The organism is Pseudomonas sp. SDO5591_S426, from assembly GCF_054070755.1.
The window spans coordinates 1-46,678 of record NZ_JBSVXD010000026.1; the positions used below are offsets into that span (position 1 = coordinate 1).

At 60.4% G+C, this 46,678-nt stretch carries 50 protein-coding genes; 47 read left to right on the top strand and 3 right to left on the bottom strand.

Translation table 11 applies throughout. The annotated features are described in order from the left end of the window. The first annotated feature begins 191 nt into the window (after positions 1–191). The 23 genes from fliS to flhB all read left to right on the top strand — a co-directional run bounded on the left by fliS (position 192) and on the right by flhB (position 20,930). Positions 192–587 (top strand): flagellar export chaperone FliS, encoded by a 396-nt coding sequence (gene fliS / locus ACW9JC_RS08190; protein WP_457454587.1) that lies wholly within the window; start codon positions 192–194, stop codon positions 585–587. Between the two features lie 17 nt (positions 588–604). Next, entirely contained in the window at positions 605–901 is a 297-nt protein-coding gene (gene fliT / locus ACW9JC_RS08195; RefSeq protein WP_457454588.1) for a flagellar protein FliT, read from the top strand. A gap of 172 nt (positions 902–1,073) precedes the next feature. Next, a complete protein-coding gene (locus ACW9JC_RS08200) occupies positions 1,074–2,549 on the top strand; it encodes a sigma-54 dependent transcriptional regulator (RefSeq protein ID WP_338582392.1) in 1,476 nt (491 codons plus the stop codon). 128 nt (positions 2,550–2,677) lie between these two features. Continuing rightward, positions 2,678–3,883 (top strand): sensor histidine kinase, encoded by a 1,206-nt coding sequence (locus ACW9JC_RS08205; RefSeq protein ID WP_457454624.1) that lies wholly within the window; start codon positions 2,678–2,680, stop codon positions 3,881–3,883. Positions 3,884–3,888: 5 nt separating this feature from the next. Next, positions 3,889–5,274 carry a sigma-54-dependent response regulator transcription factor FleR gene (fleR, locus tag ACW9JC_RS08210; RefSeq protein ID WP_457454590.1) on the top strand — a complete coding sequence of 462 codons (1,386 nt, stop codon included), beginning with the start codon at positions 3,889–3,891 and terminating at the stop codon, positions 5,272–5,274. A 204-nt stretch (positions 5,275–5,478) separates the two neighbouring features. Then, the gene (gene fliE / locus ACW9JC_RS08215) at positions 5,479–5,808 is read left to right on the top strand and encodes a flagellar hook-basal body complex protein FliE (protein ID WP_338582390.1); all 330 of its coding nucleotides are present in this window, start codon (positions 5,479–5,481) and stop codon (positions 5,806–5,808) included. A gap of 15 nt (positions 5,809–5,823) precedes the next feature. After that, positions 5,824–7,611 carry a flagellar basal-body MS-ring/collar protein FliF gene (gene fliF / locus ACW9JC_RS08220; protein ID WP_338582389.1) on the top strand — a complete coding sequence of 596 codons (1,788 nt, stop codon included), beginning with the start codon at positions 5,824–5,826 and terminating at the stop codon, positions 7,609–7,611. Beyond that, positions 7,604–8,623 (top strand): flagellar motor switch protein FliG, encoded by a 1,020-nt coding sequence (gene fliG, locus ACW9JC_RS08225; RefSeq protein ID WP_007983391.1) that lies wholly within the window; start codon positions 7,604–7,606, stop codon positions 8,621–8,623. Before fliF ends, fliG begins: the two co-directional genes overlap by 8 nt. A gap of 4 nt (positions 8,624–8,627) precedes the next feature. Continuing rightward, complete coding sequence (gene fliH, locus ACW9JC_RS08230; RefSeq protein ID WP_457454593.1) at positions 8,628–9,425, top strand: flagellar assembly protein FliH; 798 nt, start codon at positions 8,628–8,630, stop codon at positions 9,423–9,425. Beyond that, entirely contained in the window at positions 9,415–10,773 is a 1,359-nt protein-coding gene (gene fliI / locus ACW9JC_RS08235) for a flagellar protein export ATPase FliI (RefSeq protein ID WP_150704815.1), read from the top strand. The genes fliH and fliI overlap by 11 nt, the downstream gene beginning before the upstream one ends. Before the next feature lie 6 nt (positions 10,774–10,779). Continuing rightward, the gene (gene fliJ / locus ACW9JC_RS08240; RefSeq protein WP_338582387.1) at positions 10,780–11,229 is read left to right on the top strand and encodes a flagellar export protein FliJ; all 450 of its coding nucleotides are present in this window, start codon (positions 10,780–10,782) and stop codon (positions 11,227–11,229) included. A gap of 206 nt (positions 11,230–11,435) precedes the next feature. Then, complete coding sequence (locus tag ACW9JC_RS08245; RefSeq protein WP_457454595.1) at positions 11,436–11,735, top strand: STAS domain-containing protein; 300 nt, start codon at positions 11,436–11,438, stop codon at positions 11,733–11,735. A 5-nt stretch (positions 11,736–11,740) separates the two neighbouring features. After that, the gene (locus ACW9JC_RS08250; protein WP_457454597.1) at positions 11,741–13,447 is read left to right on the top strand and encodes an ATP-binding SpoIIE family protein phosphatase; all 1,707 of its coding nucleotides are present in this window, start codon (positions 11,741–11,743) and stop codon (positions 13,445–13,447) included. A 30-nt stretch (positions 13,448–13,477) separates the two neighbouring features. Continuing rightward, positions 13,478–13,828 (top strand): Hpt domain-containing protein, encoded by a 351-nt coding sequence (locus ACW9JC_RS08255; protein ID WP_338582384.1) that lies wholly within the window; start codon positions 13,478–13,480, stop codon positions 13,826–13,828. Between the two features lie 101 nt (positions 13,829–13,929). Next, positions 13,930–15,285, top strand: coding sequence for a flagellar hook-length control protein FliK (locus ACW9JC_RS08260; RefSeq protein WP_338582383.1), 1,356 nt, complete (start codon positions 13,930–13,932; stop codon positions 15,283–15,285). 242 nt (positions 15,286–15,527) lie between these two features. Beyond that, positions 15,528–16,028 (top strand): flagellar basal body-associated protein FliL, encoded by a 501-nt coding sequence (fliL, locus tag ACW9JC_RS08265; protein WP_457454599.1) that lies wholly within the window; start codon positions 15,528–15,530, stop codon positions 16,026–16,028. A gap of 9 nt (positions 16,029–16,037) precedes the next feature. Beyond that, entirely contained in the window at positions 16,038–17,006 is a 969-nt protein-coding gene (gene fliM / locus ACW9JC_RS08270) for a flagellar motor switch protein FliM (protein WP_056853014.1), read from the top strand. Positions 17,007–17,068: 62 nt separating this feature from the next. Next, on the top strand, positions 17,069–17,527 hold the full coding sequence (fliN, locus tag ACW9JC_RS08275) for a flagellar motor switch protein FliN (protein WP_338582381.1): 459 nt from the start codon (positions 17,069–17,071) through the stop codon (positions 17,525–17,527). Continuing rightward, positions 17,528–17,974: a flagellar biosynthetic protein FliO gene (fliO, locus tag ACW9JC_RS08280; protein ID WP_448108930.1), complete on the top strand. Its 447-nt coding sequence runs from the start codon at positions 17,528–17,530 to the stop codon at positions 17,972–17,974. Beyond that, the gene (fliP, locus tag ACW9JC_RS08285; RefSeq protein WP_338582379.1) at positions 17,974–18,732 is read left to right on the top strand and encodes a flagellar type III secretion system pore protein FliP; all 759 of its coding nucleotides are present in this window, start codon (positions 17,974–17,976) and stop codon (positions 18,730–18,732) included. Before fliO ends, fliP begins: the two co-directional genes overlap by 1 nt. Then, the gene (gene fliQ, locus ACW9JC_RS08290; RefSeq protein ID WP_008058625.1) at positions 18,729–18,998 is read left to right on the top strand and encodes a flagellar biosynthesis protein FliQ; all 270 of its coding nucleotides are present in this window, start codon (positions 18,729–18,731) and stop codon (positions 18,996–18,998) included. The genes fliP and fliQ overlap by 4 nt, the downstream gene beginning before the upstream one ends. Before the next feature lie 3 nt (positions 18,999–19,001). Next, positions 19,002–19,787 (top strand): flagellar biosynthetic protein FliR, encoded by a 786-nt coding sequence (gene fliR / locus ACW9JC_RS08295; protein ID WP_150704824.1) that lies wholly within the window; start codon positions 19,002–19,004, stop codon positions 19,785–19,787. Between the two features lie 3 nt (positions 19,788–19,790). Further along, positions 19,791–20,930 carry a flagellar biosynthesis protein FlhB gene (flhB, locus tag ACW9JC_RS08300; RefSeq protein WP_457454602.1) on the top strand — a complete coding sequence of 380 codons (1,140 nt, stop codon included), beginning with the start codon at positions 19,791–19,793 and terminating at the stop codon, positions 20,928–20,930. Positions 20,931–20,996: 66 nt separating this feature from the next. Here the strand turns inward: flhB and ACW9JC_RS08305 are convergent, their stop codons facing one another. Then, complete coding sequence (locus tag ACW9JC_RS08305) at positions 20,997–22,094, bottom strand: RHS repeat-associated core domain-containing protein (protein WP_457454604.1); 1,098 nt, start codon at positions 22,092–22,094, stop codon at positions 20,997–20,999. A 345-nt stretch (positions 22,095–22,439) separates the two neighbouring features. Between ACW9JC_RS08305 and flhA the strand changes: the two genes are divergently transcribed. The 14 genes from flhA to ACW9JC_RS08375 all read left to right on the top strand — a co-directional run bounded on the left by flhA (position 22,440) and on the right by ACW9JC_RS08375 (position 36,775). Further along, positions 22,440–24,569, top strand: coding sequence for a flagellar biosynthesis protein FlhA (gene flhA, locus ACW9JC_RS08310; protein ID WP_338582375.1), 2,130 nt, complete (start codon positions 22,440–22,442; stop codon positions 24,567–24,569). Positions 24,570–24,580: 11 nt separating this feature from the next. Beyond that, the gene (gene flhF, locus ACW9JC_RS08315) at positions 24,581–25,906 is read left to right on the top strand and encodes a flagellar biosynthesis protein FlhF (RefSeq protein ID WP_457454606.1); all 1,326 of its coding nucleotides are present in this window, start codon (positions 24,581–24,583) and stop codon (positions 25,904–25,906) included. A 116-nt stretch (positions 25,907–26,022) separates the two neighbouring features. Beyond that, complete coding sequence (gene fleN / locus ACW9JC_RS08320; RefSeq protein ID WP_008001746.1) at positions 26,023–26,853, top strand: flagellar synthesis regulator FleN; 831 nt, start codon at positions 26,023–26,025, stop codon at positions 26,851–26,853. Next, positions 26,850–27,590 (top strand): RNA polymerase sigma factor FliA, encoded by a 741-nt coding sequence (gene fliA, locus ACW9JC_RS08325; protein ID WP_007894214.1) that lies wholly within the window; start codon positions 26,850–26,852, stop codon positions 27,588–27,590. The genes fleN and fliA overlap by 4 nt, the downstream gene beginning before the upstream one ends. 166 nt (positions 27,591–27,756) lie before the next feature. Next, entirely contained in the window at positions 27,757–28,128 is a 372-nt protein-coding gene (locus ACW9JC_RS08330; protein WP_003183998.1) for a chemotaxis response regulator CheY, read from the top strand. Positions 28,129–28,147: 19 nt separating this feature from the next. Continuing rightward, positions 28,148–28,936, top strand: coding sequence for a protein phosphatase CheZ (locus tag ACW9JC_RS08335; protein ID WP_338582372.1), 789 nt, complete (start codon positions 28,148–28,150; stop codon positions 28,934–28,936). A gap of 35 nt (positions 28,937–28,971) precedes the next feature. Further along, on the top strand, positions 28,972–31,242 hold the full coding sequence (locus ACW9JC_RS08340; RefSeq protein WP_457454608.1) for a chemotaxis protein CheA: 2,271 nt from the start codon (positions 28,972–28,974) through the stop codon (positions 31,240–31,242). A gap of 49 nt (positions 31,243–31,291) precedes the next feature. After that, entirely contained in the window at positions 31,292–32,422 is a 1,131-nt protein-coding gene (locus ACW9JC_RS08345) for a protein-glutamate methylesterase/protein-glutamine glutaminase (RefSeq protein WP_457454610.1), read from the top strand. Continuing rightward, positions 32,422–33,162: a flagellar motor protein gene (locus tag ACW9JC_RS08350; protein ID WP_338582369.1), complete on the top strand. Its 741-nt coding sequence runs from the start codon at positions 32,422–32,424 to the stop codon at positions 33,160–33,162. The genes ACW9JC_RS08345 and ACW9JC_RS08350 overlap by 1 nt, the downstream gene beginning before the upstream one ends. 12 nt (positions 33,163–33,174) lie before the next feature. Further along, the gene (motD, locus tag ACW9JC_RS08355) at positions 33,175–34,065 is read left to right on the top strand and encodes a flagellar motor protein MotD (RefSeq protein ID WP_338582368.1); all 891 of its coding nucleotides are present in this window, start codon (positions 33,175–33,177) and stop codon (positions 34,063–34,065) included. Positions 34,066–34,108: 43 nt separating this feature from the next. Then, positions 34,109–34,897: a ParA family protein gene (locus ACW9JC_RS08360; RefSeq protein ID WP_338582367.1), complete on the top strand. Its 789-nt coding sequence runs from the start codon at positions 34,109–34,111 to the stop codon at positions 34,895–34,897. 1 nt (position 34,898) lies between these two features. Next, a complete protein-coding gene (locus tag ACW9JC_RS08365) occupies positions 34,899–35,855 on the top strand; it encodes a chemotaxis protein CheW (RefSeq protein ID WP_457454613.1) in 957 nt (318 codons plus the stop codon). A gap of 41 nt (positions 35,856–35,896) precedes the next feature. Further along, positions 35,897–36,382, top strand: coding sequence for a chemotaxis protein CheW (locus ACW9JC_RS08370; RefSeq protein ID WP_007980742.1), 486 nt, complete (start codon positions 35,897–35,899; stop codon positions 36,380–36,382). Next, a complete protein-coding gene (locus tag ACW9JC_RS08375; protein WP_416130557.1) occupies positions 36,383–36,775 on the top strand; it encodes a DUF2802 domain-containing protein in 393 nt (130 codons plus the stop codon). A gap of 138 nt (positions 36,776–36,913) precedes the next feature. Here the strand turns inward: ACW9JC_RS08375 and ACW9JC_RS08380 are convergent, their stop codons facing one another. After that, positions 36,914–37,243 carry an EscU/YscU/HrcU family type III secretion system export apparatus switch protein gene (locus ACW9JC_RS08380; RefSeq protein WP_457454615.1) on the bottom strand — a complete coding sequence of 110 codons (330 nt, stop codon included), beginning with the start codon at positions 37,241–37,243 and terminating at the stop codon, positions 36,914–36,916. Next, positions 37,240–38,814: a flagellar hook-length control protein FliK gene (fliK, locus tag ACW9JC_RS08385; RefSeq protein ID WP_457454617.1), complete on the bottom strand. Its 1,575-nt coding sequence runs from the start codon at positions 38,812–38,814 to the stop codon at positions 37,240–37,242. Before fliK ends, ACW9JC_RS08380 begins: the two co-directional genes overlap by 4 nt. Positions 38,815–39,012: 198 nt before the next feature. Between fliK and ccmA the strand changes: the two genes are divergently transcribed. The 10 genes from ccmA (at position 39,013) to ACW9JC_RS08435 (ending at position 46,401) form a co-directional block, all read left to right on the top strand. Beyond that, positions 39,013–39,648, top strand: a complete 636-nt coding sequence (gene ccmA / locus ACW9JC_RS08390; protein ID WP_338582363.1) for a cytochrome c biogenesis heme-transporting ATPase CcmA — start codon at positions 39,013–39,015, stop codon at positions 39,646–39,648. After that, positions 39,645–40,313, top strand: a complete 669-nt coding sequence (gene ccmB / locus ACW9JC_RS08395; protein WP_007980754.1) for a heme exporter protein CcmB — start codon at positions 39,645–39,647, stop codon at positions 40,311–40,313. Before ccmA ends, ccmB begins: the two co-directional genes overlap by 4 nt. A 78-nt stretch (positions 40,314–40,391) precedes the next feature. Beyond that, entirely contained in the window at positions 40,392–41,147 is a 756-nt protein-coding gene (locus ACW9JC_RS08400; RefSeq protein ID WP_416130554.1) for a heme ABC transporter permease, read from the top strand. Continuing rightward, positions 41,144–41,320 carry a heme exporter protein CcmD gene (ccmD, locus tag ACW9JC_RS08405; RefSeq protein WP_008055370.1) on the top strand — a complete coding sequence of 59 codons (177 nt, stop codon included), beginning with the start codon at positions 41,144–41,146 and terminating at the stop codon, positions 41,318–41,320. The genes ACW9JC_RS08400 and ccmD overlap by 4 nt, the downstream gene beginning before the upstream one ends. Continuing rightward, complete coding sequence (gene ccmE / locus ACW9JC_RS08410) at positions 41,317–41,772, top strand: cytochrome c maturation protein CcmE (protein ID WP_060541439.1); 456 nt, start codon at positions 41,317–41,319, stop codon at positions 41,770–41,772. Before ccmD ends, ccmE begins: the two co-directional genes overlap by 4 nt. Before the next feature lie 3 nt (positions 41,773–41,775). Beyond that, on the top strand, positions 41,776–43,764 hold the full coding sequence (locus tag ACW9JC_RS08415) for a heme lyase CcmF/NrfE family subunit (protein WP_457454620.1): 1,989 nt from the start codon (positions 41,776–41,778) through the stop codon (positions 43,762–43,764). Beyond that, positions 43,761–44,297, top strand: coding sequence for a DsbE family thiol:disulfide interchange protein (locus tag ACW9JC_RS08420; protein WP_338582361.1), 537 nt, complete (start codon positions 43,761–43,763; stop codon positions 44,295–44,297). Before ACW9JC_RS08415 ends, ACW9JC_RS08420 begins: the two co-directional genes overlap by 4 nt. Next, complete coding sequence (locus ACW9JC_RS08425) at positions 44,294–44,764, top strand: cytochrome c-type biogenesis protein (protein WP_075948510.1); 471 nt, start codon at positions 44,294–44,296, stop codon at positions 44,762–44,764. The genes ACW9JC_RS08420 and ACW9JC_RS08425 overlap by 4 nt, the downstream gene beginning before the upstream one ends. Further along, a complete protein-coding gene (gene ccmI / locus ACW9JC_RS08430; protein ID WP_457454623.1) occupies positions 44,761–45,963 on the top strand; it encodes a c-type cytochrome biogenesis protein CcmI in 1,203 nt (400 codons plus the stop codon). The genes ACW9JC_RS08425 and ccmI overlap by 4 nt, the downstream gene beginning before the upstream one ends. A 27-nt stretch (positions 45,964–45,990) precedes the next feature. Next, a complete protein-coding gene (locus ACW9JC_RS08435; protein ID WP_338582358.1) occupies positions 45,991–46,401 on the top strand; it encodes a hypothetical protein in 411 nt (136 codons plus the stop codon). Positions 46,402–46,678: the final 277 nt, after the last annotated feature.

A 46,678-nucleotide genomic window follows, 5' to 3' on the forward strand; every position in this document is an offset into this window, starting at 1 on the left:
AAAACACCCTGCGAAAGCGTAGCCCTCGCAGGGTGTGGGGGTGACCATCTCATTAACCCAGGCAGTCTGTCATGACAGCGTCTGGGTTTTTTCATTGGTGGCGGGTCTGCGTTAAAGTTATGTGTCGCTCAGTCGACATAAAGATCAGAGCCTTCCTAATTTCAAGCTGTTGTCTGTCACGAGGTAGAAACATGAACCCCATGAGAGCCCTTCGCCAATATCAGAAGGTCAATTCCCATGCCCAGATCTCTGAAGCCAATCCCCATCGCCTGGTACAGATGCTGATGGAAGGTGGCCTGGACCGCATGGCTCAAGCCAAGGGCGCCCTGGAGCGGGGTGACATCGCACTCAAGGGTTTGATGCTGGGTAAGGCCACTGACATCATCATCGGGCTGCGTGACGGCTTGACTCCGGAGAAGGCCGAGGACCCTGCTTCGATCCAGCAACTCGACAGCTTGTACGCGTACATGACCAACCGGTTGATGGAAGCCAATACCAGCAACGATGTAGCAATCATCGACGAAGTATCGGGTTTGCTCGAAACCTTGAAAAGCGGTTGGGATGCGATTGCCAGCCCACAGGCCTGACGGCCGAGGATGACGTCATGAGTCAAGCACTGCGGCGCATAGAAGAAACCCGCGAAGCCCTGATCGATGCCCTGGCGGCGCGTAATTGGGACGCGATTGGCGAACTCGATACGACCTGTCGCGAATGTGTCGACGAGGTGCTCAGTGAGGTACCGATCGATGAAGAGGCGGTACGCAGTAATCTTGAGGGGTTGCTGGCGGTGTACAAGGAGTTGCTGACCGCGACCATGGGTGAGCGTCAGGCGATAGTCGACGAGATGTCGCAGATCAACCAAGCACAAAAGGCATCAAAGGTTTACCATCTGTTTGGTTAATTGACGCCAGTTAATCCAAACATAGTGCGCCATAAATTTGACTGTGCACGGTTTTTTGACTTAACTAGTGGCTGGCTCCAGATATCAGTCGTCTTCAGGCATATCCTGCCTGCAAGCGTTTAGCTTGCCCCAGCATTTTGGGCATTGAGTTGACTAGGGAAGTTGCTATTGCATGTGGCGTGAAACCAAAATTCTGCTGATAGATGACGATAGCGTCCGCCGCCGCGACCTGGCGGTGATTTTAAATTTTCTCGGCGAAGAAAATTTACCCTGCGGTAGCCACGACTGGCAGCAGGCTGTCGGCTCTTTATCGTCTAGTCGTGAAGTGATCTGTGTCCTTATCGGGACGGTCAACGCTCCTGGCGCACTCATGGGCTTGCTAAAGACACTCGCGACATGGGATGAGTTCCTTCCGGTTTTGTTAATGGGCGATAATTCTTCCATTGACCTGCCGGACGATCAGCGTCGCCGGGTACTTTCGACGCTCGAAATGCCGCCCAGCTACAGCAAACTGCTCGACTCGCTGCACCGTGCCCAGGTCTACCGCGAAATGTACGACCAGGCCCGCGAGCGCGGTCGTCATCGCGAACCCAATCTTTTCCGCAGCCTCGTCGGCACCAGCCGGGCGATCCAGCACGTCCGTCAGATGATGCAGCAAGTGGCCGACACCGACGCCAGCGTGCTGATCCTCGGTGAGTCCGGGACCGGCAAGGAAGTGGTCGCGCGTAACCTGCATTACCATTCCAAGCGCCGTGAAGCGCCGTTCGTGCCTGTCAACTGTGGGGCGATCCCGGCTGAACTGCTCGAAAGCGAATTGTTCGGTCACGAGAAGGGCGCCTTCACCGGCGCGATCACCAGCCGAGCCGGGCGTTTCGAACTGGCCAACGGCGGCACCCTGTTCCTCGATGAAATCGGCGACATGCCGCTGCCGATGCAGGTCAAGTTGCTGCGCGTATTGCAGGAGCGCACCTTCGAACGCGTGGGCAGCAACAAGACCCAGAGCGTCGACGTGCGCATCATTGCGGCGACCCACAAGAATCTCGAAAGCATGATCGAGATCGGTACCTTCCGCGAAGACTTGTACTACCGCTTGAACGTGTTCCCGATCGAGATGGCGCCGCTGCGTGAGCGCGTCGAAGATATCCCGCTGCTGATGAACGAGCTGATCTCGCGCATGGAGCATGAGAAGCGCGGTTCGATCCGCTTCAACTCCGCCGCCATCATGTCGCTGTGTCGTCACGGTTGGCCGGGCAACGTCCGTGAGCTGGCGAACCTGGTGGAGCGCATGGCGATCATGCATCCGTACGGGGTGATCGGCGTGGTCGAGTTGCCGAAGAAATTCCGCTACGTCGACGACGAAGACGAGCAACTGGTCGACAGCTTGCGCAGCGATCTTGAAGAGCGGGTGGCCATCAACGGTCATACTCCGGACTTCACGGCCAACGCCATGCTGCCGCCGGAAGGCCTGGACCTGAAGGACTACCTCGGTGGTCTGGAGCAAGGCTTGATCCAGCAGGCGCTGGACGATGCCAATGGCATTGTGGCGCGTGCCGCCGAACGTCTGCGTATCCGCCGCACCACGCTGGTGGAAAAGATGCGCAAGTACGGCATGAGCCGTCGTGACGGAGATGAGCAGGCGGATGATTGACGCCTGTTTTTCAAGTGATTTATTTATAAGCAGTTTTTTTTAGGCACGGGTATTGCTACGTCCCTCGCAACGTTCCGTTTCACTGACGGTCAGCCAAGCGAGAGAGCACGATGCCCCAAGTCGCCCAGATGTCTCCTGTCCCTAATGCCCTGGGGCAATCGTCGTCCGTAGAACAGGCAAGCCGGCTTGGCCTCGAGCAGGCATTCGCCCTGTTCAACCAGATGTCCAGTCAGTTGACCAGTTCCTACAGCATGCTCGAAGCCCGGGTCACCGAGCTCAAGGGTGAACTGGCCGTGGTCAGCGCCCAGCGCATGCAGGAGCTGGCGGAAAAAGAACGCCTGGCCAACCGTCTACAGAACCTTCTCGACCTGTTGCCCGGTGGCGTCATCGTCATCGACGCCCAGGGCATCGTGCGCGAAGCCAACCCGGCAGCCTGCGAACTGCTCGGTCTGCCGCTGGAAGGCGAGTTGTGGCGGCATGTCATTGCCCGCTGCTTTGCGCCTCGCGAAGACGACGGTCATGAAGTCTCACTCAAGGACGGTCGGCGTTTGTCGATTGCCACGCGCTCGCTGGATGCCGAACCCGGTCAACTGGTGTTGCTCAACGACCTGACTGAAACCCGTCACCTGCAAGATCAGCTGGCGCGCCACGAGCGACTGTCCTCTCTCGGGCGCATGGTTGCGTCGCTCGCTCACCAGATTCGTACGCCCTTGTCCGCCGCGCTGCTCTACGCCAGTCATTTGACTGAGCAGGAATTGCCGGTCGAGACGCAGCAGCGTTTTGCCGGACGCCTCAAAGAGCGCCTGCACGAACTGGAACATCAGGTGCGCGACATGCTGGTATTTGCACGCGGTGAATTGCCGCTGACCGATCGCGTAAGCCCCAAACAATTGATGCAGTCGCTGCAGGCGGCAGCCCTGACCCATGTGCAGGACCTGCCTATCCGCTGGCAGTGCGACAGCCATGCCGGCGAGTTGCTGTGCAGTCGCGACACCCTGGTCGGGGCCATCCTCAATCTCATCGAAAATGCTATTCAGGCCAGTGCCGGTGACGTGCGCCTCAAGGTCCATCTGTATACCCGGGACAACCACTTGCGTGTGTGCGTCAGCGACAGCGGCAGCGGGATCGACGGCGTTGTGCTGGCGCGTCTGGGTGAACCGTTTTTCACCACCAAGGCCACCGGCACCGGCCTCGGCCTGACCGTGGTCAAGGCAGTTGCCCGTGCCCATCAGGGCGAGTTGCAATTGCGTTCGCGGGTGGGCCGAGGCACGTGTGCGCAGGTCATCCTGCCGCTGTTTGTCAGCGAAAAAAGCAGCGCTCAGGGAGCGGAGTGAAAGTCATGGGTATCAAGGTTCTACTGGTCGAGGATGACCGCGCTTTACGCGAAGCACTGGCCGATACGCTGTTGCTCGCCGGTCACGAATACACAGCCGTCGGTTCGGCGGAAGAAGCCTTGGCCGCAGTCGAGGCCGAGGCGTTCAACCTGGTGCTCAGCGACGTCAACATGCCGGGCATGGATGGTCATCAACTGCTGGGCTTGCTGCGGGCGCGCCAGCCGCAACTGCCGGTGTTGCTGATGACGGCGCACGGTGCCGTGGAGCGCGCAGTGGATGCGATGCGTCAGGGCGCGGCAGATTATCTGGTCAAGCCTTTCGAACCCAAGGCCTTGCTCGATCTGGTCGCCCGGCATGCGCTGGGCAGTCTCGGCAACGCCGACAGCGAAGGGCCGGTGGCTTTGGAGCCGGCCAGTGCGCAGCTGCTGGACCTGGCCGCGCGGGTAGCTCGCAGTGATTCCACGGTATTGATCTCCGGCGAGTCCGGGACGGGCAAGGAAGTGCTGGCGCGCTACATCCATCAGCATTCCCATCGCGCCAGTCAGCCGTTCATTGCGATCAACTGCGCGGCGATCCCCGACAACATGCTCGAGGCCACACTGTTCGGCCACGAAAAAGGCTCGTTCACCGGCGCCATTGCCGCGCAGGCCGGCAAGTTCGAACAGGCCGATGGCGGGACCATCCTGCTCGACGAAATCTCCGAAATGCCTCTTGGCCTGCAAGCCAAACTGCTGCGCGTGCTGCAAGAGCGCGAGGTCGAACGCGTCGGCGCGCGCAAGCCGATCACTCTGGACATCCGCGTGGTCGCGACCACCAACCGTGACCTGGCCGGGGAAGTGGCGGCGGGGCGTTTCCGTGAAGACCTTTACTATCGCCTGTCGGTGTTTCCACTGGCGTGGCGTCCGTTGCGCGAGCGCACCGCCGATATCCTGCCGCTGGCCGAGCGGCTGCTTGCCAAGCACGTCAATAAAATGAAGCATGCCGCGGCGCGACTGTCGCCCGAGGCGCAAGCGTGCCTGATCGGTTACCCGTGGCCGGGCAATGTGCGTGAGCTGGACAACGCGATTCAGCGCGCGCTGATCCTGCAACAGGGCGGCCTGATTCAGCCGCAGGATTTCTGTCTGGCCGGGCCGGTCGCCTGCGCGCCGTTGCCGTCATTGGCGCCGGTACCGGTGCGTCCACTGGAAGTCGATGCCGAGTCTGCCGGAGCGTTGGGGGATGACCTGCGTCGTCGCGAGTTCCAGATGATCATCGACACCCTGCGCACCGAGCGTGGCCGTCGCAAAGAGGCCGCCGAGCGCCTGGGCATCAGCCCGCGCACCTTGCGATACAAGCTGGCGCAGATGCGTGATGCGGGAATGGATGTGGAAGCCTATCTGTTCGCCACCTGACCCTATTCCTGTAGGAGCGAGCTTGCTCGCGATGGTCGTTAACGATTGCGCGGGGTTTCAGGATAAACGCGCTGCTCTTGCGTCCATCGCGAGCAGGCTCGCTCCTACAGGGGGATCGTCTCGAAAGCTGGCACCCTTGTTGCTAACACCTCAGTACCCGCCGAGTGAGCGTCAAAAAATTGCGGGCCGCCAAAGAGAGAAATCATGAGCCAAGGTATTGAATTCAATCGGTTGATGCTGGATATGCGCTCCATGCAAATGGACGCCATGTCTGCGCCGAAATCGACTGCCGCCGTCCCTGAACTGAATGGCAGCAGCTTTTCCGACATGCTCGGTCAGGCCGTCAATAAAGTGAACGACACCCAGCAGGCTTCCAGTCAGTTGGCCAGTGCCTTCGAGATCGGCAAGAGCGGCGTCGACCTGACGGACGTGATGATTTCCTCGCAGAAGGCCAGCGTGTCTTTCCAGGCGTTGACCCAGGTGCGTAACAAGCTGGTTCAGGCTTACCAAGACATCATGCAGATGCCGGTTTAAGGACGAGATTGAGTCATGGCAGAAGCAGTCGCCGATAATGTTCCGGCCAAGGCCACACCGATAGACGGCAAGCCGCCGCTGTTCGGTCTGTCCTTCCTGGAAAACCTCTCCGAGATGACCATGCTGCGTCAGGTGGGCCTGTTGGTCGGCCTGGCCGCGAGCGTGGCGATTGGCTTTGCCGTGGTGTTGTGGTCCCAGCAGCCGGACTACCGTCCGCTGTATGGCAGCCTTGCCGGTATGGACGCCAAGCAGGTCATGGACACCCTGGCCGCCGCCGATATTCCCTACACCGTCGAACCGAATTCCGGTGCCTTGCTGGTCAAGGCCGAAGACCTGTCCCGTGCGCGACTCAAACTCGCGGGCGCTGGTGTCACTCCCAGCGATGGCAACATCGGTTTTGAAATCCTCGATAAAGAACAAGGCCTGGGTACCAGCCAGTTCATGGAAGCCACGCGCTATCGTCGTGGCCTCGAAGGTGAACTGGCGCGCACGATTTCCAGCCTGAACAATGTCAAGGGCGCCCGCGTGCACCTGGCGATTCCGAAGAGTTCGGTGTTCGTGCGCGACGAGCGCAAGCCGAGTGCTTCGGTACTGGTTGAGCTGTACTCCGGCCGGTCGCTGGAGCCGGGTCAGGTGGTTGCCATCATCAATCTGGTGGCGACCAGCGTTCCTGAGTTGAGCAAGTCGCAGATCACCGTGGTCGACCAGAAGGGCAACCTGCTTTCCGATCAGGCGGAAAATTCCGAACTGACCATGGCCGGCAAGCAATTCGATTACAGCCGTCGCATGGAAAGCATGCTCACCCAGCGTGTGCACAACATCCTGCAACCGGTGCTGGGCAATGATCGCTATAAAGCCGAAGTCTCGGCCGACGTTGACTTCAGTGCCGTCGAGTCAACTTCCGAGCAGTTCAACCCGGACCAACCGGCGTTGCGCAGCGAGCAGTCGGTCAACGAACAACGCACCGCCAGCAATGGTCCGCAAGGTGTGCCGGGTGCCTTGAGCAACCAGCCGCCATCGCCGGCCTCCGCGCCGCAAACGACTGCGGGCGCTGCGCCTGCTGCCGGCATGGTGCAACCAGGCCAGCCACTGATCGATGCCAACGGCCAGCAAATCATGGACCCGGCCACCGGCCAGCCGATGTTGGCGCCGTACCCGGCGGACAAGCGTCAACAGTCCACCAAGAACTTCGAACTCGACCGTTCCATCAGCCACACCAAACAGCAGCAGGGCCGATTGAATCGCCTGTCGGTGTCGGTAGTGGTGGACGATCAGGTCAAGATCAACCCGGCCAACGGTGAAACCACCCGCGCGCCGTGGACCGCCGATGAATTGGCGCGCTTCACTCGCCTGGTGCAGGACGCGGTCGGTTTCGACGCCAGCCGTGGCGACAGCGTCAGCGTGATCAACATGCCGTTCTCCGCCGATCGCGGCGAAGTGATTGCCGATATTCCGTTCTACTCCCAGCCGTGGTTCTGGGACATCGTCAAGCAAGTCATGGGTGTCCTGTTCATCCTGGTGCTGGTGTTCGGTGTGCTGCGTCCGGTGCTCAACAACATCACCGGTGGCGGCAAAGACAAACAACTGGCCGGCATCGGCAGCGACGTCGAGTTGGGTGGCATGGGCGGCCTGGACGGCGAACTGGCCAACGACCGCGTCAGCCTCGGCGGCCCGCAAAGCATCCTGCTGCCGAGCCCGAGCGAAGGCTATGACGCGCAGTTGAACGCAATCAAGAGTCTGGTGGCAGAAGACCCGGGTCGTGTGGCCCAGGTCGTGAAAGAGTGGATTAACGCAGATGAGTGATAACCGAGCCGTTGCCGCCAAGCTGTCCAAGGTCGACAAAGCCGCAATCCTGCTGCTGTCCCTTGGCTCTACCGACGCCGCCCAGGTGCTGCGCCACATGGGACCCAAAGAGGTCCAGCGTGTGGGCGTGGCCATGGCGCAGATGGGTAACGTGCACCGCGAGCAGGTCGAACAGGTGATGAGTGAGTTCGTCGACATCGTCGGCGACCAGACCAGCCTGGGCGTCGGCTCCGACGACTACGTGCGCAAAATGCTCACCCAGGCACTGGGCGAAGACAAGGCCAACGGCCTGATCGACCGCATCCTGCTGGGTGGCAACACCAGCGGCCTCGACAGCCTGAAGTGGATGGAACCGCGCGCGGTTGCCGACGTGATCCGTTACGAGCACCCGCAGATCCAGGCGATCGTGGTGGCTTACCTCGACCCGGATCAGGCCGGTGAAGTACTCGGCAACTTCGACCACAAGGTGCGCCTGGACATCATCCTGCGCGTCTCGTCGCTGAACACCGTGCAGCCTGCGGCGCTGAAAGAACTCAACCAGATTCTCGAGAAGCAGTTCTCCGGCAACTCGAACGCTTCGCGTACCACGCTGGGCGGCATCAAGCGTGCGGCCGACATCATGAACTTCCTCGACAGCTCGATCGAAGGCCAGCTCATGGACTCGATCCGCGAAGTCGACGAAGACCTGTCCGGTCAGATCGAAGACCTCATGTTCGTGTTCAACAACCTGGCCGATGTCGACGACCGCGGTATCCAGGCACTGTTGCGCGAAGTGTCTTCCGACGTGCTGGTGCTGGCCCTCAAGGGTTCGGACGAAGGCGTCAAGGAAAAGATCTTCAAGAACATGTCCAAGCGTGCGGCCGAACTGTTGCGCGACGACCTGGAAGCCAAAGGCCCGGTACGCGTCAGCGACGTGGAAACCGCGCAGAAAGAAATCCTCACTATCGCCCGTCGTATGGCCGAGGCCGGGGAAATCGTTCTCGGTGGCAAGGGCGGCGAGGAAATGATCTAACACCATGGCCAAGCATGATGATTCAACCACTGACCTGATCCGGGCCAGGGATGTCAGTGGTTTCGATACCTGGGCGCTGCCCAGTTTCGACCCGCCGGCACCCGAGCCTGAACCGGAGCCGGAACCCGAACCGCCGGAAATGGAAGAAGTGCCGCTGGAGGAAGTCCAGCCACTGACCCTTGAAGAACTCGAAAGCATTCGCCAGGAAGCCTATAACGAAGGCTTCGCGGTGGGTGAGAAAGAAGGTTTCCACAGCACCACGCTCAGGGTCCGCCAGGAAGCTGAAGTGGCGCTATCGGCCAAGATCGCCGGGCTGGAACAGCTGATGGCGCACCTGTTCGAGCCTATCGCCGAACAAGATACCCAGATTGAAAAGTCGTTGGTCGACCTCGTGCAGCACATCACCAAACAGGTGATTCAGCGCGAACTGGCCATCGACTCGACGCAGATCGAACACGTCATGCGCGAAGCCCTCAAGCTGTTGCCGCTGGGCGTAGGCAATGTGCGGCTGTACATCAATCCGCAGGATTTCGAACAGGTCAAAGCACTGCGCGAACGCCATGAAGAAACCTGGCGCATCGTCGAGGACGAATCCTTGTTGCCCGGCGGTTGCCGGGTCGAGACCGAGCACAGTCGCATCGATGCCACGGTGGAAACCCGCGTCAAACAGGTCATGGACAAACTGTTCGATCAGCTCCACGAGCAGGCCTTGCACCCGGCCGCGCCGGACGTGAGCCTTGAACTGCCGATCGAAAGTAAACCCGCAGCCGCTGCCGATCCGGACCTTCCCGATGCGCCTTGAACGCACCAGTTTCGCCAAGCGCCTCGGTAGCTACGCCGAGGCCACGGAACTGGCCGGCGCGCCGATCCTCGAAGGGCGCCTGTTGCGCATGGTTGGCCTGACCCTCGAAGCCGAAGGCTTGCGCGCTGCCATGGGCAGCCGCTGCATGGTCATCAACGACGACAGCTATCACCCGGTGCAGGTCGAAGCCGAAGTCATGGGCTTCTCCGGCAGCAAGGTTTTTCTGATGCCGGTGGGCAGTGTTGCCGGCATCGCGCCCGGTGCTCGCGTCGTTCCGCTTTCCGATACCGGTCGTTTGCCGATGGGCATGAGCATGCTCGGGCGCGTGCTCGATGGCGCCGGTCGTGCGCTTGACGGCAAGGGCGGGATGAAGGCCGAAGACTGGGTGCCGATGGACGGCCCGACCATCAACCCGCTCAAGCGTGAACCGATCAGCGAGCCGCTGGACGTGGGCATCCGTTGCATCAACGGCATGTTGACGGTGGGTCGCGGTCAGCGTCTCGGCCTGTTCGCCGGTACTGGTGTCGGTAAATCCGTGCTGCTGGGCATGATGACCCGCTTCACCGAGGCCGACATCATTGTCGTCGGGCTGATCGGTGAGCGGGGTCGTGAAGTTAAAGAGTTCATCGAGCACATTCTCGGTGAAGAAGGGCTCAAGCGTTCGGTGGTGGTGGCGTCCCCGGCGGACGATGCGCCGCTGATGCGTCTGCGCGCCGCCATGTACTGCACACGAATCGCCGAGTATTTCCGCGACAAGGGCAAGAACGTCCTGTTGCTGATGGATTCGCTGACGCGATTCGCCCAGGCCCAGCGGGAAATCGCCCTGGCCATTGGCGAGCCGCCGGCAACCAAGGGCTATCCGCCATCGGTGTTCGCCAAATTGCCGAAACTGGTTGAGCGGGCCGGTAACGCCGAGAAGGGCGGCGGTTCGATCACGGCGTTCTACACCGTGCTGTCCGAAGGCGATGACCAGCAAGATCCGATTGCCGACTCGGCGCGAGGCGTGCTCGACGGGCACATCGTGCTGTCGCGGCGATTGGCGGAAGAAGGTCATTACCCGGCCATCGATATCGAGGCGTCCATCAGCCGGGTGATGCCGGCGGTGGTGTCGCCGGAACACATGATGCGCGCGCAGTACTTCAAGCAGTTGTGGTCGCGCTATCAGCAGAGTCGTGACCTGATCAGCGTCGGCGCTTACGTCGCCGGTGGTGATCGCGAGACCGACCTGGCGATTTCCCTGCAACCGCAACTGGTCAAATACCTGCGCCAGGGCCTCAACGACAGCATCAGCCTGGGCGAAAGCGAAGCGTATCTCGCCTCGATCTTCGCGCCTGCGGCGGGCGGCTAACCGGTCATGGCCCAGACTCGAGCAGGGCGTCTGGCACCCGTGGTGGAAATGGCCGAGAAGGCCGAGAAAACCGCGGTCCAGCGTCTGGGACACTTTCAGGGGCAAGTGCGTTTGGCCGAAAGCAAACTCGCCGACCTCGAAGCCTTTCGCCTCGATTATCAAGAACAGTGGATCGTGCGCGGCAGCAGCGGTGTGTCGGGCCAGTGGTTGCTCGGCTATCAGGGCTTTCTCGCGCAGTTGGGCACGGCCATTGATCAACAGCGACAAAGCCTGGCCTGGCACCAGAACAACCTGAACAAGGCACGGGACACCTGGCAACAGGCGTTCGCCCGGGTCGAAGGCTTGCGCAAACTGGTTCAGCGCTACGCCGATGAGGCGCGGGCACTCGAAGACAAACGCGAGCAAAAGCTGCTGGATGAATTGTCCCAGCGATTGCCGCGTCAGGATGCGTATTGAATCAGCTGGGCCGCAGTATCGTTCATCGCGGGCAAGCCTTGCTCCTACAGGATTGAGGTGATTTCCAGAGTGAAACCGAGCCTGTAGGAGCAGGGCTTGCCCGCGATAGCGATCCGAGGGCCACCACAATGCCAAACCTTGCCCCAACCTCTACCAAATGCTAAACCTTGTACAAGCAGGTTTACCAATGACAAGGAAGCCATGACATGTCAGTCGTTACAGAAGTCTCGCCGGATGGACAAAAACTGACGATATCGATCAAGGGACGCTTCGATTTCGCCAAGCATCAGGCATTTCGTGAGTCCTACGAAAGCCGTGATCTGGCCGAGGTCGTTGTCGACTTGAAGGAAGCGACCTACCTCGACAGTTCCGCGCTGGGCATGCTGCTGCTGTTGCGTGACCACGCCGGTGGCGAAAATTCCGATATTCGCGTGGTCAACAGCAGTTCCGACGTGAAGAAGATCCTCGCCATTTCCAATTTCGACAAACTGTTCGACATCAGTTGATCGCCGTGCAGCCTGCACTCGAATCGCTGACGATCCTGATCGCCGAAGACAGCGCGGCCGACCGCATGCTGTTGTCGAGTATTGTCCGGCGTCAGGGCCATCAGGTGCTGACGGCCGCCAACGGTGCCGAAGCGGTCGAGGCGTTTCGCCTGCAACGTCCGCAACTGGTGTTGATGGACGCAATGATGCCGGTGATGGACGGTTTCGAGGCCGCACAACAGATCAAGGCGCTGGCGGGCGAAAACCTGGTGCCAATCATCTTTCTCACGTCGCTGTCCGAAAGCGAAGCTCTGGCTCGCTGTCTGGAAGTCGGGGGTGACGATTTTCTGGCGAAGCCGTACAACCAGGTGATTCTTGCCGCCAAGATCAAGGCGATGGACCGCTTGCGGCGGTTGCAGGCAACCGTGTTGCAGCAGCGTGACCAGATCGCCCGGCACCACGACTATTTGCTCAATGAGCAACGGGTGGCCAAGGCTGTATTCGACAAAGTGGCGCATTCCGGTTGCCTGAACGCGCCCAATATTCGCTATCTGCAATCGCCTTACGCACTGTTCAACGGTGATTTGCTGCTGGCCGCGTTCACCCCGGCCGGCGACATGCATGTGTTGCTCGGCGACTTCACCGGCCATGGCTTGCCGGCCGCCGTCGGCGCGATGCCGTTGGCCGAAGTCTTCTACGGCATGACTGCCAAGGGCTACGGCCTGGCGGAAACCCTGCGCGAGATGAATGCCAAGCTCAAGCGGATCCTGCCGGTGGACATGTTCTGTTGTGCGACGCTGCTGTGCCTGAGCTTTCAGCGTCGTTCGGTGGAAGTCTGGAACGGCGGCATGCCGGACGGTTATCTGCACAATATCGCCAGCGGTGAGCGCACGCCGCTGATCGCCCGGCACTTGCCGCTTGGCGTGTTGAGCCCGCAAACGTTCGATGACCGCACCGAAGTGTTTCCGATGGCGCTGGGGGATCGGGTTTTCCTGTTGTCCGACGGGGTGATCGATACCTGCGATGCCAATGAACAGCTGTTTGGCGTGCAGCGTTTGCAGCAGGTGTTTGCGGCCAATCGTCAGCCGGATGCGCTGTTCGAAGACATCCAGCAAGCGCTGCGGGACTTTGGTGGCGAGGCCCGCGACGATGTGAGCATGGTCGAGGTCAGTCTGTTGGAGCCGGCTCAGCTGAGTCCGCCCGCGCCGGTCTATTCCGACAGCGGCCAGTCCTGCCCGCTGGACTGGTCGGTGAGTTTCGAGTTTCGCGCCGCCACGCTCAAGCGCTTCAACCCGCTGCCGTACTTGCTGCAACTGTTGCTTGAGGTTCACGGCCTGCGGGCGCAGAGCGGGGCGCTCTACAGTGTGTTGGCCGAGTTGTATTCCAATGCCCTGGAGCATGGCGTGCTGGGCCTGGACTCAAGCCTCAAGCGCAGTGCCACTGGGTTTGGTCATTATTATCAGCAGCGCAATGCGCGTCTCGATGAGTTGCAGGACGGTTATGTGCGCGTGCACCTGCAAGTCATGCCGCAAGGCGAGGGCGGTTGCCTGGTGATTCGCGTCGAGGACAGCGGCAAGGGATTTGATGTTGACCGAGTGCTGGAGCGCCCCGTGGATCCTGTCCGTTTGTCGGGGCGCGGTGTAAGTCTGGTCCGTCAGTTGGGGCGTAATGCCAGTTGGTCCGACGATGGTCGTACTGCCCGCGTGGAGTTTTTCTGGGAGGCTCTGGCATAATCCGCGCATTCTTGATCAAGGAGTGAGCAAGTGGCTGACAAACATCTGGACCCGGACGTGCTGAGCGCGTTGCGGGAAGTCATGGAGGATGAGTTTTCGACATTGGTCGTTACCTTCCTCGCGGATTGCGAAGAGCGCCTGAAACTTTTGCGTCAGGCGGATTCGGCTGCGCAATTGACCGAGATTGCCCACAGCTTCAAAGGCAGCAGCAGCAACATGGGCGCCATCAGTCTCGCCGACCTGTGTGGCAAGCTTGAGCACAATGCCAAAACCCTTTCGGCTGCCGATATTGACCAATTGATTGGCGAAATCGAGAGTGAGTTCGCCATTGTGCGGCCTCTCTATGAATCCGAGCGACAGCGTTCCCCGGCGGCAAGCTGAATCGCCCCCGCGCCTTTCGTCGTCATCCGGCGAAACTGGCGCGACCCTTGCAGATAACTCTCTAACTGTACCTACGATCCCAGTGCAGCGGAGACCGTTAAATGCCCGTTACCCCCAATAATCTTCTTCAGGCCGTCGCGCCGGCCAAGGCGCAAGCCAACGCCGCCAATTCCACGGCGCTGACCGCTGAGCCCGGGGACAAGGCTTCCAGCTTCGCTCAGGTGTATGCCAAGCAGGCTCAGAACAAGCCTGCCTCGGCAGCTGATGGTGCCGCCAAGCCGGTCAGTGACAAGGCTGCGGACAACGCCGGCAAGAAGGACGTCGCCGACGACTCGTCTGCCGCCGCGGAACCGGCGGTTGCCGATAGCGGCAAAACCTTGCCCGCCGACAAACCGGCGCAGGCCGACGACAAGACTGCCAGCGATGATTCGGCGGACACAGCGCAGACGCCGGTCGTCGATGCCGCGCCTGTCGATCCGACCCTTGATCCTGCCTTGCTGCTGGCGGCGCAACCGGTGGTCACCACGCCTGCACCGGTGACACCACCGGTTGTAGAGGCCGCTCAGCCGCCGGTCGAAGCGCCTGTCGCTGCGCCAGTTGTAGCCGCGCCGGTTGCCGCTTCCACCGATACCGAATTCGATCCCGAAGCCGATCCGCTCGACGCATTGCCGGCCTTGCGCATGGCGATGGAGCAGAGCGGCCACGTTTCGGCGTCTAGCCAGGCACAGCCGAAAGCCGCGCCGACGCCTGCCCAGGCGCAGGCCGATGGTGAGCAGACCGCTGCGCAGAACTTTGCCGCCGGCATGGCCAGCATGCTCGACGTGCAGGGCGACAAGGACAGCACCAGCCAGGGTGGCGAGAAGGCTTTCAGTGGACTGATCGATGACGGTCTGAAGGATCTGAAGTCGGCCAGCAGCGATACGCGGGTCGACGATTTCGCCAACCGACTGGCGGCACTCACGCAAGCGGCTACGCCGAAAACCGCCAATGCGTTGCCGGTGAACCAGCCGATCGCCATGCATCAGAGCGGCTGGACCGAAGAAGTGGTGAACCGCGTCATGTACCTGTCCAGTGTCAACCTCAAGGCGGCGGACATTCAGTTGCAACCGGCTGAACTGGGGCGCCTCGACATTCGCGTGAACATGGTTCCGGATCAGCAGACCCAGGTGACATTCATGAGCGCCCACCCCGGCGTGCGTGAAGCGCTGGATGGTCAGGTCCATCGCTTGCGTGACATGTTCGCGCAGCAGGGCATGGGCCAGGTTGACGTCAACGTGTCCGACCAGAATCGAGGTTCGCAGGATCAGAGCCAGAATCAGCAGGCTCAAAGTGGACGTACCAGTGCCAGTGGCGGTCGTCTTGATTCGATGGATGACGAAATCGCTCCAGGCGTTGCCGAAGTCGCCGCACCGGTTACCAGCGTGATCGGTTCCAGCGCGGTCGATTACTACGCCTGATTGAACACCATACAAAACCCTGGGGGAGCGAGCTTGCTCGCGATGAGGCCCTGACAGTCGACATTTTCATCGACTGTTAGACCGCTATCGCGAGCAAGCTCGCTCCCACATTGGTTTTGTATGGTGTTCTTCAAATTGCCGTGCAGCCTCGCCACCCATCCCCCTCCCAACACTTCTGGCATAACACTTGCTCTTGCCTATCCGTGCGACTGTGAAAACCCGAATAGTGACGGATTATTGGCATGGCGAAGAGCGACGCAGCAGTAAAAGACCCCGCAACCAAAGGCAAACTCAAGCTGATTATCGCAGTCGTGGTGGCTCTGCTGCTGGCGATCGGCTTGTCCGTGGGGGCCACCTGGTACTTCATGCACAGCGCCCAGAGCAAGCCTGCGGCCGTGGTTGAAACCGCACCGCAGGGCAAGCAGCCGGCGATTTTCGAGTCGATGGCGCCGGCGTTTGTCGCCAACTACAACCAGAACGGCCGTCAGCGCTACATGCAGGTGAGCATCACCATGCTTGGTCGTAATCAGGCTGATCTGGATGCGCTCAAGGTGCACATGCCGGTGATCCGCAACAACCTGGTCATGCTGTTCTCCGGGCAGGACTTCGCTACGCTCGCGTCGCCGGTCGGCCAGGAAATGCTGCGCCAGAAAGCCACGGCCAGCGTCCAGGAAGTGGCGCAGAAAGAGCTCGGCAAAGTGGTCATCGAACAATTGCTTTTCACTAATTTCGTACTGCAGTAGGAACACGACATGGCCGTGCAGGACCTGCTGTCCCAGGATGAGATCGACGCGCTGTTGCATGGCGTGGACGATGGTCTGGTACAGACCGATAACGCTGCCGAACCCGGCACCGTCAAAAGCTACGACCTGACCAGCCAGGATCGCATCGTCCGTGGACGCATGCCGACCCTGGAAATGATCAACGAGCGTTTCGCCCGCTACACGCGCATCAGCATGTTCAACATGCTGCGTCGCTCGGCGGACGTGGCGGTCGGTGGCGTGCAGGTGATGAAGTTCGGCGAATACGTGCACTCGCTGTACGTGCCGACCAGTCTCAACCTGGTCAAGATCAAGCCGCTGCGCGGCACCGCGCTGTTCATCCTCGACGCCAAACTGGTGTTCAAGCTGGTGGACAACTTCTTCGGCGGCGACGGCCGACACGCCAAGATCGAAGGGCGTGAATTCACCCCGACCGAACTGCGTGTGGTGCGCATGGTGCTGGAGCAGGCTTTCATCGACTTGAAGGAAGCCTGGCAGGCGATCATGGAAGTCAACTTCGAGTACATCAACTCGGAAGTGAACCCGGCGATGGCCAACATCGTCGGCCCGAGCGAAGCCATTGTGGTGTCGACCTTCCACATCGAACTCGATGGCGGTGGCGGCGACCTGCACGTGACCATGCCGTACTCGATGATCGAACCGGTGCGCGAAATGCTCGACGCCGGCTTCCAGTCGGACCTCGACGACCAGGACGAACGCTGGGTCAACGCCCTGCGTCAGGACGTGCTGGATGTCGATGTGCCGATCGGCGCCACGGTTGCCCGCCGCCAGTTGAAACTGCGCGACATCCTGCATATGCAGCCGGGGGACATCATCCCGGTGGAAATGCCGGAAGACATGATCATGCGCGCCAACGGCGTGCCGGCCTTCAAGGTCAAGATGGGCTCGCACAAAGGCAACCTTGCGTTGCAGGTGATCGAGCCGATCGAGCGCCGTTGACCGGCGCTCGTACCCATTCGCTGTTAACCGAATTCTGAATTTTTGCTCGCCGAGGACACATCATGGCTGACGATATGAACATGCAGGACGACCAGGCGCTGGCCGATGAGTGGGCTGCGGCCCTGGAAGAAACCGGCGATGCCGGGCAGGCTGACATCGACGCCTTGCTGGCTGCCGATTCTGGCGGTTCCGCGTCCAACCGCCTGCCAATGGAAGAGTTCGGCAGCGTGCCGAGAAACAACGATCCGGTCACGCTCGATGGCCCGAACCTCGACGTGATTCTCGATATTCCGGTGTCGATTTCCATGGAAGTGGGCAGCACCGACATCAACATCCGCAACCTGCTGCAACTCAACCAGGGTTCGGTGATCGAGCTCGATCGCCTGGCCGGTGAGCCGCTGGACGTGCTGGTCAACGGCACGCTCATCGCCCACGGCGAAGTGGTTGTGGTCAACGAGAAGTTCGGCATCCGCCTGACCGACGTGATCAGCCCAAGCGAACGCATCAAGAAGCTGCGCTGAGTGAAAAGGTTTCTCGGGGTTCTTCTGGCGTTGCCATTGAGCGTGCTGGCGGCCGAGCCTGTCGCGACCGCCACTACTGCCGCTGCGCCTGTAGCCAGCAGTGGCGTGGCCGGGCAATTGACGCAACTGGTGTTCGGCCTGCTGCTGGTGCTGGGGTTGATCTTCTTCCTTGCCTGGCTGTTGCGCCGGGTGCAGCAGGCAGGCCCGGCGGGCAAAGGGCAGGTGATCGAGCTGATCGGTTCCCGCGCCCTCGGTCCGCGTGATCGTCTGATGCTGGTACAGGTCGGCAACGAGCAGATTCTGCTCGGCCTGAGCCCCGGAACCATCACCGCGTTGCATGTGCTCAAGGAGCCGGTGCAGGTGCCGAGCGCGACTGAAAAGACTACGCCGGAGTTTGCCCAGCGCCTGCTGGAGATCCTGGGCAAAGATCAGAAGGATAAGAAGTAATGGGTGCGTTACGCATCGTCTTGACGCTGGTCCTGATGCTGGCAGCGCCGTTGGCGTTCGCCGCCGATCCGTTGTCGATCCCGGCGATCACGTTGGGCACCAACGCCGAAGGTGCTCAGGAATACTCGGTCAGCCTGCAAATCCTGCTGATCATGACCGCGCTGAGTTTCATCCCGGCGTTCGTCATGCTGATGACCAGTTTCACCCGGATCATCATCGTCTTTTCGATCCTGCGTCAGGCCCTTGGCTTGCAGCAAACTCCATCGAACCAGATCCTCACCGGCATGGCGCTATTCCTGACGTTGTTCATCATGGCGCCGGTATTCGACCGGGTGAACCAGGACGCCTTGCAACCGTATCTGGCGGAAAAAATGACCGCCCAGGATGCCGTGGCCAAAGCCCAGGTGCCGATCAAGGATTTCATGCTGGCCCAGACGCGCACCAGCGACCTTGAGCTGTTCATGCGTCTGTCCAAGCGTACCGACATCGCCACGCCGGATCAGGCACCGTTGACCATTCTGGTGCCGGCCTTCGTGACGTCGGAGCTGAAAACCGCGTTCCAGATCGGTTTCATGATCTTCATTCCGTTTCTGATCATCGACCTCGTCGTGGCGAGCGTGCTGATGGCCATGGGTATGATGATGCTGTCGCCGCTGATCATTTCCCTGCCGTTCAAGATCATGCTGTTCGTGCTGGTCGATGGCTGGGCGCTGATCATCGGCACCCTGGCCAGCAGCTTCGGCGGTGTCTCGCCATGACGCCGGAAGTTGCGGTCGATATCTTCCGTGAAGCGTTGTGGCTGACCACGCTGATGGTCGCCGTTCTGGTGATTCCGAGCCTGCTGGTGGGCCTGATCGTGGCGATGTTCCAGGCCGCCACCCAGATCAACGAACAGACCTTGAGCTTCCTGCCGCGCCTGTTGGTCATGCTGGTGACGCTGATCGTGGCCGGGCCATGGCTTGTGCAGACCTTCATGGAATACATCCTGCAGTTGTATGGCAGTATTCCGCAGGTCATTGGTTAAGCCATGTCGTCGCTGCTGCAACTGACCGATACCCAGATCAGCACCTGGGTGGCGACGTTCATGTTGCCGCTGTTTCGCGTCGGCGCGCTGCTGATGGTCATGCCGGTGTTCGGCACCTCCCTCGTGCCCAAGCGCATACGGCTTTATTTCGCGATCGCCATCACGGTGGTCATCGCACCCAACCTGCCGCCCATGCCGCCAGTCAATGCGCTGGACTTGAGCGGACTGCTGCTGATTGCCGAGCAGATCCTCGTCGGCGCGATCCTCGGTTTCTCCTTGCAGTTGTTCTTCCAGGCGTTCGTGGTGGCGGGGCAGATTGTCGCGATCCAGATGGGCATGGGTTTCGCCTCGATGGTCGACCCCACCAACGGCGTGTCGGTGGCGGTGATCGGGCAGTTCTTCACCATGCTGGTGACGCTGATGTTCCTGGCGATGAACGGCCATCTGGTGGTATTCGAAGTGCTCACTGAAAGCTTCACCACGCTGCCGGTCGGTAGCGGCTTGATGGTCAATCACTACTGGGAAGTGGCCGGCAAGCTTGGTTGGGTACTCGGTGCAGCGCTGTTGCTGGTGCTGCCGGCGATCACCGCGCTGCTGGTGGTCAACATCGCCTTTGGCGTGATGACCCGGGCCGCGCCGCAACTGAACATTTTCTCCATCGGCTTCCCGCTGACCCTGGTGCTCGGGCTGTTTATCGTCTGGGTCGGGCTGGCGGACATTCTCAATCAGTATCAACCGCTGGCCACCGAGGCCTTGCAGTTTTTACGCGAACTGGCACAGGCGCGCTGAGTCATGTCTGAAAGCGAAAGCGGTCAGGACAAAACAGAAGACCCCACGGAGAAAAAGAAAAAAGACGCCCGTGAGAAGGGTGAGATCGCCCGTTCCAAGGAACTCAACACCCTGGCGATCATGCTTGCCGGGGCTGCTGCATTGCTGATATTCGGCGGAGCGCTGGCCGAGGAAATGATGGACCTGATGCGCCTGAACTTTTCGCTGTCGCGAGAGGTGGTGCTGGACCAGCGTTCCATGGGCACCTATCTGCTGCACTCGGGGCAAATCGCCTTGCTGGCGATTCAACCGGTGATGATCACCCTGTTGCTGGCCGCGTTGATCGGCCCGATTTCCCTCGGTGGCTGGCTGTTCTCCGCCGGCACCATGGCCCCCAAGTTCAGCCGCATGAACCCCGGTGCCGGGCTTAAACGCATGTTCTCGGCCAAAGCCATTGCCGAGCTGCTCAAGGCGCTGGCGAAGTTTTTCATCGTGCTGTTCGTGGCCCTGCTGGTGTTGTCGGCAGACATTGACGACCTCCTGCGCATCGCCCATGAGCCGCTGGACCGGGCGATCATCCACAGCCTGCAAGTGGTTGGCTGGAGCACCCTTTGGATGGCCTGCGGCTTGATCATCATCGCCGCCGTGGACGTGCCGATCCAGCTCTGGGAAAGCATCAAGAAACTGAAAATGACCAAGCAGGAAGTGCGCGACGAGCACAAGGATCAGGAAGGTCGACCTGAAGTCAAACAACGCATTCGCCAGTTGCAGCGCGAAATGTCCCAGCGGCGGATGATGGCAGCGATCCCCGACGCCGACGTGGTCATCACCAACCCGACCCACTACGCCGTAGCCCTCAAGTACGACCCTGACAAGAGCGGCGCACCGATGCTGATCGCCAAGGGCAGCGATTTCCTGGCGCTGAAGATTCGCGAGATCGCGGCGGCTAACGAGATTTTGCTGCTGGAATCGCCGGCGCTGGCGCGGTCGATTTATTACTCGACGGAGTTGGAGCAGGAAATTCCGGGTGGGCTGTATCTCGCGGTGGCGCAGGTGTTGGCCTACGTTTATCAGATTCGGCAGTACCGGGCGGGCAAAGGCAAACGGCCGGATCCGTTGAAGGATGATCTGCCGATTCCGCCAGATTTGCGGCGGGATTCTTAAAGTAGAGTTACTGTGGTTTTAGCTCAATCGCTTCTTGCACTTTGCCAGGGGATAGATCTGGCGATTTTAGCCATTGCGAATATGTAAGACTTTTTCTGGGTGGAAATTAATGCTTTTTCCTTTTTTTACATGATGGGTCTGTGTTCTAAAAAAAGTGTCTATGTCGCTGTATGGATCATCTGGGTAGTGTTGGCGAGAATAATTAAATTGTTCAAGAATATCCTGCGGGTCGTTGTTCGCCACCACAATGCCTTTATAGCCTTTTACGGGTTTTCTAGTCAGGTGTGAAAATTCTGCTGCGAATGAGTTGCGGCCGCCCTCGGCGGAATGGCAAGCCAAAATTCTAATGTTTTCGTATTTTTCAAAGTCGTAGTTTTTCTGCAGTAGTTCGGTGTGAAGCTCTTCAGGGGTTAACTGTCGATCTTTGAAGACAATTTTCGAGGGCTTGCTTGATATGCCTGGCTCGCCATGAGCTTTAATGTTGAGGCGTGTATTGCCCTTGTAGTTATCAATAAAAGTGAACGCTGCGTCGTCGATCATTCGAATCTCTTGCATGTACCCATTCCTTGGTGCTTTTGCTGCTGTAAGTGCTCGCCGCGATGAAGGAGAGGATGTAAAGATTTTCGAGAGTGGCATATGGCCGTTTTGATCATAAAAGTTGACCGGGTCCGCGAGGCAATACGCATACGGATTCAAACCGCCATTTCCAAACGGACTCAAACTATCCGGGCTATTAAATCGCATCAAAACCGGATTAAACGCCCGATACCCATTCCCCAATAAGTAACAACCGGTCACTGGGTCCGCCCGCTCACCATTGAATCCCAACAAACTGGTTAATCCGCTTTCGCCCCGGCGATGTCCGTAGGGCGAGTAGGCGATGAGGTGTCGCAGATCGGCTTTAAGAGTCTGCAGTACCGAACACTGCAGATCGGTAGCCAGCAGTGTGCTTTCGACTGCATCGTGCTGACGATTCTGTTGCGCCAGCAGCAAGTTGTCTTTCTGAAAAATGGAGTACCCGATAACCCCCTGAATCTCTGTACTCAGGCGACTTTTACAATAAAAGCGCTGGTGCGCTGTTGCACCTGCCAGAAATTGGCTGATCAGACGATCCAGCGGGTCGTAGCCATAGCGGCTGAGCAGGATTGGTTGTGAGGAAGCCATGGAGCCTACTCCAGATTCTCGGGGAGCTTGAGTATCGGCGGATTCTTGCCGGCTCGGTACTATCAGAACTGATAGGTTCGGTGCGCTGTATGGCTCGATCAGTTACAAGTCTGGACACCGCTAACCCTGTAGGAGCGAGCTTGCTCGCGATAGCGGTGGGTAAGCCAACGTACGTACTCGCTGTGCCGACGTCATCGCGAGCAGGCTCGCTCCTACAGAGATCTCCACAGGCCCCACAGACCACCGCTGCATCCTCAAATCCAAAAGTTGGAAGGCTTCTTGCAATAGCCGCCCCGAGCCTGCTTCAGGCGTCAAAAGTTTGCTTCAAAGGAACGGGGAATACCGGTGGATCGCTCTCAGTTAATCAACAGTGCCCGCACGAACATGGCAGACCTCAGTCGAGGCAATCTGGGCGTGCCGCTGTTGCTGCTGGTCATGTTGGCAATGATGATGTTGCCGATTCCGCCGTTCCTGCTCGATGTGTTTTTCACCTTCAACATTGCCCTGTCCATCGTAGTGCTGCTGGTCTGCGTGTACGCCTTGCGGCCGCTGGATTTCGCGGTGTTTCCGACCATTCTGCTGGTGGCGACGTTGCTGCGGCTGGCGTTGAACGTCGCTTCCACGCGGGTGGTGATGCTACACGGTCAGGACGGCCACGCCGCTGCCGGTAAGGTGATCCAGGCCTTCGGTGAGGTGGTGATCGGCGGTAACTACGTAGTGGGTATAGTGGTTTTCGCGATTTTGATGATCATCAACTTCGTCGTGGTGACCAAGGGTGCCGGGCGGATTTCTGAGGTGAGCGCGCGTTTCACCCTCGATGCAATGCCCGGCAAACAAATGGCCATCGACGCCGACCTCAACGCCGGCCTGATCGACCAGAACCAGGCCAAGTCCCGTCGTTCGGAAGTGGCCCAGGAAGCTGAGTTCTACGGTTCCATGGACGGTGCCAGCAAGTTCGTGCGCGGTGACGCCATCGCCGGTTTGCTGATTCTGTTCATCAACCTGATCGGCGGCATGGCCGTTGGTATCTTCCAGCACAACATGAGCTTTGCCGACGCCGGCAAGGTGTACGCCTTGCTGACCATTGGTGACGGTTTGGTGGCGCAATTGCCATCACTGCTGTTGTCCACTGCCGCCGCGATCATGGTGACCCGTGCTTCCGGTTCGGAAGACATGGGCAAGCAGATCAATCGCCAGATGTTTGCCTCGCCAAAAGCGTTGGCCGTTTCGGCGGGTTTGATGGCGGTGATGGGCCTTGTGCCTGGCATGCCGCACTTCTCGTTCCTGAGCATGGCGGCGCTGGCGGCTGGCGGCGCGTACCTGTTCTGGCGCAAGCAGAACATCGTCAAGGTCCAGGCCCTGCAAGAGGTCAAGCGTCAGCAGGAACTGTTGCCATCGCCGGCCCGCGCCCAGGAAACCAAGGAGCTGGGCTGGGATGACGTGACGCCGATCGACATGATTGGCCTGGAAGTGGGTTATCGCCTGATTCCGCTGGTGGACCGCAACCAGGGCGGGCAATTGCTGGCGCGGATCAAGGGCGTGCGCAAGAAGCTGTCCCAGGACCTGGGCTTCCTGATGCCGACCGTGCACATCCGCGACAACCTCGACCTGGCGCCGAGTGCCTATCGCCTGACCCTGATGGGCGTGATCCTCGCCGAGGCGGAGATTTACCCGGATCGCGAACTGGCGATCAACCCTGGGCAGGTCTACGGCACGCTCAACGGCATTACCGCCAAAGATCCGGCTTTCGGCCTGGAGGCGGTGTGGATCGAAATCAGCCAGCGTGCCCAGGCGCAATCGCTTGGCTATACCGTGGTCGATGCCAGTACGGTGGTGGCCACCCACTTGAACCAGATTCTGTACAAGCACTCCAGTGAGCTGATCGGCCACGAGGAAGTGCAGCAACTCATGCAATTGCTGGCGAAAAACTCGCCGAAACTGGCCGAAGAGCTGGTGCCGGGTGTGCTGTCGCTGTCGCAACTGCTCAAGGTTCTGCAAGCGCTGTTGGCTGAACAGGTGCCGGTGCGCGACATTCGCAGCATTGCCGAAGCCATCGCTAACAACGCTTCCAAGAGTCAAGATACCGCCGCATTGGTGGCTGCGGTGCGCGTCGGCGTAAGCCGCGCAATCGTGCAAAGCATTGTAGGCACTGACTCCGAGCTGCCAGTGATCACACTGGAGCCAAGGTTGGAACAAATATTGCTCAATAGTCTGCAGAAGGCAGGACAAGGCTCGGAAGAGGGTGTTTTGCTGGAGCCAAGCATGGCAGAGAAGCTGCAGCGTTCGTTGATCGATGCAGCGCAACGTCAGGAGATGCAAGGTCAACCGGTGATCCTGCTGGTGGCCGGTCCGGTTCGCGCGATGCTCTCGCGTTTTGGCCGACTGGCAGTCCCGGGGCTGCATGTGCTGGCCTACCAGGAAATACCCGACAACAAGCAAGTGACCATCGTTGCGACAGTAGGGCCCAACGGCTGAGGTAGTGGTTTATGCAAGTTAAGCGTTTTTTCGCCGCCGATATGCGTCAGGCCATGAAACTGGTTCGTGATGAGCTGGGCGCCGATGCCGCCATTATTGGGAACCGCCGGATCGCCGGTGGTGTCGAGCTGACGGCTGCCCTGGATTACAAGCTGTCGGCGCTGGCTCCGCGCGTTCCGAACATGGAACTCGAAGACGAGCTGCGCAAGACCCAGTCGCGGATCGTCACCGCCCAGGCCGAATTGAGCCTGCGCAGCGAAGGCGAGAGCGACAACGCCACCAATCGCCAGTTGTTCGCCGGCCTGCCATTGACCGCCGCCGAACCGCTCATCGAGCCGACTTACGCCGAGCCACGTCGTCCGGCGCCAGCACCGACCGCTGCAGCGGCTGTCGACTCGCGTGCATTCGACTCGATGCGTTTCGAGCTCAACAGCTTGCGCGAACTGATGGAAGTCCAGCTCGGCTCTTTGGCGTGGAATCAGCTGCAAGGCAGCCGTCCGGCCCAGGCCAACCTGTGGCGTCGCCTGCAACGCATCGGCCTGTCCGGTCCGTTGTCGCGCGACTTGCTGGCGATGATTACCGATATCGAAGAACCTCGTCAGGCCTGGCGCATGCTGCTCGCGCACCTGGCGCGGATGATTGCTACTCCGGAAGTCGAGCCGCTGGAAGAGGGTGGAGTGATTGCCATGGTCGGCCCCGCCGGCATGGGCAAGACCACCACCCTGGCCAAGCTGGCTGCCCGCTACGTGCTCAAGTACGGCGCGCAAAACATCGCGTTGGTGAGCATGGACAGCTACCGTATTGGTGCCCAGGAGCAGCTCAAGACCCTTGGTCGGATTCTCAATGTGTCGGTGACCCATGTCGATCCGGGCCAATCGCTGGTGCAGGCGTTGGAACCACTGCTGCGCAAACGCGTCGTACTGATCGATACCGCCGGCCTGCAAGCCAGTGATCCGGCGCTGCGCATGCAGCTCGAAAGCCTGGCCGGGCGTGGCATCCGTTCCAAAAATTATCTGGTCCTGGCAACCACCAGCCAGAAGCAGGTTCTGACGGCCGCTTATCACAGTTACAAGCGCTGCGGGCTAGCTGGCTGCATCCTGACTAAACTGGATGAAACGGCGAGTCTGGGCGAGGTGTTGAGCCTGGCCATCAGCCATGAATTGCCGGTGGCCTACCTGACCGACGGCCCGCGGATTCCGGATGATTTGCATCTGCCGCGCCGTCATCAACTGGTCAGTCGCGCCGTTAGCGTGCAAATGCAGGAAGAGCCCAGCGAAGAAGCCATGGCTGACATGTTCGCTGATATCTACCACAGCCCCACCAAGCAGGTAGGCTGAGGTAACAATGAATAGTTTTTGTACCTACATCGATGGTCTGCCATGCATTGTTCCGTTTGCGAACGCGCAGCCAGTAATGTGGCCTCCGTCTATGCAAGACAAGGTAAAGAAATAACATGGGCAGCATGCATCCCGTACAGGTGATCGCGGTGACCGGCGGCAAAGGTGGCGTCGGGAAAACTAACGTGTCAGTGAACTTGTCCCTGGCTTTGGCTGAGCTTGGCCGGCGCGTCATGCTGCTGGACGCCGACCTGGGACTGGCGAACGTCGACGTTCTGCTGGGGCTGACACCCAAACGTACCCTGGCCGACGTGATCGAAGGCCGCTGCGAGCTGCGCGACGTCCTGTTGCAGGGCCCCGGCGGCATCCGCATCGTTCCGGCCGCGTCCGGCACCCAGAGCATGGTTCATTTGAGCCCGGCGCAGCACGCCGGCCTGATCCAGGCCTTCAGCGACATCGGCGACAACCTCGACGTGCTGGTGATCGACACCGCTGCGGGTATTGGTGACTCGGTAGTCAGTTTCGTTCGCGCGGCCCAGGAAGTGTTGCTGGTGGTCTGCGACGAGCCGACTTCGATCACCGACGCCTACGCGCTGATCAAACTGCTTAACCGCGACTACGGCATGAACCGCTTCCGCGTCCTGGCCAACATGGCCCAGAGCCCGCAGGAAGGGCGCAACCTGTTCGCCAAGTTGACCAAAGTCACGGATCGCTTCCTCGACGTCGCCCTGCAATACGTCGGCGCCGTGCCTTACGACGAAAGCGTGCGCAAGGCTGTGCAGAAACAACGTGCCGTCTACGAAGCCTTCCCGCGCTCCAAGTGCTCGCTGGCGTTCAAGGCGATCGCACAGAAGGTCGACACCTGGCCGCTGCCTGCCAACCCGCGCGGGCATCTGGAATTCTTCGTCGAGCGCCTCGTGCAACAAACGGCAGGACCGGTTCTATGACAGCCAGCGGCTACAACCTCTACAAGAAGTCGGCACGCGATGCGCAGTACGAGCTGATCGAGCGTTATGCGCCGCTGGTCAAACGCATTGCCTATCACTTGCTGGCGCGTCTGCCGGCCAGTGTCCAGGTCGAAGATTTGATCCAGGCCGGGATGATCGGCCTGCTGGAAGTCTCCACCAAATACGACGCTAGCAAAGGCGCGAGTTTCGAGACGTACGCGGGCATCCGCATCCGCGGCGCCATGCTCGATGAAGTGCGCAAGGGGGACTGGGCGCCACGTTCGGTCCACCGCAATACCCGCATGGTCAGCGATGCCATTCGCTCGATTGAAGCTAAAACCGGCCGTGACGCTAAAGATCACGAAGTTGCGGCCGAACTCCAATTGAGTCTCGACGATTATTACGGGATTTTGAACGACACCCTGGGCAGCCGGTTATTCAGTTTCGACGATCTGTTGCAGGACGGCGAACACGAAGGGCTGCACGAGGATGGCGCGAGTGCTCATCTCGAGCCGTCACGCGATCTGGAAGATGAACGCTTCCAGGCGGCGCTGGCGGACGCGATTGCCAATTTGCCGGAGCGTGAGCGACTGGTGTTGGCGCTGTACTACGACGAAGAGTTGAATCTCAAGGAAATCGGTGAGGTCCTGGGAGTCAGCGAGTCTCGGGTCAGCCAGTTACACAGCCAGTGCGCGGCCCGTTTGCGGGGGCGTTTGGGAGAGTGGCGAGCGCGCTGAAGGCAGTGTGGGGGCACTGTGACGTGGCTGGTGGGGTGATGAACCGCGCCGGTCTCGATCCGCTGTACTCCAGACAGTCATCGAGTGTTTTGCCAGATTGATTGAAATGGCGCGCCCAGGTGCTGGGCGCGTTTTAGTCTGCTTGGAGGTCGAATTGGACAAGAACATGAAAATCCTCATCGTTGATGACTTCTCAACGATGCGGCGGATCATAAAAAACCTGTTGCGTGACCTTGGGTTCACCAACACGGTCGAGGCCGACGATGGCACTACCGCCATTCCGGTTCTCAACAGCGGGAGCATCGACTTTCTGGTAACGGACTGGAACATGCCTGGCATGACCGGTATCGATCTGCTGCGCCACGTGCGTGCCGATGAAAAGCTCAAGCACCTGCCGGTGCTGATGGTGACCGCTGAAGCCAAGCGCGAGCAGATCATCGAAGCGGCCCAGGCCGGTGTAAACGGCTATGTGGTCAAACCCTTCACGGCCCAGGCGTTGAAAGAAAAAATCGAGAAGATTTTCGAACGCATCGGTTGAACTGCGCCACGGGGGAGCTATGGGGCATAACGAATCTTCGCAGGGCGATTTTGAATCGACCCTGAAAAAACACGCCGTCGAACTGGTCGAGAGCCTTGAAAAGGGCAAGTTCGGCGATGCTGTGCAATTGATCCATGAGCTCAACCAGACCCGTGACCGCGGCCTGTATCAGGAAGTGGGCAAGCTCACCCGCGAGCTGCATAGCGCGATCGTCAATTTCCAGATTGACCCGCACATGCCGCAAGCCGAGGAAGTGTCACAGATCACCGACGCCACCGAGCGTCTGGGTTATGTGGTCAAGCTGACCGAGGCCGCGGCCAACCGCACCATGGATCTGGTGGAAAACGCCACGCCGCTGGTCAACAGCCTGGCTGACGAAGCCCAGGCCTTGAGCACCGATTGGGGACGCTTCATGCGTCGCGAAGTCGGGGCTGAAGAGTTCCGCGAGCTGGCCCGTCGCGTCGACGGATTCCTGGCGCGCAGCAGCACTGACAACCGCGCCGTGTCGACCAACCTCAACGATATTCTGCTTGCCCAGGATTATCAGGACCTCACAGGTCAAGTGATCAAGCGAGTGACCCAACTGGTCACCGAAGTTGAGAGCAACCTGCTCAAGCTCGTGCTTATGGCCAGTCAGGTGGACCGCTTTGCGGGCATCGAACATGACCGTGAAGCGATGCTTGCAGAAAAAGATCCACAAAAACATCTCTCTCAGGGTGAAGGTCCGCAGATTCATGCCGATAAAAGAGAAGACGTTGTGTCCGGTCAGGACGATGTGGACGATTTGTTATCCAGCCTTGGATTTTAGGTTTTTAGACCTGTTCTGTTAGGAGCACACCATTAATGAGCTTCGGCGCCGATGAAGAGATCCTTCAGGATTTCCTGGTTGAGGCCGGCGAGATTCTAGAGCAACTGTCCGAGCAACTGGTCGAGCTGGAAAGCCGTCCGGATGATGCGGATTTGCTCAATGCAATTTTTCGCGGTTTTCACACTGTAAAAGGGGGCGCCGGCTTCCTCCAGCTCAACGAGCTGGTGGAGTGCTGTCACATCGCCGAGAACGTGTTCGACATCCTGCGCAAGGGTGAACGTCGCGTCGACTCGGAATTGATGGACGTGGTTCTCGAAGCACTGGACGCGGTGAACAGCATGTTCAGCGAAGTCCGCGAGCGCAGCCCGATCACGGCTGCCACGCCTGAATTGCTCGCCGCATTGGCCCGACTGGCCGAGCCGCAAACAGCGGACGAGGCGGCGCCTGCGCCTGTCGCCGAAGTGGTTGAAGAACCTGTCGCCGAAAGCGAATCGGGTGACATCACCGACAATGAATTCGAACAACTGCTGGACTCGCTGAACGCCGTCAAGGCTCAGGCCGAGGCACCGGCGGCTGCTCCAGCGCCTGCCAGCGATGCCGCTGCCAGCGACGAAATCACCGATGCCGAGTTCGAGTCGTTGCTCGACCAGCTACACGGCAAAGGCCAGTTCGCCGTCGATGCAGTGGCACCTGCTGCCCCTGCGGCGCCGCAAGCGCCGAAGGCCGCGGGCGACAGCTCCGACATTACTGACGACGAATTCGAAGCACTGCTCGACCAGTTGCACGGCAAAGGTAACTTTGCCGTCGATGCGCTGGAATCGGCCATCGCTTCGGTGCCGACGCCAGCCGCGCCAGCCGCTGCTGCAGCCGGTAGCGACCTGATCAGCGATCACGAATTCGAATCGCTGCTCGACGAATTGCACGGCAAAGGCAAGTTCACTGAAGTGGGCGCGACGGCTGGAACGGCAACCGGCGCCAGCGCCTCGGTTGCAGCACCTGTCGCCAAGGCTGCGGCGCCGAAACCGGTAGCCAAGGCACCCGAGCCGAAAGCCGAAACACCGACGCCTGCCGCCGCTGCTGCACCGGCTCCGGCCCGTGCCCCGGCCGCGCCACCGGCGGAAAAACCGGCCAGCGAAGCCGAGACCACCGTGCGGGTCGATACCGCGCGTCTCGACGAAATCATGAACATGGTCGGCGAGTTGGTGCTGGTGCGTAACCGCCTGGTCCGCCTCGGTGCCAACAGCGCCGATGAAGCCATGTCCAAGGCTGTGTCGAACCTCGACGTGGTCACGGCCGACCTGCAAACCGCGGTCATGAAGACCCGGATGCAACCGATCAAGAAAGTCTTCGGGCGCTTCCCGCGTCTGGTTCGCGACCTTGCTCGCCAGCTCAAGAAAGAGATCAACCTGGAACTGGTCGGCGAAGAAACCGACCTCGACAAGAACCTCGTCGAGGCCCTGGCCGACCCGCTGGTCCACTTGGTGCGCAACGCGGTCGACCACGGTATCGAGTCGCCGGAAGAACGCGAAGCTTCGGGCAAGGCCCGCGGCGGCAAAGTGATCCTCGCGGCAGAGCAGGAAGGCGACCATATCCTGCTGTCGATCTCCGATGACGGCAAAGGCATGGACCCGAATGTCCTGCGTTCCATCGCGGTGAAACGCGGTGTGATGGACAAGGACGCGGCCGATCGCCTGAGCGATACCGAGTGCTACAACCTGATCTTCGCCCCGGGCTTCTCGACCAAGACCGAGATCTCCGACGTGTCGGGTCGTGGCGTGGGCATGGACGTGGTGAAAACCAAGATTTCCCAGCTCAACGGTTCGATCAACATTTTCTCGGCCAAGGGTCAGGGATCGAAGATCGTCATCAAGGTGCCGTTGACCCTGGCGATCATGCCGACGCTGATGGTCATGCTCGGCAACCAGGCGTTTGCGTTCCCGCTGGTGAACGTCAACGAGATCTTCCACCTCGACCTGTCGACCACCAACGTGGTGGATGGCCAGGAAGTGGTGATCGTGCGGGACAAGGCGCTGCCGTTGTTCTACCTCAAGCGCTGGCTGGTCAGCTCCGCCGCTCACGAAGAGCAGCGCGAAGGCCATGTGGTGATCCTTTCGGTGGGCACCCAGCGGATCGGCTTCGTCGTCGATCAACTGGTGGGCCAGGAAGAAGTGGTCATCAAGCCATTGGGCAAAATGCTCCAGGGAACCCCGGGCATGTCGGGCGCCACCATCACCGGTGACGGTCGCATCGCGCTGATTCTCGATGTTCCGAGCATGCTCAAGCGTTACGCCGCACGGCGTATTTGATTCTGGTGGAGCGGGGCGACTGAGCCTCGCTCCGTCTAACGGAGTGTTTATGGCAGTCAAAGTCCTGGTGGTGGATGATTCGGGGTTTTTCCGCCGCCGCGTCTCGGAAATTCTTTCAGCGGATTCGAATATCCAGGTCGTCGGTACGGCGACCAACGGAAAAGAGGCGATCGATCAGGCCCTGGCCCTCAAGCCAGACGTGATCACCATGGACTACGAGATGCCGATGATGGACGGCATCACGGCAGTGCGGCACATCATGCAGCGCTGCCCGACCCCGGTCTTGATGTTTTCCTCGCTGACCCACGAAGGCGCCCGGGTGACCCTGGATGCGCTGGACGCCGGCGCGGTGGACTTCCTGCCGAAGAATTTCGAAGACATCTCGCGCAACCCCGAGAAGGTCAAGCAACTGCTGTGCGAGAAGATTCTCAGCATCGCGCGCAGCAACCGTCGTGTCAGTTCTTACAGTGCTCCGGCTCCTGTGGCCGCACCCGCTCCGACGCCAATGCCTTCGAGCATCGGCAGTTACGGCAGCAGCGCGCCCGCACGTCCGGCACCCGCACCGATTCCGGCACGTGCCCACGCGGCTACGCCGTCGTCGCCCGCGCCGAAACGCAAAGCCTACAAACTGGTCGCCATCGGTACATCCACTGGCGGTCCGGTTGCCCTGCAACGGGTACTGACCCAATTGCCGGCCAACTTCCCGGCACCGCTCGTGCTGATCCAGCACATGCCGGCCGCGTTTACCAAAGCGTTCGCCGAACGCCTGGACAAGCTCTGCCGCATCAGCGTCAAGGAAGCCGAGGATGGCGACATCCTGCGTCCGGGCCTGGCGTTGCTCGCGCCGGGTGGCAAGCAAATGATGATCGACGGCCGTGGCGCGGTGAAAATCCTGCCGGGTGACGAACGTCTCAATTACAAACCGTGCGTGGACATCACCTTCGGTTCGGCGGCCAAGTCCTACGGTGACAAAGTTCTGGCGGTCGTCTTGACCGGCATGGGCGCCGACGGTCGCGAAGGCGCGCGTTTGCTCAAGCAGGGCGGCAGTTCGATCTGGGCTCAGGATGAAGCCAGCTGCGTGATCTACGGCATGCCAATGGCGATCGTCAAAGCCGAGCTCGCCGACGCGGTGTACAGCCTGGACGACATTGGCCGGCACATCGTCGAGGCATGTATCTGATGGATGTTCTAAGCCTTATCGGCATCATCATGGCGTTCGTCGCCATCATCGGCGGCAACTACCTCGAAGGCGGGCACCTCGGTGCGCTGGCCAACGGCCCGGCAGCCTTGATCGTACTCGGCGGCACCATCGGCGCAGCGCTGCTGCAGTCGCCGATGAGCGCTTTCAAGCGCGCCATGCAGATCCTGGCGTGGATCCTGTTTCCGCCACGCGTCGACTTGGCCGGCGGCATCGATCGCGTCGTCAACTGGAGCCTGACCGCGCGCAAGGAAGGCTTGCTCGGCCTGGAAGGCATTGCCGACGCCGAACCCGACAGCTACTCGCGTAAAGGCCTGCAACTGCTGGTGGACGGTGCCGAACCGGAAGCGATCCGCAGCATCCTGGAAGTGGATTTCTACACCCAGGAAAGCCGCGACATCGAAGCCGCCAAAGTCTTCGAAAGCATGGGCGGCTATGCGCCGACCATCGGCATCATCGGTGCGGTGATGGGCCTGATTCACGTCATGGGCAACCTCGGTGATCCGTCGCAACTGGGTAACGGCATCGCCGTGGCCTTCGTCGCCACCATCTACGGTGTGGCCAGTGCCAACCTGGTGCTGCTGCCGATTGCCGCCAAGCTCAAATCCGTTGCATTGCGTCAGTCCCGTTATCGCGAAATGTTGCTGGAAGGCATCCTGTCGATCGCCGAAGGTGAAAACCCACGCTCCATCGAGTTGAAGCTGCAAGGCTTCATGGATTAAGGGAATAACCTCATGGCACGTCGTCGCCAGCATGATGAACACGTCAATCACGAACGCTGGCTGGTGTCCTACGCGGACTTCATCACCTTGCTGTTCGCGTTCTTCGTGGTCATGTACTCGATTTCTTCGATCAACGAAGGCAAGTACAAGATCATTTCCGAAGCGCTGATCGGGGTCTTCACCGATACCGACAGCGCCCTCAAGCCGATTCCGATCGGCGAAGAGCGACCGAAGACCGTGACCCCGGCCAAGCCGCTGGTCAAGGACAGCGAGCAAGTCGATGCCGGGGTTGCCGGCGCGAGCGATCCGCTGAAAAGCATCGCCGACGACATCAGTGCGGCGTTCGGCGATCTGATCCAATCCAACCAGATGACCGTGCGCGGCAACGAGTTGTGGGTCGAGATCGAACTCAACTCCAGCCTGTTGTTCGGCAGCGGCGACGCGATGCCCAGCGACATCGCGTTCAACATCATCGACAAGGTCGCGGTGATCCTGAAGCCGTTCGACAACCCGATCCACGTCGAAGGTTTTACTGACGATCAACCAATTCGTACCTCGCAGTACCCGACCAACTGGGAGCTGTCGTCGGCCCGTTCGGCGAGCATCGTGCGCATGCTGGCGATGCAAGGGGTGAACCCGGGTCGCCTGGCGTCGGTGGGTTACGGTGAATTCCAGCCCGTGGCCAATAACGCTACCGCTGAGGGCCGGGCGCGCAACCGTCGTGTGGTGCTGGTGGTGTCACGCAATCTCGATGTACGCCGCAGCCTGACCGGCACCGGAACCGCCCATGCGCAACCGGATGCCGCGTTGAAGCGTGCTGGCACACAAACTGCACCGACCCCGGTCAAGTCGCCGGTACGAGAGAGCGCCGTCAATTCTCCGTCACCCGCATTAACACGTTGAGCTATTTCTCGGTCGATCGATTTGGCCGGGAGGAACAATCCGAATGAGAGTCTGGGCAGTCGCCAATCAAAAGGGTGGTGTCGGTAAAACCACTTCCTCCATCGCTTTAGCCGGTTTGCTGGCCGAGGCGGGCAAGCGCGTGGTCGTGGTCGATCTGGACCCCCACGGCTCGATGACCAGCTATTTCGGTTACGACCCCGACAGCCTGGAACACAGCAACTACGACCTGTTTCTGCACAAGGGCAGCGTGCCGCAGGGCTTGCCGGGTCAGTTGCTGCTGTCGACCAGTGATGAACGCATTTCCCTGTTGCCGTCGAGCACCGCGCTGGCGACCCTCGAACGTCAATCTCCAGGCCAGAGTGGCCTGGGCCTGGTGATCGCCAAGAGCCTGGCACAGTTGTGGCAGGACTTCGATTACGCGGTGATCGACAGCCCGCCGTTGCTCGGCGTGCTGATGGTCAATGCCTTGGCGGCGAGCCAGCAACTGGTGATCCCGGTGCAGACCGAACACCTGGCGGTCAAAGGCCTGGAGCGCATGGTCAATACGCTGGCGATGATCAACCGTTCACGCAAACAGGCGTTGCCGTTCACCATCGTGCCGACCCTGTTTGACCGCCGCACACAAGCGTCCCTCGGTACGCTGCGTGTCCTGCGCGACAAATTTCCGGAAGACATCTGGCAAGGCTACATCCCCGTGGACACACGCCTGCGCGATGCAAGCCGTGCCGGGCTGACGCCTTCGCAATTCGACGGCAAGAGCCGTGGCGTCCTCGCCTATCGCGCGCTGCTCAAGCATCTGCTGGCGGCGCAACTTGTTCCGCAGGTGGCGTGAGATGAGTCCGAGCCGGCCATTGAAGCTGACGTCACGCCCGCAACTGGCGCTGCAATCGTACCTCGACAACCTTCTGCAAGAAGTGACCGAGGAACTGTTGCCGCCGGTCGAAGCGCTGCCCGAGGTGGTCGAGGCTGAAGCGACACTCGATGAGTTCCAGGCAGCGGTGCTTGAAGAGCAGGCCCGTGATGCCCGACAGGCCAAGGTCACTGCCGAACCGGTCGCCAAAGCGGCCGCGCCGCTGGAAGTGCCAGCACGTCCGGTAGTTGCGGTGATCGAAGCACCGGCGCCGATCCTGTCACCGGTATCGACCATCGCGCCGTTGCTGCAAACACTGGTGGCGCCTGTCGCCGAAGTACCGCGAGCGCCGGAGCCGGTGGTTGTCGAGGTGCAGCCAACGCTGGTGGCGCCGGTGGTCGAAGTTCATCTGCCACCCGCCAACACGCCGCCACCGGTGGACACCGACGGTCGTCCATCCTGGGCCGCCGAACCGTTCGAATGCCTGTTGTTCGATGTCGCCGGGTTGACCCTGGCGGTACCGCTGGTGTGCCTGGGTTCGATTTATTCCCTGGCCGGTCATGAGCTGACGCCGTTGTTCGGTCAGCCGGAATGGTTCCTCGGCATCCTGCCGAGTCAGGCGGGCAACCTGAAAGTGCTGGATACCGCACGGTGGGTCATGCCCGACCGTTATCGCGACGATTTCAAGCAGGGCCTGCAATACGTCATCTCGGTGCAGGGTTACGAGTGGGGCCTGGCGGTGCATCAGGTCAGCCGCTCGTTGCGCCTGGACCCGAACGAAATCAAGTGGCGCAGTCACCGTGGCCAGCGGCCATGGCTGGCGGGCACGGTGATTGAACACATGTGTGCGTTGCTCGACGTTTCCGCGCTGGCCGAGTTGATCGCCAGCGGCGGGGCAAAGCACATGGGCGGCACGAAGCCGACCCACAAAACTACATAACAGAACAACACCGCTAGGGCGGTTTCTTGAGGGGTCAGGGTATGAATGACAAGGCAACGGCGGCAAAAGGTTCCGAAGATCCGATCCTGCAATGGGTCACCTTCAAGCTGGACAACGAGACCTACGGCATCAACGTGATGCGCGTCCAGGAAGTCCTGCGCTACACCGAAATCGCCCCGGTACCGGGTGCTCCGAGCTACGTGCTGGGCATCATCAACCTGCGCGGCAATGTGGTCACCGTGATCGACACCCGTCAGCGCTTCGGCCTGATGAATGCCGAGATCAGCGACAACACCCGTATCGTCATCATCGAAGCCGACAAGCAGGTTGTCGGGATCATGGTCGACAGCGTGGCCGAAGTGGTTTACCTGCGTCAGTCGGAAATCGAAACCGCACCGAACGTCGGTAACGAGGAATCCGCCAAGTTCATCCAAGGCGTGTGCAACAAGAACAACGAACTGCTGATCCTGGTCGAACTGGACAAGATGATGAGCGAAGAAGAATGGTCGGAACTGGAGAGTATCTGATTGATTCTCGAGGTTGCGGTCATTGTCCTGTTCCTGTTCTGGGCAGGCACGCTGGCAATGTTTCTGGCGTACATTCGCGGTCAAAAACTGATTGCCGCGCAACAGGCCCAGGGTGATGCGCTGCGCGATCAGCGCATCAAGGACTTGGCCAAACGCGTGGACGACTACCAGAACGGCAATGTGCGCATGGGTGAAGACCTGCACGAGCTGCGCTCGATCGTCGCGCCGTTGCCGGAAAAACTCGTTCAGCTGGAACAACGCGACCCCACCAGCCTGTCGTTCGCCCAGGCGGCGCGACTGGTCGGCATGGGCGCAAGCGTCGACGAACTGACCCAGTCCTGCGGCTTGACCCAGGCTGAGGCGGAGTTGATGAGCAAGCTTCACAAGAACTGACAGATCAAAAGATCGCAGCCTCGTTTCACTCGACAGCTCCTACAGGGTGTACGCCTTCCCAATGTAGGAGCAGTGTAGGAGCTGTCGAGTGAAACGAGGCTGCGATCTTTTCAGTTCCCCCCAGAACTCACCCCAGATTCAATAATCATCCCCGCGCTCAGTCACATCCTTCTCCACCCTCGGCGCATCCGGATCCTGCCCCGCCGGAAACTTCCCTTTCAGATTCCAAGCAAACGCGATGATCTCGGCAATCGTCCGGTACAGCTCTTCCGGAATGCTGTCCCCCAATTCCATCCGCGCCAGCAATCTCACCAGCTCCGCGTTCTCATAGATCGGCACTTCATAGTCGCGGGCGATCCGAAGGATTTCTTCCGCCAGTTCTTCGTCGCCCTTGGCGGTGAGGGTAGGGGCGTGGGTGCCGTCGTACTTGAGGGCGATGGCCTGGCGTGGGGCATTCGAGTTTTTCATGCGTTTTCGTCGACCCAGCGTTGTTCGAGGCGGGTTTGTGGGCCTTGGGGTGGTTTGCCGTGGTGGCAATCGAGATCGCCGACGTTCAGGCCCGAGGCAAGCATGCGCGCGCGCAATGCCGCCAGATTGCTTTCGATCAGACTGGCGGTGTATGGCCGCTCGGCCCAGAGCTGACTGGACAGGCAGCCCTTGATCAGCTGCGCCTGGACCTGCATCGGCCCCAACGGCTCCATGTCGAAAGCCAATTCGACTCGCCACAGTTGTTGTTTCGGCTCGCGCTCGTCGCGACGTTCTTGAGGTTGTTCCTTGTCCGGCGCTTCTTCGCGCTGGAACTTGATCTGCAACGGCACGATGTCCTGCAGGTTGCGCATCGGCACTTCCAGTTGCCAGGTGCTCATCAAACGCCCGTCACTGGTCACGCCGGTCTGCTCCAGGCTCGACAGTTGATGGCTTTGCAGGCGCGAAACTGCGGCGGCGGCCAGGCGCAGCAGCTGTTCGAGATCGTCCTCGCCTTCGGCGCTTTGCAACAGGCGCTCGGGTAGCGGGAAACTGCTCGGCGACGGTTTGGCGCTGACCTGTCCGAGCATGCCCAGCGCATTGCGCACGAAACTCGGCATGGCCTGGGCCAGGGTGTTGGCGGCGATGATCGCACTGAGATTGGTGCTGGCCGGCAGTCCCGGTGTCAGTTGCGCGATCAGTTTGAGCAGATCGGCCTTCATATCGGGGGCGAGTGTCGGGTTTTGCCCGCTCAATAGTTTCGATTCGAGGAATGCGCCGCTGCCGGCCAGCGCGAGTGCGAGGCCTTTGGGTGTGCTCAGTTGCTGCACGTCCGGCAGGCCGGCGAGCAATTTGTCCACGGCCGTGCGCAGATCGCTGGAGGTCTGGTTCGAGGGCGGCAGGTTTTGCAGGAGTTTGAGCAAGCCATCCAGCGAGCCCTGACGGCTGGTCTGGCTCACCAGTTGCTGGGTCACCGCCAACTGTTCCTGACGGCTGCTTAGCGGTACGAACTTCAGCGTCTGCGTGTCCTGTACCTGCGCACTGAGCAAGGTGCCGATGCGCAACGGCTGCGGGCTGTCGATGCTCAGGGTGCTGCCGCTGAGTGCGGTGTTGAGCAGGCTGACCATCGAACGAAACACCGTCGGCTGGCCCGGCACTTGCGGCAACACCTGGGACGTCAGCACTTTGCCCTGCAACAGCGTGCCGACCGGCAGTTGCGCGGTGTCGATGCGGGTGAGGGTGGCGACGCTGGAAGCAATGGCCTGTTGCACGGTGATGGCCAGACTGCCCGCCGACGGCTGGGTGACCGCTACGCTGGTGCCTTGGGCCAATGGCTGGTTGCTGGTGGCCTGGACCGTGGTCTGGCGGCCGCTTTCGAGAGTGACCTTGAGCAGTAGCTGAAAAGTCTGATCCGCCTGCTTGAGCGACAGCACTTCGGCCTTGGCGGTCTGACCGGCGGTGATCAGGCCTTCGATCGGCGTCAACAGCTTGAGCAACTCGCCACTGACCGTCAGCGGACGGGTTGTCGCCGGGGTGGTCGGCGGTAGCGGGAGGATGTTCATTTCGCCTGTCATACGCGGTCACAACCTTGGGAAAATGCACTCTTGAGAGTAGGAGCTGGCATGTATAATGCCGCCCAGTTGTATACAGAGTGCCGATAACATTGCAATTATTTGACGCAGCTCGCTAGTTTGGGCCGCCAATAGATTTATTCTGCATCTCTTTAACGGCCGCGCCAGAGCCGACTTGAACCGTATAAGGCCCGTGAACCCTTGACCAGTCCTGTCCTGCAAACCGTTGCCCTTGCCTGTGAGCGAGACCTTCGGCTGCTTTTCGAAAATCTCGATTTGAGACTGGCCAGTGGCGAAATGGTGCAGATCAGCGGCCCCAACGGCAGTGGCAAGACCAGCCTGTTGCGGCTGCTCTCGGGGCTGATGCATCCGACGGCCGGTGAGGTGTTGCTGAATGGCCAGCCGCTGAACGAGCAACGTACGGAGCTCGCGCGCAACCTGCTGTGGATCGGCCATGCTGCGGGGATCAAGGATTTGCTGACCCCGGAAGAGAACCTGAGCTGGCTCTGCGCCCTGCACCAACCGGCCTCTCATGAAGCGATCTGGCAGGCTTTGGCGGCTGTCGGATTGCGCGGTTTCGAAGACGTGCCTTGTCACACGTTGTCCGCTGGCCAGCAGCGCCGCGTTGCCCTGGCGCGCTTATATCTGGACAGCCCGCCGCTGTGGATTCTCGATGAGCCGTTCACCGCCCTCGACAAGCAAGGCGTGGCACAACTCGAAGAGCACCTGGCTGCGCACTGCGAGCGCGGTGGCATGGTGGTGTTGACCACTCACCACACGCTGAGCCGGATGCCGGCCGGTTATCGCGACATCGATCTGGGGAAATGGGCCGTATGAGTGTTTTCGGCCTGTTGGTCGCCCGTGAGGCCCGTCTGCTGTTCCGCCGTCCTGCGGAATTGGCCAATCCGCTGGTTTTCTTTGCCATCGTGGTTTCGCTGTTCCCGTTGGCGGTCGGTCCCGAGTCTCAATTGTTGCAAACCTTGTCCCCGGGACTGGTCTGGGTGGCAGCCCTTTTATCGGTTTTGCTCTCGCTGGACGGGCTTTTCCGCAGTGATTTCGAAGACGGATCGCTCGAACAGTGGGTCCTTTCGCCGCACCCCCTGGCTCTTCTGGTTTTGGCCAAGGTGCTGGCACACTGGGCCTTTTCCGGCCTGGCACTGGTTTTGCTCGCACCGTTGCTGGCGTTGATGCTCGGTTTACCAGCCGCCTGTCTGCCGGTGTTGCTGCTTTCGTTGTTGCTGGGTACACCGGTGCTGAGCTTGCTCGGTGCGGTGGGCGCAGCGCTGACGGTTGGTTTGAAGCGCGGTGGCCTGTTGCTGGCGTTGCTGATTCTGCCGTTGTACATCCCGGTGTTGATCCTTGGCAGTGGCGCCTTGCAGGCTGCCCTCCAGGGCATGCCGGCGACCGGTTATCTCCTGTGGCTTGGCAGCCTGACCGCCCTGGCGATAACCCTGACACCTTTTGCAATAGCGGCTGGCCTGAAGATCAGTGTCGGCGAATAATGAGGTCTGGTTGTTTTTTAACCAGTAAAGACCCTGGCTGGAGCGTGACAACGCACAGCAACCGTGATGGAAACAGTAATGAACTGGACGTGGTTTCATAAGCTCGGCTCGCCCAAATGGTTTTATGGCATCAGCGGCAAAATGCTGCCATGGCTGAGCGTCGCGGCGTTGCTGCTGATCGGCGTTGGCGTGGTCTGGGGCCTGGCTTTCGCGCCGCCTGACTACCAACAAGGCAACAGCTTCCGCATCATCTATATCCACGTTCCGGCCGCGATGCTGGCGCAGTCCATCTACGTGATGCTGGCGGTGTGCGGCATCGTCGGGCTGGTGTGGAAAATGAAACTGGCCGACGTCGCCCTGCAATGCGCGGCGCCCATCGGTGCCTGGATGACCGCCGTGGCGCTGGTCACCGGGGCGATCTGGGGTAAACCGACATGGGGTTCGTGGTGGGTCTGGGATGCACGCCTTACGTCCATGCTCATCCTGCTGTTCCTGTACTTCGGTCTCATTGCGCTGGGCAACGCGATCAGCAATCGTGACAGCGCGGCCAAGGCCTGCGCGGTGCTGGCGATTGTCGGCGTGATCAACATCCCGATCATCAAATACTCGGTGGAGTGGTGGAACACCCTGCACCAGGGCGCGACATTTACCCTCACCGAAAAACCGGCAATGCCTGCCGAAATGTGGCTGCCATTGCTGCTGACGGCGCTGGGTTTCTACTGTTTCTTCGGCGCGGTCCTGCTGCTGCGCATGCGTCTTGAAGTGCTCAAGCGTGAAGCGCGGGCCAGTTGGGTAAAAGCCGAAGTCGAAAACAGCCTGGAGGTCGTTCGATGAGTTTTGCGTCATTCGGCGATTTCCTCGCCATGGGCCATCACGGCCTGTATGTCTGGTCGGCCTATGGCATTTGCCTGGCAGTGCTGGCCCTCAACGTGGCGGCGCCGATCCTGGCCCGCAAGCGGTATCTGCAACAAGAGGCGCGTCGTCTGCGCCGGGAGAACGGCAAGTGAATCCGCTGCGTAAAAAGCGTCTTATCATCATTCTGGCGATTCTGGTCGGGGTCGGTGCTGCCGTCGGCCTGGCCCTTAGCGCCCTGCAGCAGAACATCAATCTGTTTTACACGCCCACCCAGATCGCCAACGGCGAGGCCCCGCAAGACACGCGCATCCGCGCCGGCGGCATGGTCGAGGCGGGTTCATTGCAGCGTTCCGGCGACTCGCTGGACGTGAAGTTCGTCGTCACCGACTTCAACAAATCCGTGACCATCACCTATCGCGGCATCCTCCCGGACCTGTTCCGCGAAGGGCAGGGCATCGTCGCTCTGGGCAAGATCAACGCCGATGGCGTGGTGGTGGCCGATGAAGTGCTGGCCAAGCACGATGAAAAGTACATGCCGCCGGAAGTGACCAAAGCGTTGAAAGACAGTGGTCAGTCCGCTCCAACACCCGCGAAGGAGGGTTGATCAATGACTTCCGGCATTTTCATTCCAGAGTTGGGCCATTTGGCCATGATTCTGGCGCTGTGTTTCGCGCTGGTTCAGGCCGTGGTGCCATTGGTCGGTGCCTGGCGCGGTGACCGCTTCTGGATGAGCCTGGCCCAGCCGGCCGCGTGGGGGCAGTTCGCGTTTTTGCTGTTCGCCTTCGGTTGCCTGACCTACGCCTTCATGGTCGACGATTTCTCTGTCGCCTACGTCGCCAATAACTCCAACAGCGCGTTGCCGTGGTACTACAAATTCAGCGCCGTGTGGGGCGCGCACGAAGGTTCGTTGCTGCTGTGGGCGTTGATCCTCGGCGGCTGGACCTTCGCCGTGTCGGTGTTCTCGCGGCAGTTGCCGCAAGTCATGCTGGCCCGCGTGTTGGCAGTGATGGGCATGATCAGCACCGGTTTCCTGCTGTTCCTGATCCTGACGTCGAACCCGTTCAAACGCATCCTGCCGCAAGTGCCCAGCGATGGTGCCGACCTCAACCCATTGCTGCAAGACATTGGCCTGATCGTTCACCCGCCGATGCTGTACATGGGCTATGTCGGTTTCTCCGTGGCGTTTGCCTTCGCCATCGCGGCGTTGATGGGCGGTCGTCTTGATGCGGCGTGGGCGCGCTGGTCGCGTCCATGGACCATCGTTGCCTGGGCCTTCCTTGGCATCGGCATAACCCTTGGCTCGTGGTGGGCCTATTACGAACTCGGCTGGGGCGGCTGGTGGTTCTGGGACCCGGTGGAAAACGCCTCGTTCATGCCTTGGCTGGTGGGCACCGCGCTGATTCACTCGTTGGCGGTCACGGAAAAACGTGGCGTGTTCAAGAGCTGGACCGTGTTGCTGGCCATCGCCGCTTTCTCGTTGAGCTTGCTCGGCACCTTCCTCGTGCGTTCCGGCGTGCTGACTTCGGTTCACGCGTTTGCCTCCGACCCAGAGCGCGGCGTGTTCATCCTGATTTTCCTGCTGTTCGTGGTTGGCGGTTCGCTCACGCTGTTCGCCCTGCGCGCGCCAGTGGTCAAGAGCCAGGTCGGCTTCAACCTCTGGTCCCGGGAAACCCTGCTGCTGGGCAACAACCTGGTGCTGGTGGTGGCGGCTTCGATGATCCTGCTGGGCACCTTGTACCCGCTGATTCTCGATGCGATGACCGGCGCCAAGCTGTCGGTCGGCCCGCCGTACTTCAACGCGCTGTTCATTCCGTTGATGGGGTTGCTGATGGTGGTGATGGCGATAGGCATGCTGGTGCGCTGGAAAGACACCCCGGTCAAATGGCTGATGAGCATGCTCACGCCCGTATTGCTCGGCAGTGCCGCGTTGGCCGTAGTGGCTGGCGTCGCCTACGGCGATTTCAACTGGGCAGTGATCGCGACCTTCATGCTCGCAGCCTGGGTGTCGCTGGCTGGTGTGCGTGACATCTTCGACAAGACGCGCCACAAAGGCTTGATCAAAGGCCTGCCGACCCTGACCCGCAGCTATTGGGGCATGCAGGTTGCGCACTTGGGCATCGCGGTTTGCGCCCTCGGCGTGGTGTTGTCGAGCCAGAACAGTGCCGAGCGCGACTTGCGTCTGGCACCGGGCGAATCCATGGACCTGGGTGGCTACCAGTTCGTCTTCGAAGGCGCCAAACACTTCGAAGGCCCGAACTTCACCTCCGACAAGGGCACCGTGCGGGTGATTCGCGACGGCAAGGAAGTCAGCGTGCTGCACCCGGAAAAACGCCTCTATACCGTGCAGAACTCGGTGATGACCGAGGCCGGGATCGACGCCGGTTTCACCCGTGACCTCTACGTCGCATTGGGCGAACCGCTGGGCGATGGCGCCTGGGCGGTGCGCGTGCACGTTAAACCGTTCGTACGCTGGATCTGGTTCGGCGGTTTGCTCACCGGGCTCGGTGGATTGCTGGCGGCGCTGGATCGCCGATATCGAGTCAAGGTGAAATCCAAGGTGCGTGAAGCACTCGGCATGTCGGGAGCCACTGCATGAAGCGTTGGTTGATGTTGTTGCCACTGGCGATTTTTCTGGTGGTTGCCGTGTTCCTTTATCGCGGTCTGTACCTGGACCCGGCCGAGCTGCCTTCGGCGATGATCGGCAAGCCGTTCCCGGAGTTCTCGCTGCCGGCGGTGCAGGGCGACAAGACCCTGACCCGCGCCGACATCCTCGGTAAACCGGCACTGGTCAACGTCTGGGGCACCTGGTGCATTTCCTGCCGGGTCGAGCACCCGGTGCTGAACAAACTGGCCGAGAAGGGCGTGGTGATTTACGGCATCAACTACAAGGACGTCAACGCCGACGCCTTGAAGTGGCTGGCGGAATTCCACAATCCGTATCAGCTGGATATCCGCGACGATGCCGGCACCCTGGGCCTGAACCTCGGAGTGTATGGCGCGCCGGAAACCTTCTTCATCGACGCCAAGGGCATCATCCGCGACAAGTTCGTCGGGGTGATCGACGAGCAGGTCTGGCGTGAAAAACTGGCGGCCAAGTATCAGGCGCTGGTTGATGAGGCCAAGCCATGAAGCGCTGGCTAGCTGCCGTAGTCTTGGGTTTGAGCATGGTCGGTGTGGCGCATGCCGCCATCGACACCTACGAGTTCGCCAAAGAGGGCGACCGCGAACGTTTTCGCGAGTTGACCAAGGAACTGCGCTGCCCCAAGTGCCAGAACCAGGACATCGCCGACTCTAACGCGCCGATTGCCGCCGACTTGCGCAAAGAGATTTTCCGCATGCTCGGCGAGGGCAAGGACAACCAGCAGATCATCGACTTCATGGTCGATCGCTACGGGGATTTCGTCCGTTACAAACCGGCCCTCAACGCCAAGACTGCGCTGCTCTGGTTCGGCCCCGCCGGCCTGCTGCTGGGTGGTTTTGTGATCATCGCGGTGATCGTCCGCCGTCGTCGCGTGCAACGCGCTGATACCCCGGACACGCTTTCTGCCGAGGAGCGCAAGCGCCTCGATCAACTGTTGGATAAAAACCAAGAATGATTGATTTCTGGCTCGCTGCAGGTCTGCTCCTTCTGGTGGCCCTGAGTTTTCTGCTGATCCCTGTTCTGCGCAATCGTCGCGCCCAGCTCGAAGAGGATCGTACTGCCCTGAACGTGGCGCTGTATCAGGAGCGCGTGGCTGAGCTTGAGACTCAGCAGGAAGAGGGCGTACTCGATGCCGCGCAAATGGATGCTGGCCGCGCCGAGGCCGCTCGCGAATTGCTCGCCGATACCGAAGGCGTTGCTGCGCCACGGGTGACGCGCCTGGGTAAATCGGCGCCACTGCTGGCGGCGATTCTGGTGCCGGTGCTGGGCCTGGGGTTGTATCTGCATTTCGGTGCCAGCGACAAAGTCGAGCTGACCCGGGAATTCTCCCAGGCGCCACAGTCGATGGAAGAGATGACGCAGCGTCTGGAACGAGCGGTCGCGGCGCAACCGGATTCCGCCGAGGCGCTTTATTTCCTTGGTCGCACCTACATGACTCAGGATCGTCCGGCCGACGCGGCGAAGATCTTCGAGCGCACCGTCAACATCGCCGGGCGGCAGCCTGAACTGTTGGGGCAGTGGGCGCAGGCCCAGTACTTCGCGGATGGCAAGAAATGGTCGGACAAGATTCAAGCGCTGACTGACGAAGCGCTGAAAGCCGATCCGAAGGAAGTCACCAGCCTCGGTTTGTTGGGCATCGCTGCATTCGAAGCCGAGCGTTACCAGGACGCCATCGACTACTGGAATCGTCTGCTCGAACAACTACCGCCGGAAGACAAATCCCGAATCGCGCTGCAGGGCGGCATTACCCGCGCCAAGGAAAAACTGGTCGCCAGCGGCGGCAAGGTAGCTGAGGCTCCGGTGGCCAAGGTTGCTGCGCTGCTCAAGGTCCGGGTGGATCTGGCGGCCGATCTGAAAACCAAGGTCCAGCCGGGCGACAGCGTGTTCATCTTCGCCCGCGCCACCAACGGTCCTCCCGCGCCGTTGGCCGCCAAACGCTTGACCGTGGCTGACCTGCCGGCAACTGTCGAACTGGGCGATGCTGACGCGATGATGCCGCAGTTGAAACTGTCGAACTTTCCTGAAGTCCAACTGGTTGCGCGCATTTCCCGCGCTGGCAAACCCACCGCCGGCGAGTGGATCGGTCGTAGCCAGCCTCTGGCCAGCAGCACCACCGCGCCGCAAAAACTGACTATCGACAGCCCGGATAAATAACCCCGGGAATAAACAGGAAGCACCATCATGACCGCCATCGCTCGTATCACCCTGCTCAGCGTTGTTTTAGGGCTGAGCGCTTGTGCGGTCCAACGGCCTCCGGTGGAGCAGCCGACGCCGCCACCGATCCCGCCGTCGCAGCCGAGTACCAAGCCTGCGCCGTCTACTGTGCCGAGCAAGCCGAGCGCTCCGGCCAAGCCTGCCAAACCGTTGCCCCGTACTTCTGCGAGTTTTGCGCCGCCGCCGGGGGGCAATAGTCACTGGGATCCTAAATTGGGTGTCTATGTGCTGGATGATCAGCCGAATACCTTTTATCGCCAGCGTACGTACTACCGTTGGGATAATGGTTGGAGCCGGTCGATCAGTCCGAAAGGGCCTTGGGAAGAGACGGATATTCATGGGGTGCCTGGGGGATTGGGGCGGCAGTTCGGGCAGTGACGTTAAGAGGCGACCTTTTGGGTCGCCTTTTTTTATGGTGTACATATCCGTTGCTGCGGTAACGGCGGCTTATGGTTTCGCCCTTACGGCGAGTCCCTTTTGTCAAACGCCACAAAAGGAACCAAAAAGTCTCGCCCCTTACGTACGGCCCCTCGCTAGGGCTCGGGGTTCCTTCGCTCCGGCATTCATCCGGGGGCATCGCCTCCGGTTGGCTTCGCTTCAACCTCCTCTCGATGTGTGCGGCTTCGCCGCACGGCGCTACGCGCCCACCCCCGGA

Excerpts from the sequence above, each read along its gene's own strand:
- fliS (WP_457454587.1), top strand. The coding sequence starts at position 192 with ATGAACCCCATGAGAGCCCTTCGCCAATATCAGAAGGTCAATTCCCAT.
- fliT (WP_457454588.1), top strand. The coding sequence starts at position 605 with ATGAGTCAAGCACTGCGGCGCATAGAAGAAACCCGCGAAGCCCTGATC.
- ACW9JC_RS08200 (WP_338582392.1), top strand. The coding sequence starts at position 1,074 with ATGTGGCGTGAAACCAAAATTCTGCTGATAGATGACGATAGCGTCCGC.
- ACW9JC_RS08205 (WP_457454624.1), top strand. The coding sequence starts at position 2,678 with ATGTCTCCTGTCCCTAATGCCCTGGGGCAATCGTCGTCCGTAGAACAG.
- fleR (WP_457454590.1), top strand. The coding sequence starts at position 3,889 with ATGGGTATCAAGGTTCTACTGGTCGAGGATGACCGCGCTTTACGCGAA.
- fliE (WP_338582390.1), top strand. The coding sequence starts at position 5,479 with ATGAGCCAAGGTATTGAATTCAATCGGTTGATGCTGGATATGCGCTCC.
- fliF (WP_338582389.1), top strand. The coding sequence starts at position 5,824 with ATGGCAGAAGCAGTCGCCGATAATGTTCCGGCCAAGGCCACACCGATA.
- fliG (WP_007983391.1), top strand. The coding sequence starts at position 7,604 with ATGAGTGATAACCGAGCCGTTGCCGCCAAGCTGTCCAAGGTCGACAAA.
- fliH (WP_457454593.1), top strand. The coding sequence starts at position 8,628 with ATGGCCAAGCATGATGATTCAACCACTGACCTGATCCGGGCCAGGGAT.
- fliI (WP_150704815.1), top strand. The coding sequence starts at position 9,415 with ATGCGCCTTGAACGCACCAGTTTCGCCAAGCGCCTCGGTAGCTACGCC.
- fliJ (WP_338582387.1), top strand. The coding sequence starts at position 10,780 with ATGGCCCAGACTCGAGCAGGGCGTCTGGCACCCGTGGTGGAAATGGCC.
- ACW9JC_RS08245 (WP_457454595.1), top strand. The coding sequence starts at position 11,436 with ATGTCAGTCGTTACAGAAGTCTCGCCGGATGGACAAAAACTGACGATA.
- ACW9JC_RS08260 (WP_338582383.1), top strand. The coding sequence starts at position 13,930 with ATGCCCGTTACCCCCAATAATCTTCTTCAGGCCGTCGCGCCGGCCAAG.
- fliL (WP_457454599.1), top strand. The coding sequence starts at position 15,528 with ATGGCGAAGAGCGACGCAGCAGTAAAAGACCCCGCAACCAAAGGCAAA.
- fliM (WP_056853014.1), top strand. The coding sequence starts at position 16,038 with ATGGCCGTGCAGGACCTGCTGTCCCAGGATGAGATCGACGCGCTGTTG.
- fliN (WP_338582381.1), top strand. The coding sequence starts at position 17,069 with ATGGCTGACGATATGAACATGCAGGACGACCAGGCGCTGGCCGATGAG.
- fliP (WP_338582379.1), top strand. The coding sequence starts at position 17,974 with ATGGGTGCGTTACGCATCGTCTTGACGCTGGTCCTGATGCTGGCAGCG.
- fliQ (WP_008058625.1), top strand. The coding sequence starts at position 18,729 with ATGACGCCGGAAGTTGCGGTCGATATCTTCCGTGAAGCGTTGTGGCTG.
- fliR (WP_150704824.1), top strand. The coding sequence starts at position 19,002 with ATGTCGTCGCTGCTGCAACTGACCGATACCCAGATCAGCACCTGGGTG.
- flhB (WP_457454602.1), top strand. The coding sequence starts at position 19,791 with ATGTCTGAAAGCGAAAGCGGTCAGGACAAAACAGAAGACCCCACGGAG.
- ACW9JC_RS08305 (WP_457454604.1), bottom strand. The coding sequence starts at position 22,094 with ATGGCTTCCTCACAACCAATCCTGCTCAGCCGCTATGGCTACGACCCG.
- flhF (WP_457454606.1), top strand. The coding sequence starts at position 24,581 with ATGCAAGTTAAGCGTTTTTTCGCCGCCGATATGCGTCAGGCCATGAAA.
- fleN (WP_008001746.1), top strand. The coding sequence starts at position 26,023 with ATGGGCAGCATGCATCCCGTACAGGTGATCGCGGTGACCGGCGGCAAA.
- fliA (WP_007894214.1), top strand. The coding sequence starts at position 26,850 with ATGACAGCCAGCGGCTACAACCTCTACAAGAAGTCGGCACGCGATGCG.
- ACW9JC_RS08330 (WP_003183998.1), top strand. The coding sequence starts at position 27,757 with ATGAAAATCCTCATCGTTGATGACTTCTCAACGATGCGGCGGATCATA.
- ACW9JC_RS08335 (WP_338582372.1), top strand. The coding sequence starts at position 28,148 with ATGGGGCATAACGAATCTTCGCAGGGCGATTTTGAATCGACCCTGAAA.
- ACW9JC_RS08340 (WP_457454608.1), top strand. The coding sequence starts at position 28,972 with ATGAGCTTCGGCGCCGATGAAGAGATCCTTCAGGATTTCCTGGTTGAG.
- ACW9JC_RS08345 (WP_457454610.1), top strand. The coding sequence starts at position 31,292 with ATGGCAGTCAAAGTCCTGGTGGTGGATGATTCGGGGTTTTTCCGCCGC.
- ACW9JC_RS08350 (WP_338582369.1), top strand. The coding sequence starts at position 32,422 with ATGGATGTTCTAAGCCTTATCGGCATCATCATGGCGTTCGTCGCCATC.
- motD (WP_338582368.1), top strand. The coding sequence starts at position 33,175 with ATGGCACGTCGTCGCCAGCATGATGAACACGTCAATCACGAACGCTGG.
- ACW9JC_RS08360 (WP_338582367.1), top strand. The coding sequence starts at position 34,109 with ATGAGAGTCTGGGCAGTCGCCAATCAAAAGGGTGGTGTCGGTAAAACC.
- ACW9JC_RS08365 (WP_457454613.1), top strand. The coding sequence starts at position 34,899 with ATGAGTCCGAGCCGGCCATTGAAGCTGACGTCACGCCCGCAACTGGCG.
- ACW9JC_RS08370 (WP_007980742.1), top strand. The coding sequence starts at position 35,897 with ATGAATGACAAGGCAACGGCGGCAAAAGGTTCCGAAGATCCGATCCTG.
- ACW9JC_RS08380 (WP_457454615.1), bottom strand. The coding sequence starts at position 37,243 with ATGAAAAACTCGAATGCCCCACGCCAGGCCATCGCCCTCAAGTACGAC.
- fliK (WP_457454617.1), bottom strand. The coding sequence starts at position 38,814 with ATGACAGGCGAAATGAACATCCTCCCGCTACCGCCGACCACCCCGGCG.
- ccmB (WP_007980754.1), top strand. The coding sequence starts at position 39,645 with ATGAGTGTTTTCGGCCTGTTGGTCGCCCGTGAGGCCCGTCTGCTGTTC.
- ACW9JC_RS08400 (WP_416130554.1), top strand. The coding sequence starts at position 40,392 with ATGAACTGGACGTGGTTTCATAAGCTCGGCTCGCCCAAATGGTTTTAT.
- ccmD (WP_008055370.1), top strand. The coding sequence starts at position 41,144 with ATGAGTTTTGCGTCATTCGGCGATTTCCTCGCCATGGGCCATCACGGC.
- ACW9JC_RS08415 (WP_457454620.1), top strand. The coding sequence starts at position 41,776 with ATGACTTCCGGCATTTTCATTCCAGAGTTGGGCCATTTGGCCATGATT.
- ACW9JC_RS08420 (WP_338582361.1), top strand. The coding sequence starts at position 43,761 with ATGAAGCGTTGGTTGATGTTGTTGCCACTGGCGATTTTTCTGGTGGTT.
- ACW9JC_RS08425 (WP_075948510.1), top strand. The coding sequence starts at position 44,294 with ATGAAGCGCTGGCTAGCTGCCGTAGTCTTGGGTTTGAGCATGGTCGGT.
- ccmI (WP_457454623.1), top strand. The coding sequence starts at position 44,761 with ATGATTGATTTCTGGCTCGCTGCAGGTCTGCTCCTTCTGGTGGCCCTG.
- ACW9JC_RS08435 (WP_338582358.1), top strand. The coding sequence starts at position 45,991 with ATGACCGCCATCGCTCGTATCACCCTGCTCAGCGTTGTTTTAGGGCTG.